The sequence below is a fragment of the Mesorhizobium sp. CAU 1732 genome (assembly GCF_039888675.1).
Classification (GTDB): Bacteria; Pseudomonadota; Alphaproteobacteria; order Rhizobiales; family Rhizobiaceae; genus Aerobium.
In genome coordinates this window covers 2,362,252-2,419,562 of sequence record NZ_JBDQQR010000001.1, presented here as the reverse complement: position 1 = coordinate 2,419,562, position 57,311 = coordinate 2,362,252, and the positions used below count along the sequence as shown (strand labels likewise).

Here is a 57,311-nt window from a genome sequence, read left to right as displayed (position 1 = left end):
TCCGAGGTCACCGACGTCGCGCGTCTCTTCGACGCCGATCTCGCGATCGTGGTCAATCCGAACAATCCCGACGGGCGGGTCATCGAGCGCGACATGCTTCTGGACCTCGCGCGCCATCTGCACCGCAAGGGCGGGCTGCTCGTCGTGGACGAGGCGTTCATGGAAGTCGGCCCGCGCGACCGGAGCGTGGCCGGAAATGTGGGGCAGGGAGGCCTCGTCGTGCTGCGCTCCTTCGGCAAGTTCTTCGGCCTTGCAGGCGTGCGGCTGGGCTTCGCGCTCGCCGCCGAGCCGGTCGCGTCCAAGCTGCGGTCCCGTCTCGGGCCATGGGCGGTCGCAGGGCCGGCGCTCGCCTATGGCCGCATGGCGCTTGCGGATATGGATTGGCAGGCCCGGATGCGCCAGCGCCTCGCGCACGACGCCTCACGGCTCGATGCGCTGCTTCTGCAGTCCGGATTGACGGTTGCGGGCGGGACCAGCCTCTACCGCTTCGTCAGGACACCGCACGCGCCGTCGATCTACGATCAGCTCGGGCGCAACGGCATTCTGGTGCGGAATTTCGACGCGATGGACGATGCGCTGCGGTTCGGCCTTCCCGGCGACGACGCGGCCTTCGACCGGCTCGCGGCATCGCTCACGCGCTGGCGGGATCGCTCGGCGATCTGATCAGTGCGGGCGCGGCTGCGGTGCCTTGTTGCTTGCAGCATCGCGCGAGGCGGAAGCGCCGGCGGCCACTTCGCAGTGCTCGACGTGCCGGGCCAGCGCCTCGTTGGAGAGAAGCGCGCTCACCGTGGTGATGTCACGCTTCTGGTGCGCTGGCGTTTGCTGGAGCGTCTTGAGCCGTTCGAGAAGTGCGAGTCGGGTCATGATGGTTCTCCTTGTCGATCAGCGGTTGTGGCGTTCCTGTGCGCGAGGCGGCCCGTCAGGCCGCCTTCTTCTTGCCGGCGTTGAACGGGATTTCGACATCAACGGCCAGCGTCGAGACCTTGTCGCCGCGTTCCATCTTCACGCTGACCTTTTCGTCGTCGATTTTCATGTGCTTCGCGATGACCTTGAGGATTTCGTCGCGAAGCTTGGTGACGAGGTCCGAATCGCCGACCGACGCACGTTCATGCGCGAGCAGGACCTGCAGGCGCTCCCGCGCGGCAGGCGCCGACGACTGGGGACGCGAAAAGAAACCGAACAGGTTCATGCCGCTTTCCTCCCGAAGATCTTGCCGAAGAAGCCGCGCTTTTCGCCCGGAATGCTGATCGGAACGGTTTCGCCCTTCAAACGCCGCACCGCGTCGAAATAAGCCTTTGCCGGCGCGCTGTTTCCATCGGCCAGCGTCACGGGCGAGCCGACATTCGATGCGCGCAGCACGTCCATGCTCTCGGGGATGATGCCGAGCAGCGGGATCGACAGGATTTCGAGCACGTCGTCGACCTTCAGCATGTCGCCGCGCTCGGCGCGGGCCGGATCGTAGCGGGTCAGCAACAGGTGCTTTTCGATCTGCTCGCCATTCTCGGCCTTGAGCGTCTTGGAATCGAGCAGGCCGATGATGCGGTCCGAATCGCGCACCGACGAGACTTCAGGGTTGGTCACCACGATGGCGATGTCGGCATGGCGCATGGCCAGGGTCGCGCCGCGCTCGATGCCGGCGGGGCTGTCGCAGATCACCCAGTCGAAGGCCTTCTTGAGCGCGGCGATGACCTTCTCGACGCCCTCCGGCGTGAGGTTGTCCTTGTCGCGGGTCTGCGAGGCCGGCAGCAGGAACAGCGTTTCCACGCGCTTGTCGCGGATCAGCGCCTGCGTCAGCTTGGCTTCGCCCTGGATGACGTTGACCAGATCGTAGACGACGCGCCGCTCGGCGCCCATCACGAGGTCGAGATTGCGCAGTCCGACGTCGAAATCCACGACCGCGACCTTGTCGCCGGTCTGCGCAAGGGCTGCGCCCAGTGCGGCGGCCGACGTCGTCTTGCCGACGCCGCCCTTGCCCGATGTGACCACGATTACCTTGCCCATAGACCTCTCCTGTTGTTCTTGTTCCGCCATCGGCTCAGCCCAGTGTTCCCGCCAAAATCGTCTCGCCTTCGAGCCAGATCTGGACGGCCTGGCCGCGCAATCCTGGCTCCATGTCCTCGGCCGTCTTGTAGAAGCCGTCGATCGCGATCAGCTCGGCCTCGAGCTTGCGGCAGAAGATGCGTGCCGCGGCGTCACCCATCGTGCCCGCCAGCGCGCGTCCCCGCAGCGTTCCGTAGACGTGGATCGAGCCGCCGGCGACGACTTCCGCGCCCGAGGCGACCGACCCGACGATCGTGACGTCGCCTTCCGGGAATATCAGCGACTGGCCGGAGCGCACCGGCTGGGTGACGACCAGCGACGGCACGGCCTTGCCGACCTGCGCGGTGTAGGCGGGTGCGGCTTCATCGGTTTCGGCCTCTGCCGCATCGCCATCGTCGGCGACGGGCGCCTCGAAATCGGAGGCCGGACGGCCGTCGGTCATGGCAGGCGGCAGGCCGCCGTCGAGCAGCGAGGCCCGCGCGCCTTCGATGCCCATGATTCGCACGTTGCGGGTGCCGAGCTGTTCGACCAGCTCGCGCAGTTGCGCCCGGTCGATGTCGAGCCCGTCGACATCCAGAACGATGGGCCTGCGCAGGAAAAACCCAGCGGAACGGGCCGCCAGATCGTCGAGGCGCGCCAGCCAGCCGTCGAAGGGCAGTTCTGGCGTCAGGACGAGCGCGAGGAATGAGCGACCCTTGAGGCGGATCGGCCGGGCTTCAGTTAACACTTCGGACATCTTTGTTAATTTTTCGTAGCCGAGGGATATCGGTCGAATGGTTAACAAATGGTTAATTTTCGACGTCGTCCCCCGTCTTGCGATACGTCCGGAGAGAGGCGTGGCGACTATGTCACGATGTGAATCGAGGGGTGTCTTGCGGCGCCGAGCAGACGCGACAATGGCCCAAAGAAAAAGGCCAGACACGAATGCCTGGCCGAGGTGTGAAGGTCAAAACCTCCAGAGGGGAACGCACGGGGCCAATGGGAGGAAAGACCCCGTGCGACGCTGAAATGGGTCTGCGGCGACCCGCGTTCAACCAGCGCTTTTGCATTTCTCGCTGATCCAGAACGATTTCCGATTGGGCCAGATCAGGCCCGGTCCAATCGGGCCTCAGTACCAGCGGCGGTGGCTGTGGGTGTCGGCCTGAGCCGCGGCCATGCCGAGCAGGAAGCCGAGTGCGCCGAACACCAGCGCCGTCGCGGAAAAGGTCACCGGGTTCGCCTGCACCACGCCGGAAACGTCCTGCGCCTGCGATTTGATCGCGGAGGCCGCGCGGCTGGCCTTGTCGGAGGCCGTGTCCATCCAGTCGGACACTTCGTCGGCGGCGTCTTCGGCGCGCGCGGCAAGCGAGCGTTTCAGCGAACTGATTTCGCGGCGCATCTGCGCGATCTGTTTTTCGAGCGCGTCCTGCTTGTCGGCTGCGGATGTGCGTGGGGAATCATTGTCTGCCATGGGTGTCTCCTGACGTGGGTTTGGAAAACGGTTTTGGGCGACGGTGGTTCCGAATCGCCGCGGCATCGATGCGGGATGTGGACGAGCGCCCGAAAATGCCCGCAACAAATTGACAGCCGCACCGCGATAGCCGCTAGATGTAGTCGTCATGGTTCTTCCGAATCACGTTGGTTCGGGAGCTAAGAGGGAAGCCGGTGCCCCGTTTCAGGGAAAGCCGGAGCTGCCCCCGCAACTGTAAGCAGAGAGCTTGCGTCGAGTTATGCCACTGGTGCCTCGGGCACCGGGAAGGCCGACGAAAGCGATGACCTGCGAGCCAGGAGACCTGCCCTGACAGCTTGATCGAACCTCGGGCGGGGTGTCCTGGTGGTGCGCTGGCATGAAGGCGGCCTGTGCCGCTTCGCGCCGTCCCGCATCCTTTGCCATCCCCGCCCACAACGCCACGGGGATAAGAATGCCGGCGACTTCGACCTTCCAGACGAATGGGACCGTTCCGGTTCCAGAGATGATTTCCGATCCGACGCGCCCAGCCACCGAACCCGGCTATCGCGTCATCCGTCGCAATGGCGGCGTGACGCCCTTCGACGCCTCCAAGATCACCGTCGCGCTGACCAAGGCGTTCCTCGCCGTGGAAGGATCGACGGCGGCCGGCTCGCGCCGCGTGCACGATGTGGTCGTCGAGCTGACCGACGAGGTCGTGTCGGCCCTGACGCGCCGCGTCGGCGAGGGACGCCTGTTCCACATCGAGGACGTGCAGGACCAGGTGGAACTGGCACTGATGCGCAGCGAGCACCACAAGGTTGCGCGCGCCTATGTGCTGTACCGTGACGAGCGCGCGCGGGAGCGTGCAGCAGAGAAGGCCCTTGCCGCAGCCCCGGTTGCATCTGCGTTGCAGGTGAAGGGCGAGGACGGCACGCTCGCGCCGCTGGATGAAGTTCGTCTGGCGCGTATCGTCGAGGAAGCCTGCGATGGGCTCGACGCGGTTTCATCGGCGCCGATCATCGCCGAGGCGCGGCGTAACCTTTATGACGGCATCACCCTGGACGAGCTGTCGCTTGCGCCGATCCTGGCCGCGCGCACGCTGGTCGAGCAGGAGCCGAACTACGCGTTCGTGTCCGCGCGGCTGCTGATGGACCGGCTGCGGCGCGAGGCGCTGTCGTTCGTGTCGGCGCGACCTGAGCAGGCAACACAGGCGGAGATGGGCGCGCGCTACGCGACCTATTTTCCCGACTTCATCCGCGTCGGCATCGAGGCCGAACTGATCGACCCGGAGCTCGCACGTTTCGATCTCGCGCGGCTTGGCGCAGCCTTGAAGCCGGAACGCGACCTGAACTTCCAGTATCTCGGCCTCCAGACGCTGTACGACCGCTACTTCCTGCACACCAAGGGCAAGCGTTTCGAACTGCCGCAGGCGTTCTTCATGCGCGTCGCGATGGGGCTGGCGATCCGCGAAATCGACCGTGAGGGCAGGGCGATCGAGTTCTACGACCTTCTGTCGTCGTTCGATTTCATGGCCTCGACGCCGACGCTGTTCAACTCCGGCACGACGCGGCCGCAATTGTCCTCGTGCTTCCTGACGACCATCGGCGACGACCTCGACGCGATCTTCAAGGGCGTCAAGGACAACGCTTTGCTGGCAAAATATTCCGGTGGTCTCGGCAATGACTGGACGCCGGTGCGGGGCCTCGGCTCCCACATCAAGGGCACCAATGGCGAGAGCCAGGGCGTCGTGCCGTTCCTGAAGGTTGCCAACGACACGGCCATCGCCGTTAACCAGGGCGGCAAGCGCAAGGGAGCGGTTTGCGCCTATCTGGAGACGTGGCACGTCGACATCGAGGAATTCCTCGATCTGCGCAAGAACACCGGCGACGACCGCCGCCGCACGCACGACATGAACACCGCCAACTGGGTGCCGGACCTGTTCATGGAGCGTGTCGAGAGCGATGGCGAGTGGACGCTGTTTTCGCCCGACGAGACGCCGGATTTGCACGACCTCTACGGCACGCCGTTCAAGAAGGCTTACGAGGCCTATGAAGCCCAGGCTGCCGCCGGTGGGTTGCGAGTGTCCCGCAAGGTCCGCGCGCTCGATCTGTGGCGCAAGATGCTGACCATGCTGTTCGAGACCGGGCATCCGTGGGTGACGTTCAAGGACCCGTGCAACATCCGCTCGCCGCAGGGCCATATCGGCGTGGTGCACTCGTCCAATTTGTGCACGGAGATCACGCTCAACACGTCGAAGGACGAAGTTGCGGTGTGCAATCTGGGCTCCGTCAACCTGTTCAACCACGTGACGGAAAAGGGTCTCGATCTCGACCGGCTGGCGAAGTCCGTCGGCACCGCGATGCGGATGCTCGACAACGTCATCGACATCAATTTCTACACCATCCCCGAGGCGCGCCGTTCCAATTTGCAGCACCGCCCGGTCGGTCTGGGCCTGATGGGTTTTCAGGATGCGTTGCAGAAGCTGCGCATCGCCTATTCGTCGGATGCGGCCATCGCGTTCGCCGACCGCAGCATGGAAGCGATCAGCTACCACACGATTTCGGCCTCGGTCGATCTCGCCGCAGAGCGTGGGCGCTATGCGAGCTTCGAGGGTTCTCTGTGGTCGAAGGGCATCCTGCCGATCGATTCGATCAAGCTGCTCGAGGATGCACGCCCCGGCGTGGACATGGACGATGGCTCGACGCTCGACTGGGACGCCTTGCGCAAACGGGTGAAGAAGACCGGCATGCGCAACTCCAACACGATGGCGATCGCGCCGACGGCGACGATCTCCAACATCTGCGGCGTGTCGCAGTCGATCGAGCCCGCCTATCAGAACCTGTTCGTCAAATCGAACATGTCGGGCGACTTCACGGTGGTGAATGCGCAACTGGTTCATGATTTGAAGCAGCGCGGCCTGTGGGACGAGGTGATGGTGTCGGACCTGAAATATTTCGACGGGTCCATCGGCCAGATCGACCGTATCCCCGACGATTTGAAGGCGATCTATGCGACCGCTTTCGAGATCGACTCGGCGTGGCTGATCGAAGCGGCCTCGCGCCGTCAGAAGTGGATCGACCAGGCGCAGTCGCTCAACCTCTACATCGCCAACCCGAGCGGCAAGAAGCTGGACGAGCTCTATCGCTTCGCGTGGAAGAAGGGTCTCAAGACGACCTACTATTTGCGCTCGCGCTCCGCGACGCATGTGGAAAAGTCGACGCTGAAGGGTACCGACGGCAAGCTCAACGCGGTGTCGGCTGTTGCCGTCGCCAAGCCGGCTGCTGCGCCGATTGCGATCAATCCGGATGCGGCATGGGGCAAAGCCTGCGCCATCGACGATCCCGAGTGCGAGGCCTGCCAGTAGGGGCCTGATCGCGCAAGGTCCGCGCTGCCCCTCATCCCCCTGCCGGGACCTTCTCCCCGCAGGCGGGGAGAAGGGGGATTGGCCGCGACGGCTCCGCTCCTCCCTTCTCCCCGTTCACGGGGAGAAGGTGCCCGAAGGGCGGATGAGGGGCAGCGCCGTCGCTTCAAGAAAATTCCAAGGAGAATAACAAAATGCTCGACTGGTCAGAACCGAAATCCATGCCGACCAATCTCACCCCGGCGAATGTCGAAACCGATGCCACCGGCCTCGGCGAGATCGAGCGGGGCGGGGCGCGGGTGTCGGTGGACGACAAGCGCATGATCAACGCCCGCGCCGACGTGAACCAGCTACTGCCGCTGAAATATCGCTGGGCGTGGGAAAAATACCTGTCCGGCTGCAACAACCACTGGATGCCGACCGAGGTTTCCATGCAGGCCGACATCGCGCTGTGGAAGTCGAAGGACGGGCTGACGGACGACGAGCGCCACATGATCAAGCGCAATCTCGGCTTTTTTGCCGCGTCGGAATCGCTGGTGGCGAACAACATCGTGCTCGCGATCTACCGTCACCTGACCAATCCCGAATGCCGCCAGTATCTGCTGCGGCAGGCGTTCGAGGAGGCGATCCACACGCACACCTTCCAATACATCGTTGAAAGCCTGAGCCTCGACGAGGGCGAGCTGTTCAACATGTATCGCGAGGTGCCGTCGATCACCGACAAGGCGGCGTGGGCGCTCAAGCATACGCAGAACCTCGACAATCCCGATTTCAAGACCGGCACGCCGGAGACCGACACCGCCTTCCTGCGCGATCTGGTGGCGTTCTACGTGATCTTCGAGGGCATGTGGTTCTACACCGGCTTCGCGCAGATCCTGTCGCTGGGCCGCCGCAACAAGATGGTCGGCATTGCCGAGCAGTACCAGTACATCCTGCGCGACGAGTCGATCCATCTGAACTTCGGCATCGACGTGATCAACCAGATCAAGCTGGAAAACCCGCATCTCTGGACGAAGGAATTCCAGGACGAGGTGCGCGGCATGATCGCCAATGCTGCCGAACTGGAAGCGTCCTACGGGCGCGATACGATGCCGCGCGGGTTCCTCGGGCTGAATGCGGCTTTGTGCGAGCAGTACATGCACTTCATCGCCAACCGCCGCTGCGCGCAGCTGGGCCTGGCACCGGTGTTCAAGGAAACGGAAAACCCGTTCCCGTGGATGTCGGAGGCGATGGATCTGAAGAAGGAAAAGAACTTTTTCGAGACCCGCGTCATCGAATATCAGAACGGCGGTGCGCTTTCCTGGGATTGACGTGAGGGCCTGTCACGCGCATGTGTTCGACATAATCTTGAAATCTGCACTCAGTATTTCCAGATTCGCAGATGCTCGCAGCCACATTTTGGCTCCCTTCCGAGCACATTTCGCAGCAACAGGATTTGAATCATGGTCGCAGAATTTGCCGACGCAGTCTCTGCAGCGCTGTCATCCGGCGCCAATCCCGTCACCGCTCTTCGCGAAGCCTCCGGCTACACGATCGAACAACTGGCCGTCGTCTCCGGCCTCGCCACGTCTGAAATCGTCGAACTCGAAGACGGCATCGACACCGACAGCGCGAAGGTCGCCCGTCTCGCGGCGGCGCTTGGCCTGCCGGACGGCGGCATGGCCTGAGCCATCCCGGCCTCAGGCCGATTTCAGCTTTCGTACGTCGATGGTTCTCTCCGCAGCCGATACGGTGACCTCGAAATGGTCGCTCTGGGTGACATCGAGGATCATCGACGGACGAAACGCCACCACGTTTTCTCCGCCACGCAGCCGCACGCTGTCGTAGAGGATGCCGGGTTCGCCGGCTTTCCGCATCGCTTCGCCGAAGATTTGCGTTTCCTCGTAGCTGTCCGGCCGGTACAGGCCGGGCAGGGCGGCCTGCATGCCCCTGATGTCGACATGCTCGCCCGGCAGGCGCGCGGCATATGAGCGGTAGACGCGGCTCAGTTTCGGAAGCCGCCGCGCCACTGCCTCACGGCGCAGATGATGGCCGACTTCCGCCGCCGATGTCCTGACATCGCCTGCCGCATACCACGCGCCCAGATCAGGCCCGTTGAACCGCGATCCGCCGGGCGCGACGTGCAGGAAGGCGGCCATGACGACGCTCGCATTCGGGCGGCCATAGACCCATTCGTCGCGCGGCAACCGGTCGATGCGTTCGCCCACCAGGCGATCGTTCGTCCAGCCGACGAGTTCCATCACGGCGTAGAGGTCGTTGGCCGTCGCGACCGTGTCGAACAGGCCGACCGGCGGAAACCGTGACGGGATGAGACGGAATGCCGGCTGCGGCGCCGGCGACCTTGCGTGGCTCACCGCAGGACGATGTCCCGATCGTCATAGGGCTCGAAGCCGGCATCGAGCGCGTTCGGCTCCATGTAGATGCCGCCGCGCGCGGCATCGAGGAAGCGCCGGACCGTCATGAGACCGTCCTGCAGGCCGCTCGTCACGAACGCCAGCGGCGGCCTCCCGCCGAACACCGCCCCGTCATGCGGCCCGCGCAGCCACGCGACGGCCTCGCGTTCGGTTTCATACAGCACGCCGAGCGCCTGATGGATGCCGAGCACGGCGGAAATCCGGGTAAGGACATCGACGTCGAGCGTCAGCTCGCGATGCTCGCGCACCTGCTTCGCCCAGCCATGATAGGTCGATCGCGACGGGTAGCCAAGAATGAGCCTGCGCTCTTCTTCGTTGAGGCCCCAGAGATCGGCGATGGTGAGGAAGGTGCGCAATGCGGGCGCGCTGAGCCGGCGGCGGCTGGCCGGCGCGAAGCGCGACAGGTCGAGCCGTGGGACACCGGTCTCCACATATGGCACGTCTCGTCTTGCAGCCTGGCTCATTAGTCAGCATCCTTATGTCTGGTTCTGGATATAGTCCAGATCAGGACAAAACACAAGTCTGCTGCAGCCTGGTCTGCGGCAAGGATGCGGGGAGGGGAGGGCGACCAAAACCGTCTGTCGGGTCATCAATCGTCACGTGGCCCATGGCGATATCGGCGCGAAGGGGATAAGCCCTCGGAGACACGCTCACATCGGCCGCCTCGCGGCGCTACCAAAGGAACGGTCGCCCCAGCGGCCCCGCTCACGCAATGCTCGCTCGCTTCTTTGCCTATTACGCGCCGTATAAGCGGCTCTTCATGCTCGACTTCTCCTGCGCGGTTCTGGCGGGCCTTCTGGAGCTCGCTTTCCCGATGGCGGTGAAGCTTTTCGTCGACGATCTGCTGCCCAGCGGAAGCTGGTCGCTGATCCTCCTCGCGGCGTCTGCGCTCCTCGTTATGTATGTCGCGACCACCGGGCTGACGGCCGTCGTGGTCTATTGGGGCCACATGCTCGGCATCAACATCGAGACCGACATGCGCCGCAAGGCGTTCGACCATCTCCAAAAGCTGTCCTTCCGATTCTACGACAACAACAAGACCGGCCACCTGATCGCCCGGGTGACGAAGGACCTCGAGGAGATCGGCGAGGTCGCCCATCACGGCCCCGAGGATTTGTTCCTCGCCATCATGACCTTCATCGGAGCCTTCATCCTGATGATGATGGTCAATGTCGAGCTCGCACTGATCACCGCCGTCATCGTGCCGATCGTCGGCTGGGTGACGACGCGCTATGGCGGGCGCATGACGCGCAACTGGCAGTCGCTCTACGGCAAGGTCGGCAATTTCAACGTCCGCATCGAGGAGAACGTCGGCGGCATGCGCGTCGTGCAGGCCTTCGCCAACGAACACCATGAGCGCGCGCTGTTCGATCAGGACAATGAGGGCTATCGCTCGACCAAGCTCGAGGCCTACAAGATCATGGCCGCGTCGACGTCGCTCAGCTACATGTCGATGCGGCTGATCCAGCTCGTCGTCATGCTGGCCGGCAGCTACTACGTGATGCGCGGCGAGTTGAGCTATGGCGGCTTCATCGGCTTCCTGCTGCTGGTCACGGTGTTCTTCCGCCCGGTGGAGAAGATCAACGCGGTCATCGAAACCTATCCGAAGGGCATCGCCGGCTTCCGCCGCTACACGCAACTTCTGGACACCGAGCCCGACATCGCGGACCGCCCCAATGCGCGGACCGCGCCAAGGCTCACCGGCACGATCCGCTACGACAATGTCGGCTTCGGCTACACCGACGGCCGCAAAATCCTGACGGATGTCAGCCTCGACATCGAGGCCGGCCAGACGATCGCCTTCGTCGGCCCGTCCGGCGCGGGCAAGACCACGATCTGCTCACTCCTGCCGCGCTTCTATGACGTCGAGGAGGGCGCGATCACGATCGACGGGATCGACATCCGCGACATGACGCTCGCCTCGCTGCGCGGCCAGATCGGCATCGTGCAGCAGGACGTGTTCCTGTTCGGCGGCACGATCCGCGAGAACATCGCCTATGGCCGTCTCGGGGCGACCGAGGCCGAGATCACGGAGGCCGCGCGGCGCGCCCATCTCGATGCCGTCATCGACGATCTTCCCGACGGCATGGACACGATCATCGGCGAACGCGGCGTAAAACTGTCGGGCGGCCAGAAGCAGCGGCTCGCCATCGCGCGCATCTTCCTGAAGAACCCGCCGATCCTCATCCTCGACGAGGCGACGTCAGCGCTCGATACGCAGACGGAACGCGAAATCCAGAAATCGCTCGCCGAACTGTCGAAGGGCCGCACGACGCTCGTCATCGCCCACCGTCTGGCGACGATCCGCAATGCCGACCGTATCGTGGTGATCGACCGCTCGGGCATCGCCGAACAGGGAACGCACCGCCAACTGCTCGCCCGCGACACGCTCTATCGCCGCATGCATCTGGCGCAGGATTCCAGCCACTCAGAGGCGTGAAGCGCACCCCTCCGTCGCTTCGCGCCACCTCCCCCGTAAACGGAGGAGGATCCAGGTCGCGGATGGCCGCAACGCCGGGTCCTCCCCTGCGGAGCGGGGGAGGGGAACCACGCGAAGCGTGGTGGAGGGGGTATTCGAAAGCTCTTAGCGGCAATCCATCCTGACGCGCTCGCCCTGTCTGGATGGGGCCTGGCAGGAGACGCCGCCCGAAGACGACCGGATTTCGACCGGCGCGGCGCGGCGCACGGAGCGCGTGGCCCTCGGCGGCGAATAGGTGACGAGGCTCGGCACGGGACGCGCGGGATATCGCTGGCGCAACGTATCGCTGACTTCCCGCCGGGCTGGTCGCATCGCGACAACCGGCACCGGCCCGACATGCTGGACGGTCGGCGCGTATCGGGGCTCGATGCTGCCGTCGGACGTGCGGACACAGCCGGTCAGCACAAGCACGGACAGCGCGCAGCAGGCGAGGGACGTTTGGCGAAGCATGGTTCGATTGGGCTCCCGGTAACGGAAAGGACCTTTTCGGGTCATCTCTGTGGCAACAAGATGGCCGCGCGCGGCAGGCACCGTTATCCCCATCGTTTCCAGCCTGAATGACATGCGCAGTTCACCGCGCGTGGCTATTTTGCCACGCCGCGTCTCAGGCCAAGGCATGCCGCAACCGGCTCGCAGCCGATGAGGACCGAGAGAATGCCGGCCGGAAGTTCGGTCAGCGCGAAGATCACCTTCGATAAAATCTCGATCCTCTGCAGATCGCGCTCGCTCATCGTTATCAATCCCATCTGCAATCTCCCAGGCGTCGTTCAGACCCGGGGAGCGTGACATTCCAACTTTGCAGAAACAGGACATTCCAACTTTGCGGTGTGGAGTCATGCTGAGATGCGACTTGCGGGTGGGTTCAAGCTAGCCGGCATGCCTCATCTGGGCGAGCAGTTTCTTTCGAAAGACCTCCGCTGGCGTTCGGTAGCCGAGGCATTTGCGAGGCGTCGCATTCAGCCGATTGCAGATCTCGATCAGGTCGGCATCGGTCACAGATAATGGATCGACCTCTCTCGAAAGCCATTTCCGCACCCGGCCGTTGGTGTTTTCGACGGTGCCTTTCTGCCAGGGAGATTGCGGGTCGCAGAACCACGTTTGGGTGCCTATGCTTGCCTGAAGGTAGGGCCAGTCGGTGAACTCCGTGCCACGGTCGAATGTGATCGAACGGCGAGCGAGGTGGGGTAGGGCCTGTAGCGCCTGTATGACGCCATCCATCACGGGCCGGGACTGTCGATCATTGTTGCGCAGGAAGATGGCAAAGCGACTGACCCGTTCGACCAGCGATGTGACGTTGGCCTTGCCGAACTTCTTGCGGAACTGGATCAGGTCGCATTCCCAGTGTCCGAACTGCTTACGGTCGGCAACGACATCCGGGCGGCGCAGGATGTTCAGTTCCGGGCTGAAGCGCCGGCCATGTCTGCGCCTTGCATGCCGGGGGCGGCGCCTGGCTCGATGCTCCGGCAGATGCCGCCACAGCTTGATGGCCTGGCCATCGGCCGAATACGCAAACTTGTAGATCGTCTCGTGGCTGACCGAGATCGGATGACGCTCCAGGCGCATGCGACCGGCGATCTGCTGTGGCGACCATCCATGTATGATCCGGTCGATAACGGACTGCCGGACGTGTGAGAAACGCGCCAGCTTCCGCAGCTTGGCGCGGCGCTCGCAAGCCATGCCGTGGGCCGTCACGCAATAGTAGCCGTTGAGATCTGGAACGACCTTGTCGACGAACATATTGCGCTTGATCTCGCGAAAGATCGTCGAGCGATGCCGTCCAAGCTTTTCTGCGATGATCTCGATGCTCAGGCCGGCCATCCGCCAGCGAGCAATCTTACGACGTTCATCCAGGCCGATATGGGAGTAGGTGCGTCTCATTGCATCTTCCTTGCGTATGATAACTCATTGGTATCATTCGCAAGTCGCACTTCATCCTTGAACCCACCTCTACAGATGCAAAGATCGCATAAGATAGATTATGGAACTTATGGGTGTGCGATAATGGGTGGCGACGCGCATTTCTCGGTTGGTTCGCCGCGTGCGTGGCCCAGGGAGCGCTATTGCGCCTTGACATCCAGTGCATGAACCAAAAAGGATGATGCCAAGGGAACCATTTGTCAAAAAGGTTCCGTAGAGGGTCTCGATTGCTGCCTGAACGTCCCATTCTTAATTCGCTTCTCGCGCTTGAAAAACTGCGTCAACTCGTGCGCGAGCATCGCGAGGATGTGGAATGGCGGCTGCCGCCAGAGCGCGAACTGGCGCGTTTCATTGGCGTCGGTCGCCGCGCCATTCGCCGGGCGATGGAGGTTGTCGAGGCCGAGGGGCTTGTCTGGAGGCAGCAAGGCAAGGGAACCTTTGTCGGACGTCGTCCCGCGATACAGCCCCAACTTGTCGGCAACATCGCCGGCCGCACCAATCCGCTCGAGGTTATGGAGGCGCGCCTCCAGATGGAGCCCGCATTGGCGCGAATGGCCGCCATGCGGTGTTCAGCGGATGATATCGCTGCTCTCGAGAGGCTTGCCCAGAAGACCTCCGCAGCGCTCGATGATGATGGCTGGGAACTGTGGGACAGCGCCTTTCATAGACGTATTGCGGAATGCGCCGGTAACGGGCTGCTGTTGTCGCTTTTCGATGTGGTGCAGCGGATCAGGCAGGAGCCTGATTGGCGGCTGCTTCGCGCCAAGGCGCGGAACGAGGACCGCCGGAGCCTTTCCTTTCGCGAGCATGAGGAGATCGTCGCTGCGATCGCCGGCCGCGATGGCGCAGGCGCGGAACGCGCGATGCGCCGCCATCTCAACGCAATCAACGCGAATCTGCAATCGATCGTCGTTGGCAGCGACGATGACGAACACGAGCCAGCCGAGGTCACGGTGACCGACGGCGAGCAGATCAGGACATCGGCATGAGCGACGCGAGCATCGACGAGAGAGCGGTGGCGGATTATGGCCCCGGCGGTGCACCGGTCCTCGATGTCACCGGCTTCACGCTGACCTTTTCAGAAAAGGCGAAGACGAATCTCGTGCAGGACGTCTCGTTTTCGGTCGAACGCGGCAAGACCCTGTGCATCGTCGGGGAATCCGGCTGCGGGAAGAGCGTGACGTCCCTCGCCTTGATGGGCCTCCTCCCCTCGCCGCCGGCCCGTATCGTGTCGGGAAGCGCCTCGTTCGGCGGCCGCGATCTCTTTTCCATGCCCGAGCGCGAGCGCGCCGATATTCGCGGCAACGAGATCGCGATGATTTTCCAGGAGCCGATGACCTCGCTCAATCCGGCCTTCACCATTGGTCACCAGATCGCCGAAGGGATCATTCGCCACCGAAACGTCTCGAAGGCGGAGGCTCGTGCCCAGGCTTTGAAGATGCTGGAATTTGTACGGATTCCCGCGCCCGAGAAGCGGCTGGACGCCTATCCGCATCAGATGTCGGGCGGCATGCGCCAGCGGGTGATGATCGCGATGGCACTGGCCAACCGGCCGCAACTGCTGATCGCGGACGAACCCACGACGGCGCTCGACGTCACCATCCAGGCGCAAATCCTGACGCTCATTCGCCAGATTCAGGCGGAAACCGGAACGGCGATGATCCTTATCACCCACGATCTCGGCGTCGTCGCCGAGGTGGCCGACGACGTGGCGGTCATGTATGCCGGCCGGATCGTGGAGAAAGGTCCGGTCGAGGCGATCTTCTCGGACCCGCAACACCCCTATACGATCGGGCTGTTCGGCTCCGTTCCCTCGCTTGGCCGCCGTCAGGGCCGGCTCGCAACCGTGAAGGGCTCGGTTCCGCCGCTCGAATTGATGCCGGCGGGGTGCCGCTTCGCGCCACGCTGCCCGTTTTCCGACAGCAGATGCTTCTCCGAGGTGCCGCCGGCCGTCTCCTTCGGCGATGGTCACGAGGCAGCATGCTGGTATGCGCCGCTCGAGAAGACGATGGAGGCGCGCCAATGAGCGCCGTGTCGGATCCCGCCAAGCCAATCCTCGAGGCGCGTGGATTGGTGAAACGCTTCGGCGGTCGTCGGGGTATGTTCCAGTCGTCGCCCACCGTTCATGCGGTCAACGACGTCTCGCTGTCGATCCAGCCCGGAGAGACATTCGCCATCGTCGGCGAGTCCGGGTGCGGAAAATCGACGCTCGGCCGGCTTCTGCTGCGACTGATCGAACCGAGTGCCGGGCAAGTCTTCTATCAAGGCGAGGAGATCACGACGCTTGACGCGCGCGCGATGCGCAAGCTGCGCCGGGACATGCAGATCATCTTCCAGGATCCGTTCGCATCTCTCAACCCGCGCATGACCGTCGGCAGTATCATCGCCGAACCGATCCGGCTGCACGGGCTTGCGAGCGGTCGCGCGGTCAAGGAAAAGGTCGCCGAGTTGCTGCGTATCGTCGGCCTTCGGCCCGAATATGCAGATCGCTATCCGCACGAATTCTCCGGCGGCCAGCGCCAGCGGATCGGTATCGCGCGTGCTCTGGCCGGCGAACCCAAGCTCATCATCGGTGACGAGCCGGTCTCCGCACTCGATGTGTCGATCCAGGCGCAGGTGATCAATCTGCTGGAGGATTTGAAGGAGAAGTTCGGGCTGACGCTCGTCATCGTCGCGCACGATCTCGCCGTGATCCGGCATATGAGCGATCGCGTCGCGGTGATGTATCTTGGCGAGATCGTCGAGCTCTCCCCCGTCGATCCGCTCTACGAGCAGCCGTTGCACCCCTACACGCAGGCGCTTTTGAAGGCGATCCCCTCGCCTACGCCGCATGCGCGCGAAGCGCCGTCCCTCATCAAGGGTGACGTTCCCAACCCGACCGACCTGCCTTCAGGCTGCCGCTTCCATACCCGCTGCCCGCATGCTCGGGAGCTCTGCTCTCGAGAGCATCCACCTCTGGAGGCGGTCGGCGATGGCCGCAGCGTCGCCTGTCATTTCTGGCAGGAGATCCGCGCGCTGGAGCAGGTCAAGGCACCGGAACCCGAAGGTAGCCCCGCGCTGGAGACACGGCTCGAACTCTACCGATCGTTCCAGGCGCGCAAAGACGCGTCGGGCACCACCATTCCAAGAGACGTTTCCGAAGGAGGCACGATATGAAAAGAATGATCACGATGGCGCTGGGCGCCATGCTTATGGCGGGAACCGCGTCCGCCGCCGATCTGCGCATCGCGCTGCAGGACGATCCCGACGTCCTCGACCCGCATCGCGCCCGCACCTTCGTCGGGCGTATCGTGTTCACGTCGCTCTGCGACAAGCTCGTCGACATCGACGAGAAGCTGAACATCATTCCCCAGATCGCCACCGAATGGGCATGGAACGACGACAATACGGTCGTCACGATGACGCTCCGCGAGGGTGCGACGTTCCACGATGGCGCGGCCATCGATGCCGAGGCGGTCAAAGCCAATCTTGATCGTGCGCGCACCGACAATGAGAGCCTGCGCAAGAGCGAGATTGCCTCGATCTCGGACGTGGCCGTGGTCGACGCAAACACCGTTGCGATCACCCTGTCGCAGCCGGATGCAGCCTTTCTCGCGCAGTTGACTGATCGTGCCGGCATGCTGATGTCGCCCGCGTCCTTCGACGCCGATCCGGGCCAGAAGCCGGTCTGCTCGGGTCCCTACAAGTTCGTCGAACGCATCCAGAACGATCGCATCGTGCTGGAGAAATTCGCCGAGCATTGGAACGCTGACGCGTATGCCTTTGACCGCGTGATCTATACGCCGATCCCGGATACGACCGTGCGCCTGGCCAATTTGCGTGCCGGCGACGTCGACATCATCGAACGCGTCGCGCCGTCCGATCTCGAAGCGGTCGCCGGCGACGACAGCATCAAGCTCGCCTCGGTGACGGGCCTCGGCTATCAGGCGATCGAGGTCAATATCGCCAATGGCGCGAAGGCCGATCACCCGCTCGGGCAGGACAAGCGCCTGCGCCAGGCACTAGATCTGGCTATCGACCGCGACGTTTTGAACGAAGTCGTCGGCGCTGGCACTTACACGCCCGCCTATCAGGCGTTTCCGCCCGCAAGCTTCGCCTATGATCCGGAGATCGGCAAAGGCGGCCGCGACGTCGAAAAGGCAAAGGCCCTGCTGGCGGAAGCCGGTCACGAGCGCGTCGCGTTCGAACTGACCTTCGGCAACAACACCGTCATGCAGCAGGTGTTCGAGCTGGTTCAGGCCATGGGTGCGGAAGCCGGCTTCGACATCAGCCTGCGACCGACCGAGTTCGCGGCACTTCAGTCGGTCCTCAAGAGCGGCGACTTTCAGGTCGGCCAGTCCGGCTGGTCCGGGCGCGTCGATCCCGATGGCAACATCCATCAGTACGTCACCTGCGAAGGTGGTCTCAACGACGCGAAATACTGCAATGAAGAGGTCGATCGCCTCTTGAACGAGGCGCGTACCGTAACCGACCAGGCCGCGCGCAAGGCATTGTACGACGAGGCTCAAATCATCCTGCGCGAGGACATGCCGGTCATCCACCTGTTCTATCTGCCTTGGCCGTTCGTGCACAAGGCGGAGTTGGAGGGCTTCGTCGCCTATCCGGACGGCATGATCCGCCTTGCCGGCGTGACCATGGCGGAATGATCCCGATGGGGCCGGCCGTCGTCGGTCCCATCACCGCACGTCAAAAAGACAACAAAGGGGAACGACCGATGAAGACACTACTCTCCGCCTTGCTCGCCACGACGATGCTGGCCGCCACCGCCGCATCGGCACAGGAATTCCGTATCGGACTTCAGGAAGACCCGGATGTCCTCGATCCGCACAAGGCGCGCACCTTCGTCGGCCGCATCGTCTTCACGTCGCTGTGCGACAAGTTGATCGATGTCGATGCGGAACTGAACTTCGTGCCGCGTGTCGCGACCGAATGGGCGTGGAGCAACGAAAACAAGACGCTGACCATGACGATCCGAGATGACATGGTTTTCCACGACGGCTCGAAGCTTGATGCGGAAGCCGTCGCGGCCAACATTGAGCGCGCCCGCACGCTGCCCGACAGCCTGCGACGTAGTGAACTTGCCTCGGTCGAGAGCGTAGAGGCGATCGACGCGACGACGGTCGCGCTCAACCTTGCCCAGCCAGACGCGACGCTTCTCGCGCAACTCTCGGACCGTGCGGGAATGCTCCTGTCGCCGGCGAGTTTCGAGACCGATGTCGGCACCAGTCCGGTATGCTCCGGCCCTTACAAGTTTGTCAGCCGGGTGCAGAACGATCGCATCGTGCTGGAGAAGTTCGCCGATCATCCCGATGCGGATGAATTCAGTTTCGAACGCCTTGTGTTTCAGCCCATTCCCGATTCGACGGTGCGCCTCGCAAACCTCCAGGCGGGCGATCTTCATATGCTCGAGCGCCTGAACCCATCCGATGCGGAAACGGTGCGTGGTGACGCCAACCTGCAGTTCGTCACCGTCGCGGGCCTCGGCTATCAGGGAATCACGATCAATACGGGCGACGGAGCCAAGGCGGACAATCCGCTCGGCACCGACAAGCGTGTGCGTCAGGCGTTCCAGCTCGCCATCGGGCGCGACATCATCAACGATGTGGTGGGCAACGGTCTTTTCGAACCCGCACAGCAGCCCTTCCCACCCGCAAGCCCCTTCAACAGCCCTGACTTTCCCGTTGTCGCGCGCGATGTAGACGCGGCCAAGGCTTTGCTTGCCGAAGCTGGCCACGAGCGCGTCGCGTTCGAACTCTCGTTCGGCAACAACACCACGGCCATGGCCATCAACGAACTGATCCAGGCGATGGCTACGGAAGCCGGGTTCGACATCAGCCTTCGGCCGACAGAGTTCGCGGCCATGCAGCAGGAAATGAAGTCCGGCAATTATCAGGCTGCGCAGATCGGCTGGTCCGGCCGCGTCGATCCGGACGGAAACCTGCATCAGTTCGTCACCTGTGAGGGCACGCTCAACGATTCCAAATACTGCAACGAGGAGGTCGATCGCCTGCTCGATGAAGCGCGTGTTACGCCGGATACGCAGGCCCGGCAGCCTCTCTACAAGCAGGCGCAGGACATCCTTCAGGACGAACTGCCGATCATCTACATCTATCACCAGCCATGGCCTTTCGTGCTCTCGTCAGCCGTCGAAGGCTTCAAGGCGTATCCCGACGGGATGCTGCGGCTGCAGGGTGTCTCGCTGGCGCAGTAAGGCGCATCGGGGCGGCGACCTCGCGCCGCCGCTCCCCTCCCAGAAGGAATTGCCGGACCAATGTTCCAGATCATCGCCCGACGCGTCTTCGTTGCTATACCGACACTGATCCTCGTGTCGCTGATCGTGTTCGGCCTGCAGAAGATCCTGCCGGGTGATCCTCTGCTGACTATGGCAGGCGAGGAACGCGACCCGGAGGTGCTGGCGTTCCTGCGCGAGAAGTATCGGCTGGATGATCCGTTCTACGTTCAATACCTTGCCTGGCTCGGCAAGGTGCTGGTCGGTGATTTCGGCCAGTCGCTGCGCACCGGCGTTCCTGTCGCAACCCTGATCGCCCAGAAACTGCCGGTCACGCTTCAACTGGCGGTTATGGCGATCATCATGGCGATGCTCATCGGCATCCCTGCCGGCGTTCTGTCCGCCGTGCGCAAGGGCACGCCGACCGACTACGCCGCGAATGCGGTTGCTCTTTCGGGCATGTCGATCCCCAATTTCTGGCTCGGGATCATCCTGATCATGGTCGTGTCGGTGCAGTGGCGGCTTCTCCCCGCCTCCGGCTACGTGCCGCTCAGCGTTGATCCGGTGCAGTCGATCCGCACCATGCTGATGCCGTCCTTCGTGCTGGCGACTGCGCTGGCGGCCTATCTGATGCGTCATACGCGCTCGGCCATGCTCGGCGTTCTGTCGTCCGATTACATCCGAACGGCGCGAGCCAAGGGCCTGTTGCCGAAGTCGGTGATCATGAAACACGCGCTTCGCAACGCGCTGATGCCGATCGTCACGCTGCTTACGCTCCTGTTCGGCGAATTGCTGGCGGGCGCGGTGCTGACGGAGCAGGTGTTCACCATCCCTGGCTTCGGGAAGCTTATCGTCGATGCCGTGTTCACCCGCGACTACGCGGTCGTCCAGGGTGTTGTCCTGTGCACGGCGGTCGGCTTCATCTTCATGAACCTCGTCGCCGACATCCTCTACATCCTCATCAATCCCCGCCTGAGGCACCCGCAATGACCATGCAGGCAGAAGCGGTCGCGCCACGCCGTCGGTTGGGCCGCACCGCAACCAAGTTCCTGTCCAACAAGAGCGCCGTCTTCGGCGGCGTGCTCGTGCTCGTCTTCGTGCTGCTGGCACTTTTTGCACCGATCATAGCAACGCATGATCCGTTCCAGACGAGCTTTGGCGCGATCCGCAAGGCACCGTCGGCGGACTACTGGCTTGGCACTGACGAACTCGGGCGCGATATCTTCACGCGCATGCTCTACGGCGCGCGTGCGTCCCTGCTTGCGGGTGTCGTGTCCGTGTCCATTGCCGTTCTGGTGGGGGTGCCCTTCGGCCTACTGGCTGGCTATTTCGGTGGCTGGGTCGACGCTGTCGTGTCGCGCGTCACGGAGGCGCTGCTCGCCATTCCGTTCCTCATTCTGGCCATCGCGCTTGCCGCGTTTCTGGGGCCGAGCCTCACCAATGCGATGATCGCGATCGGTCTGTCTGCGACCCCGCTTTTCATTCGCCTGACGCGTGGGCAGGCGATGGCGGTCAAGACCGAGGACTACGTCGAGGGCGCGCGCGCGATCGGCCTGCCGAACACGCTCATCATCACGCGCTACATTTTCCCAAACGTGCTTCCTCCGATCGTGGTTCAGGCGACGATCACGATCGCGACCGCCATCATCGCGGAAGCGAGCCTTTCGTTTCTCGGCCTCGGCCAGCAGCCACCGAACCCCTCATGGGGGTCGATGCTGAACACGGCCAAGAACTTCATGACGCAAGCCCCCTGGATGTCGATCATTCCGGGCGGTGCGATCTTCCTCGTCGTTCTCGGCTTCAACCTTCTGGGTGACGGCCTGCGCGACGCGCTCGACCCTCGCGACAACTGACAATCCGGAGCAGTCCACCATGTTCACCACCCGCCCCGAGATCCTCGGAACGTTCGGCGTCGTCACGTCCACGCACTGGCTGGCGTCGTCGGCAGGCATGGCCATGATGGAGCGCGGCGGCAACGCTTTCGATGCGGCCGTTGCTGCCGGCTTTGTGCTGCAGGTGGTTGAGCCGCATCTTGTCGGACCGGGCGGCGAGGTCCCGATCGTGTTTCATTCCGCGCGAACGGGCAAGACGGAGGTGCTTTGCGGACAGGGCACGACGCCGGCCGCGGCCACCATCGAGCGTTACAAGGCCGAAGGACTGACATTGATCCCCGGAAACGGCCTGTTGCCGGCGGTGATCCCGGGCGCATTCGACGCCTGGATGCAGCTTCTTCGGGACCATGGGTCGCTGCCGATCGCCGAGGTGATGGCGCCCGCCATCCACTATGCACAGAACGGCCATCCGATGCTCCCGCGCGTGGCAAACACGATCGCGGGCCTGAAGGACTTCTTCGAGCGCGAATGGCCGACATCGGCTGCGTTCTTCGCGCCGGGCGGCCGTCTGCCGGAAGCCAAAAAGCTCTTCCGCAACGAGGCCTTGGCCGCGACGTGGAAACGCATCATCTCGGAGGCAAATTCCGGCGGCGGCAGCCGGGAGCGCTGCATCGAGCGCGCCCGCGACGCCTTTTATCGCGGGTTCGTTGCCGAGGCGATCGAACGCTTCGTGCAATCCAACGCGGTGATGGACGAAAGCGGAAACGCTCATCGCGGCATCATCACCGCTGCCGACATGGCCGGCTGGCAGGCGACCTACGAAGAGCCTCTGACCTACGACTATCACGGATACAGGCTGAACAAGATCGGCGCCTGGGGCCAAGGTCCGGTGTTCCTGCAAACGCTCGCGCTTCTCAAAGGCTTCGACATCGGTGCGATGGATACGCGCGGACCTGACTTCGTGCACACATTGACCGAGGCGATGAAACTCGCCTTTGCCGATCGCGAATATTATTACAGCGACCCCAATTTCATCGACGTCCCGATCGAGACGCTTTTGTCGGACGCCTATAATGACCAGCGCCGCAAGCTGATCGCCGATACGGCATCCTACGATCTGAGGCCGGGCCACATTCCCGGATACGAGGATCAGGTCGCGCGCATGGCGGACGCGCTCGATCGCCTGTCACGCATCTCCACGCCGGACCAGGCTTCCGCCGAGCCGACGATGGCCGATATGCGCTCGGTGCGGCGCGGCGATACCGTGCACATCGATGCGATCGACGCGGAGGGCAACATGGTCGCCGCCATGCCGTCGGGCGGCTGGCTGCAATCGTCGCCGCTCATCCCGGAACTGGGGTTCATGCTCAACACCCGTGCGCAGATGTTTTGGCTCGAGGAAGGCCTGCCCGCCAGCCTCGCGCCGGGCAAGCGCCCGCGCACGACACTGACGCCGAGCCTCGCGGAAAAAGACGGTCGGCCCTACATGGTCTTCGGTACGCCCGGCGGGGATCAGCAGGAACAGTGGCAGTTGCAGTTCTTCCTGCGTCATGTCCACCATGGTCTGAACCTCCAGGAAGCGATCGACATGCCCATGTCGCACACCGCGCATTTTCCGAACTCGTTCTATCCGCGCGACCGCAAGCCCGGAAACCTCGCCATCGAGGAGAATTTTGGCGCGGCGACGATCGCTGAACTTAAGGCACGAGGCCATCAAATGGAGGTTGCGCCGGAATGGTCCATCGGGCGCATGGTGGCGGCCGCGCGCGACGAGGACGGCCTGTTGCGGGCCGCCGCAACGCCGCGTCTCATGCAGGCCTATGCGGTCGGTCGGTAGCGGATCGTCAAGCGCCGGTAAGCGGGATTTCGATCACCATCCCGTCGAACGCCGGCTCCACATGCGCCGGCGTTGCCGCCTGCACCGTCTCGTAGTCGAGCGGGATGTGCATATGCGTCAGCACCGCGTGCTTGGGATTCAGCCGTTCGATCCATTCGAGTGCCTCGTCGAGTGAGAGGTGGCTCGGATGGCGCTGGTACTGCAGCGCGTCGATGACGAGAAGATCGAGGTCCTTGAGCCGGGCCGCGGTCTCGGACGGAAAGTCGCTGACATCCGGGCAGTAGGCGAGTGAGCCTATCCGAAAGCCGAGCGACAGGATGTCGCCGTGGATCTGCGTCAGCGGCTCGAAGGTAATCGGCCCGCCCTGCCCGTCGATTGCAAACGGAACGTCGTGTGCGATCGGATGCGGCGCGACGATTGGCGGATAGGTGCTGCCGGGCGGAGTCTCGAAGCAATAGCCGAACCCGCCCTTGAGCCGGTCGAGCGTTGGCCGGTCGGCATAAATGTCGATGAGCTTGCGCTGGGCCAGGAAATAGCCCCGCAGATCGTCAATGCCATGGATATGGTCGGCATGGGCATGCGTGTAGACGACCGCATCGAGACGATCGGCACCCGCGTCCAGCATCTGCTCGCGAAAATCCGGCCCTGTATCGATCGCGACCCTCGTCACACCGGTTCCCGAGATACGCTCGATGACCGCCGCTGTGCGCCGTCGTCTGTTCTTCGGGTTTGTCGGATCGCAATTGCCCCAATCGCCGATGATGCGCGGCGTACCGGGCGACGAGCCGCAACCGGTGATGATCAGGCGCAGCCGGTCAGGCATCGCTTTGCGGCCGCGGCATCTTGGTGAAGAGACGAAAGACGTTCTCTGTCGTTGCTTCGGCGATCCGCGCTTCCGGGATGCGAAGCGTTTCAGCCAGCACGCGCGCGGTTTCCACGACGAAGGACGGTTCGTTGCGCTTGCCGCGGTGCGGCATGGGCGCAAGGTAGGGTGCGTCCGTTTCGACCAGAAGCCGGTCGAGCGGTACGGTTCGTGCGATGTCGCGTAGCGCTTCTGATTTCTTGAAGGTCAGGATGCCGGAGAACGACACGTATCCGCCAAGCGCCACGCCGGTCTCTGCCAGCGCCGCGCCGGACGAAAAGCAATGCAGAATGAAGGGGAAGGCGCCCTTCCCTGTTTCATCGCTCAAGATCGATGCCATGTCGTCGTCTGCGTCGCGCGAATGAATCACCAGGGGCAGTCCGGTCGCGCGCGCGGCTGCGATGTGTGTCCGAATCCCCCTCGCCTGCGCGTCGCGTGGCGCGTGATCGTAGAAATAGTCGAGGCCCGCCTCGCCGATCGCAACCACCTTTGGATGCTGCGACAGCGAGATCAGTTCATCCGCGGTGACGTCGAGTTCTTCGGCCGCGTTGTGCGGGTGCGTGCCGACGGAACAGAAAACGTCCGGGTAGGCTTCCGCAATGGCCAGAATCTGTTCGAACCGCCGTACCCGCGTCGAGATCGTCACCATCCGTTTCACGCCCGCCTGCAAGGCGCGCGTGACGATGGCATCGCGCTCTTCCGCGAAGTCGGGAAAATCAAGATGGCAGTGGCTGTCTACGAGCATCCTGTCTGCCACGCTCTACTGGGTCGCGCCTTCCGCCTCGACATAGCGCGGGAAGACGGGCTGCGGTGCCGGCAACGGTCCACCGCTGGCAAGCGCGTGCTCGTCTCCGACATGCCTGAAGCTCCGCGCGCTGGCGTCGACCGCAAGAAGATCGAGCAACTTCGCCGACGATTGCGGAATGTAGGGCTGGCACAGAATGGCAATCCGCCGGATCGTTTCAGCCGTCGTCCACAACACCGTCTCCATGCGCGCCGGATCGGTCTTCTTCAGCGCCCAAGGCTCCTGCCCCGCAAAGTAGCGATTGGCTTCCGCGACCACGGCAAAGACGGCGGCAAGCGCCTGGTGGATCGCCTGTGATCCCATCGCCTTTCGGCTGGCCGCGAGTGCATCGGTCGCCATGCCAAGAATGGCGATATCGGCTTCCACGAGTTCGCCGCGCGCCGGCACCTTGCCCTCACAATTCTTGGCGATCATCGACAGCGAACGCTGCGCGAGATTGCCGAGATCATTGGCAAGATCGGCATTTGTCCGGTTGACGATCGCCTCATGGCTGTAGTTTCCGTCCTGGCCGAACGGAACCTCGCGAAGGAAGAAATAGCGCATCTGGTCGAGGCCGTAATGCTCGATCATCGTAAACGGGTCGACGACGTTGCCGACCGATTTCGACATCTTCTCCCCGCGATTGAACAGGAAGCCATGCGCAAAGACACGCTTGGGCAGCGGTATGCCAGCCGACATCAGGAAGGCCGGCCAGTAGATCGAATGGAAGCGCGTTATGTCCTTGCCGATGACGTGCAAATCGGCAGGCCAGAAGTCCCAAAGCGCATTGTTTTCATCGGGATACCCGACGCCGGTCATGTAGTTTGTGAGGGCATCGACCCACACATACATGACATGCTTTTCATCGCCCGGCACGGGAACGCCCCAGTCGAACGTCGTTCTGGAGATGGAAAGGTCCTTCAGCCCAGACTTCACGAAGTTGACGATCTCGTTACGCCGCTCGTTGGGGCCGACGAAATCGGGCTGTTCTTCGTACAGCTTCAGGAGCCGATCCTGATAGGCGGACAGGCGGAAGAAGTAGCTCTCTTCCTCCACCCACTCGACAGGCGCGCCCTGCGGGCCATAGCGGACGCCGTCGTCGCGAAGCTCCGTTTCGTCTTCGTCGAAATAGGCCTCGTCACGTACCGAGTACCAGCCCGAATAGCCGCCCTTGTAGATGTCGTCATTCGCCGCCATCGCGGTCCATATCGCCTGCGAGGCTGCGTGGTGACGCGCTTCGGTGGTGCGAATGAAATCATCGTTCGACGCATTCAGCGCATCGGCCATCCGCTGGAACTCAGCCGCGTTTCTGTCGGCAAGCTCGCGCGGCGCAATGCCTTCCTTGCGGGCCGTCTGCAGCATCTTGATGCCGTGTTCGTCCGTGCCCGTGAGGAAATAGACCTGCTTGCCGTCGAGCCGCTGGAACCGCGCCAAGGCGTCGGTTGCCAACAATTCATAGGCATGACCGATATGGGGCTTGCCGTTTGGATAGGAGATCGCGGTCGTGATGTAAAAGCGTTCGCTGGGCATGTGGCCTGAATTCCGGAATACGGTTTCTGCGCGGTCAGATAGCGCATCGCAGCAGCATTGGCTATCCTAGGAATTGGGGCCTAGCCTGCCAGCGCCTGCCACATTCGGCGCAGCATGCCGTTCACATGCTGCTTCTTGTCGAGGTTGTAGGTGTTCGTCTCGTTCACCAGTCGATCCGCCTCGCGCCACAAATCCGCGTGCGCGGCCGCGGCATCCAGTTGCCCGGCCGCCGCTGCCTCGCGGGCCCATCCGGCGATCATGTCGAGCGCCGCCTGGTTGAAGATGTCGAATTGGATGGTCGCATCGCGGCCACTCACCGCCTCTGCAACGCGCCAAGCCTGCTGCACGTCGAAACGACCCGCGATCACGACCCGCGTCATCGCGTCCGTTATGTCCAGACCGCCGAATTGCGTCATCAGCAAAGCATCGCGCACGCTGCCGCCCGCCCGCCTGGCGAGTTCCGCCCGCTGTCCGGCATCGTCGGGCATCTCGGCGTCAAGGTTCGCGAGCACGTTCACGAGTGCTGCATCCTCGAGCGGCTTCAACTTGATCAACTGGCAGCGCGAACGGATCGTCGGCAACAGGCTGCCCAGCGAATGAGCGATCAGAATGAAAAGCGTGCGCGGCGGCGGCTCCTCCAGGTTTTTCAGGAGTGCGTTCGCCGCATTGACGTTCATGTCGTCGGCGGGATCGACGATCGCGATGCGATAGGCGCCGTTGTGCGATGTCATCGACAGGAAGCGCGTGACCCTGCGGATTTCATCGACCGTGACGACCGACTTGAACGCCTTCGTCTTGTCGTTCATCGGCCGCGTCAGATGCAGCACTGCCGGATGCGAACCCTGAGCCACCTGCCTGAAGAGCGGCGACGTGGCATCCATCGGCTGGAGCGTTTCCGGGGCGATGGATGCATCGGGATTGGAGAGGAGATGATGGGCGATATGGAACGCCAGCGTCGCCTTGCCGATCCCGGGAGGGCCTGCGAGCAGCAAGGCGTGATGGAGTTTTCCAGACCGGTAAGCGGTCGCAAGTTGCGTCGCCGCCTCGTCATGTCCGACCAGCACGGGGTTTTCGGCGGGCTCCGCGATTTCGGGAATCGTATCGAACTGTTCGGGCGCGAGGCGGACAAATGTCATTGCCCAACCTCCTGTCCCGCCTCGTCGCCGACACGTGAAATCACGGCGTATGCCGCGTCCGCTATGGCTGCGGCAACCTCGTCGGGGGGCATGCTCGCATCGACCACGACGCAGCGTTCCGGTTCCGCTGCGGCGATGTCGAGAAACGCCTCTCGCCGCCTGCGATGAACGGCGAGCGTTTCCTTTTCATAGCGATCCGCAATCTCGTCCCCGCGGCGTGCCGATGCGCGGCGAAGGCCCTCTTCAGGGTCGAGATCGAGGATGATCGTCAAATCCGGCGTCATCCCGTGGATGGCGACCTTTTCAAGCGTGCGCATGAAGTCCGGTTCGAGATTGCCGGTAACGCCCTGGTAGACGCGGCTGGAATCGAGAAAGCGATCGGAGAGCACGATCGCGCCGCGCTCGACCGCCGGCCGTATCACCTGCTCGACATGATCGGAGCGGGCGGCGGCGAACAGCACTGCCTCCATGCCCGGTCCAAAGGGCTCGGCGGCGCCTGACAGAAGCACGTGCCTCACAGCCTCGGCACCGGGAGAACCGCCGGGCTCGCGCGTCACCAGCACGTCGCGACCGATCTCCTCCAGTGCCGAGGCGAGCGTGCGAATCTGGGTGGACTTGCCCGCCCCCTCGCCGCCTTCGAACGTGATGAAAATACCGCGCGACACACCAGACCTTTTCGCGAATCCCGAGCTTCCCATGATACGCGCACCACATGCGCGTCGGTGTCACATAAGACAGTTGGCCCGCGATAGGAACGGTTTATCCCGTCACTCTTTCCCCGAGATGGTGTGATTGCTGCCAGCCGCCTTGCCGCTATCGCATCCACCCGACCAGAAGTTCCTCGACAGCATCCATCGCGCGCCGGTGTATCCGTCCGGTTCCGATGCTTTCGGCCGCGTAGAGCGGCGTTTCCTGGCTCATCATGTCGCCTATCCAGACTTTCAGCGTTCCGATGCGTGTGCCTTCCTCGATTGGGGCGACCACCGGGCCGTCATATACGATCCTCGCAATCAGCCGGTCCTGGTTCGTAATGGGCACGAAGATCGCGATCGGGCCGTCCGCGCGCAGTGCGACGCTCGACTTTTCGCCGCCATAGGTCTTGGCTTCACCGACGGTTTCACCTGCCGCGAAGAGATCGGTCTTACGGAAGGCTCGCATGCCCCAGTCCAGGATCTTGCGCGCTTCTTCCGCGCGCTGCGCGTCGCTCTCCATGCCGCTCAACGCCACGAAGACGCGCTTGCCGTCCCGGTCGACCGATCCCACAATGCCGTATCCGGACTCTTCCGTAAAACCGGTCTTGAGGCCGTCGGCACCGATGTTCATGCGCAGCAGCGGATTGCGATTGCGCTGCAGGATCTTGTTCCAGGTGAAATCGAGCTGGCCGTAGAATTTGTAGAATTCGGGATAGGTGCGCCAGATATGCGATGCGAGCTGGACGAGTTCGCGGGGCGTCACCACCTGGCCCTCCGCGGGCAGACCGGTCGCGTTCTTGAACACGGATTTTGTCAGGCCGAGCTCGCGAGCGCGCTCGGTCATCAGCACCGCGAAATTCTCCTCCGAGCCTGCCATGCCCTCCGCGATGATGATGCAGCCATCGTTAGCCGACTGCACGATGACACCCTGAATGAGGTCTTCGAGGCGGATCGAGGACTTGAGCTCGGCAAACATCGTGGAGCCGCCCGACATCGCGCCGCCGGTCCGCCACGCGTTTTCGGACACCACGAATTCGTCGTTCATGGTCAGGCGACCGGACTTGATCGCATTGAAGACAACCTCCATCGTCATCAGCTTGGCGAGCGACGCTGGGGGAAACGGTGTGTCGGGGTCCTTGGAGAACAGAACCGTGCCGGTCTCGGCGTCGATCATGAACCCCTGTTTGGCCTTCGTCTCGAAAAGCTGGGCATGCGCAATGCCCACGCCGCCCACGAGAACGACGAGACACGCAACCACCGCGCGAAACAGTTGAGACAGCTTCATCCACCCTACCCCGAATTTCGTCCCGAGCCCCTGATACGACCGTAACAAGGCGTCATGAGGACGATCAAGGGCATTGTCCGCGATCGGTCACCGAATGCGTGATGCCCGTGGGCTATTCGCGGACGGTCAAAGCGTCAGGAGCGCCTGCTGCCCATGCGGCTTTCAGCAGGTCATCGACGGGCAGGCGCCCGTCCGGATAGAGGCTCACGGCAAAGCCATCACCGGCATAGTCGGTGTCGATACGCACCTGTCCAGCACTTGCGAGCGCTCTCGCGATCGTCTCGGCCGCCCCCTGATCGCCATAGGTGCCGACCGCCACATAGTCCGATTGCGCGTTCGTCCGGGAGGCATAGCGTTGCGCCAATGCCTCCGGCGTCAATTCACCCGAGGCGAATGCATCGATTGCCGCCGAAGCACGTTTTACGCGTTCGTCCGCATAGGCAAGCGCCGGTGATGGTGCGAAGCCAATCGCCGCAATGTCCTGGCCTGGACGCTCCGGCGCGATCGGCGCGAATTCTGGAAGGACCACATCGCCCGCGCTGGATGGCCCGGCGAAGGCAGGCGCTTGTTGCGACAGCGGGAAAGCCGCCGACGCCGATGCCCGCGATGTCGGGGTCGGGCCGTTCATCGCGATCATCACGCCCGTGGGCATGCCGTCGGACGGGTCGGGCGCTGCTCCGCCCGGACGATAGGACGCCATCAGGAAGGCATCGTCCTGGCCGTGCAGCGGCGCGCGGCCGAGATACTCAACCTCGACCTTGGCGATGCCATGGTGCGTATAGTCCAGCATCTGGGCTGCCTGGCGCGACAGGTCGATGATCCGCCCATGCGCATAGGGACCGCGATCATTGACGCGCACGATCACAGAAGATCCGTTCGTCGTGTTGGTGACGCGTGCATAGCTGGGCAGCGGCATCGTGGGATGTGCCGCCGTCAGATGCGTCATGTCGTAGATTTCGCCATTGGCGGTCAGGCGCCCATGGAAGGCATCGCCATACCAGGATGCGGCGCCCACCTTGCGATAGTTGGGATCTTCCTTCGGATGATACCACTTGCCGCGAATCTTGTAGGGCTTGCCGGTCTGGTCGCGGCCGCCGCCACGGGGAAGGTTCGAGCGCAGATTGCTGACGCGAGGGCTCGCCTTCACGCCGTATTCGGATTCCGCGAAATACTCCTTGGAGCGCTTCTTGGGAGCGACGGATGCGGTTTCTTGGGACGCGCAGGCAGCCAGAAAAGCGGCCGACCCCAGCAAAAGAGCAAACAGCGGCACTCTTGCCGCTGCGGTACGCAAAGGCCTGCGCCGTATACCCGCATCCGTGATGTCGCTCATACGCCGACTTTATCCACTCACTGGAGAGAAAGCCGGCGGACGCCGCTTTCCCCAATCCCCACACTTACAGAGCCGCAGTATCTCACATCAATTGTTTAGCGGCCTGTTAATCGAATCGGGCGGCAAAGGGGCAATTTTATGGCGCATCGCGGCATCAAGCGTCGCCCGGTCAGCCAGGATGGCTCAATCGGCGCTCCGGGCACTCCCGTCGAGCCCGTCATCTCGGCCCCCGTAAATCAAGGCGTCGCCGGTCCGGTAAAGTGTCTTCCGTGGTGTCGGGACGTTACAGCGGGCGCCTGCAAGAGCCCTGCTCCTTGATTCGAGTCGACGGTGCTGAAGGCGCGCGAATGAGCCATGATGAATTTCATGCGCACACGTGACGCCTTGAAAAACTCCGACCCATGCAGCATAAGCGCCGTCAGCCGGAGGGATGGCCGAGCGGTTTAAGGCACCGGTCTTGAAAACCGGCGAGGATGCAAGTCCTCCGTGGGTTCGAATCCCACTCCCTCCGCCATATACCCGCCGATTGCCGCACAAATTGATCATCTATCTCTTTAAATATCAAACGGATAACGCCCTCCGGGCGATTACCCTACGGGCACGGGTTCTCGCACGCCCTACCAGTTAGCATAGCCCTTCGCTGCGACCGCCAAACACCGCCGATTGGCGCAAGCGGCGGCGCGCTTATCCGGTTGCCTCCCGGTTTGACGTCAGCGAGACCGGAGCGGTCGTCGTCGTCATGCGATGTCCGAGTCTGTCGATTACGCGAAAACATCAGCGACATATCTACCGTGCTCGCGTTCGATTTTGTCCGCCCACTGGTCGGCTTCGGATTCCGTGACGCCGGTCGCCTCTCGATAGATGCGGATGAGCGTCTCGCGCACGGCCGGGGCCATGTGCCTGCCGTCGCCGCAGACGAAGACGGTGGCACCCTTCTTGAAGAGGTCTTCCATGCGCTCGCGCGCTGCCCAGACGCGATGCTGCACGAACTTGACGTCGCCTTCGGGCCGGTCGGTGAAGGCGGGCAGCACCTCGACGACGCCGTCGCGCTCCCATGCGGACAACTCGTCGTGGTAGAGATAGTCGACATCGGGATGGTTTGTGCCGAAGAATAGCAGCGATGGCCCGATCTCCCGCCCGCCGGCCTTCTGGGCCGCGCGATCCTGAAGGAAGCCGCGGAACGGCGCGATGCCCGAGCCCGCGCAGATCATGATCATCGGTGTCTGCGGATTTGCCGGCGGGTGGAAGCGGGCGTTTGAAGGTCTGACGGCGATCGAGATACGGTCGCCGGGCTCGAGCGAAGCGAGGTAGCTGGAGGCCACGCCCTGATAACGGCCATTGCCCGACAGGGCCGGAGCATCGACCACGGCGACCGTCAACGTGACGTGGTCCGGCTTCCACAGCGGCGAGGAGGAGATCGAGTACTGCCGCGCCTTCATCGGCGGCAGCATGGAAAGGTAGCCGGCGAAGTCGAGTTCGCACGCCTGGAACCGGTCGAGCAGGTCGATGACGCTCATCCGCTTGCCAAGCACCTCCGCCTCGTATTTCTCGCCGGCCAGCTCGTTGAGCGGAACCCTTTCCGGCGGGCAGCGCGTGGATGCGGCAAGAGCGGAAACCTGCGCCCGGGTGGCGGGCTGTGCAAGCTCGACATAGCTTTCGAGCAGGTCGCCGCAGGAAACCGGGTGGCCAGTAGGCAGACCGGTAGTGCCCGAACCACCCGAGATGACGATCTGGGTGTCGTGGGCTATCCCGAAGCGGCGCAGCACGCGGTCGACGAGGCCGGCCGGGTTGCGCGCCAGAACGGCGAGATAGTCGCCGGCCTGATAGGTCATGCCCTCGGGGAGCGCGAGCGCGATGTGGCGCTTTGAGCGGGCATTGGTCGCGCTCATGTCGACCAGCTCGCGGTTCCCGACCACCGTGCCCTGTTTGAGATCACCAAGCCGGAGGGCGCTTTCGCGACCGCCCCGCACGAAAGTGACTTCCAGCTTGCTGGTAGTTTCAATGGGCAAGGCTTTCTTGCCGAAGGCTTCGGAAGCGGCCGGCCAGAACGTGGCATACCATTCGTCGAAGGCACCGAAGAAATCGCCACCCGAATCCGCCTCGCCGCGACCGGCTATGCGCAGGCCTCCCGCCTTTTCGAGGGCGGCGTCGACGCGCTTGGGAATCGCCTGATATGTCCGCGCCCATTGCCTGTTGCCGCAGCCGAAGACGGCGAATTTAACGCCCGAAAGGGCGCCTGCGTCCAGCGCCTCGACATTGGCGATGAACTGGCGGGCATTGTCCGGCGGTTGGCCCTCGTAGGAGGCGGTGACGACGACCAGTGCACCGTCCTTGGGCAACATGCCGGCATAGTCGTCCATCGGTGCGGCGGTCGCGGCGAAGCCGTGCCCGGCCGCATCGCCCGCGATGCGGTTGGCGAAGGCTTCCGAGGAGCCGGTATTGGAACCGTAAAGGACGAGAAGGCGTGGCGCGTCCGCGTCCAGCTTCCTGTCGGCCGCGGCCGGCTGCGTGAGCACCTGCGGCTGGCGCGCAATCGAGCGGCCTCGGGCCAGTGTGGCCGAGGAGCGGCGCGCGCGCGCCCGGATCTTCAGGTTTTCGGGTTTGAGGGTCAGCGTCTCGTGCACCTTGAGCTGGTAGGACGGATCGTCGAACACGAAGTCGAAGCGCTGGAGCATCATCGCCAGCACCAGTTGCGCCTCCTGCATGGCGAAGGGACGCCCGATACAGGCGCGCGCGCCGCTGCCGAACGGCTTCCAGGCGTTTGGCGGCAGCTTCTCGGCATTCTCCGGCACGAAACGCTCCGGGCGGAATGCCTCCGGCTCGTCCCAGACCTTGGGATCGCGGTGCAGCATCGGTTCGAGGATCAGCACCGTATCCTCCGTCGTCAGCGGATACTTGCCGGCCAGCATCGTGTCCTCCAGGGGCTTTACGCCGAACACGGCCGCCGTCGGCCAGATGCGGAGGCTCTCCATCAGAATCTGCTCGATGTAGCGAAGCTGGGCCAGATGCTCGATTCGGGGCATCTCGTCACCCAGCACCTCATCGACAATGGCGCGGGCCTTCTGCAAGGCTTCGGGATTCTTGAGCAGCAGATAGGTCGCAAAGGACAGCAGGCCACTGGTCGTCTCGTGCCCGGCGATCAGGAAGGTGATCATCTGGTAGCCGATGTTCTCGTCATCGAGCTTCTCGCCCGTTACCGGGTCAACGCCGTTCAGCATCAGGTTAAGAAGGTCTTTCTTCTCCGCACCCTGCGGGTCCCGCCGACGCTCATCGATCAGCTCCTTGGCGACGTTGCGCATCAGGTCGGCGTCCGCCTGGTACTGCCGGGCGGTCGACAACATCAGGTTGCTCACCAGCTTCGGCCGTCGGGTCCGCTGCCCACTCTCCTTCAGCGCGCCCACCATCGCGCCGACGAAGGGGTGCATCTCATCCTGGTAGAAGCTGTTGAAGCGGTAGTCGAAGGCGCAGAGCGCGATCGTATCCAGTGTCAGCCGGGTCATGTTGTCCGGCACGTCGATGACCGTGCTCGGACCGAAGCGCTCCCAGCGCACGAACATCTGGTCGGCGATGTCGAGCATCTGGTCGAACATGCCGCGCACGCCGATGGGACCGAAGGCGGGCATCAGGATACGGTGCGCCTTGGCCCAGTTGGGCTCCTCGCTATAGGCGGTGAACAGGCCGTCCTTTGCAAATGCCCGAATCTCTTCGAGCGGCGGATGGACACGCTTGTTGAAGCGAGTTTCGTCGCACAGCTCATTGACCAGTTCCTGCGAACTGGCGATGTACACCGTGCGGTCGAATATCTGCATCTTGAAGAACGGGCCGTATTTGCGCGAAAGCTCCATGAAGGCTTGCACCGGCGCCTCCGGGTCGATCTCGGTGAGGTTGCCGATGATGGGCTTTACGGGAGGCTGGGGAACGTTCGGCTGGCTGGACATGGGGCTCACCTTGAAGGCCGGTTCGGGTTGACGGGACAGTTCGCTCTATGTAGTTTTCGAATGTAAAATAGATATGGAAAATGGATTTGTAAAGTGCCAGAAGCGAACCCACGCCAGCCGCGAGAAGACGACCCGCGGTTTCAGCGAAGCCTGAGGGCGCTTCACGCCGCCCTTCTCGAACTGGTTGATGCAAAGCCGCTGGAGGAGATTTCCATCACCGCGCTTGTCCAGGCGGCGGGGGTGACGCGCCCGACCTTCTACCAGCACTTCGCCGATATTCCCGACGCTGTCCGCCGGGCGGCGCTGACGCGTCTGGACGCCGCCTTCCCCCTGCCCGAGCCGTTTCCGGAGGACTTCGAGGCCAGCACTCAGAACATCTTTCAGCATGTGGTGGGAGAGGCGCTGCCCGTGATCGAGCATCTGCGCGAACATCGGGAGTTCTACCTGCGAGTACTCGACGGAGCCGGCAACGCGGCGTTTTTCGACGAAATCGTCTCTTTTCTGGCCGGGCGTTTCCTTCCCGACGCCTTCGAGCTTGCCGCCAGCCGGCAGGCAGCGCGGAAGGACGATCTCATGACGGTCATGGCCGGCGGCGCCATGTGGCTGATGGTCCGTTGGCTGCACGACGACACACCCGCCGAGACAGCCGGTGAGATGGCGCAAAGAATCGCCGCCGTCGCCGCCACAATGGTCGCACCCCTGCGAGAAGAAAGGCCGTGACCTCGGGCTGACGCCTCGCGTGGAGCCCAAGGCCGGGGTTTGTCCGGCCTTCAAGGCTCCGCACGCCCCTGCTCACCGCGGAGTGCTCCACGAGAGCGGTACTGCCCGCCCATTCTACGCTACAGCCCGATATCGACATATCGTGAAGGCCAACGACGGCAGAAAGCGACGTCAAGTCGAACAAAGCCAGCTTTATTAGGCTCGTTCCTCAATTTTGGAGGCTATAGCGTAGACGTAGTTCTCCGTTTCGTCGGCTTCGCCCCGCCATTTGCCGCAAACATGTGGGTTTCTGTTTGCGCTTTTGGTTGCAAAGCGCCCGATATGCGCCGTTTCAGATGTAGGCTATTATGCATTCGGGTCTGCGACGACGAGGCGATCGGTTATGCGGCCGGATTGCCTGATGTCGTTCAGGAGGATGCATGAAGAAACACCGCGTTTATTCAATCAGCGTCGCCAGCGTGTACCCGCATTATGTCACCAAGGCGGAAAAGAAGGGGCGCACGAAAGCGGAAGTCGATGAAATCATCTGTTGGCTGACCGGGCATAGCCAGGAGACGCTTGATGATGAGCTGGCGAAGAAAACAACCTTCGAGGATTTCTTCGAGCACGCGCCGCGTCTGAACCCTGCGCGGTCGCTTATCACAGGTTTGATTTGCGGCTATCGCGTGGAAGATATCCAGGAACCCCTCATGCGGGAAATGCGCTACCTGGACAAACTGATCGACGAACTCGCCAAGGGGCGAGCGATGGCGAAAATTCTGCGCGGGTAACAAGCCTGCTGGGTTGATATCCACCATGAGCTCAGGATCTGCGACGATGATCCGCACTCTTGGTCTCGTTGGCGCACCTTCGAGCGCCGGCGCCTATGCGCCGGGGCAGGAGAAGGCTCCGGCCGCCTTTCGGCGCCATGGGTTGGTTTCGGCGCTGGTGGAATCCTGTCTGCACGTGAATGACCGGGGAGATATACGGGGCTTCCGCTGGCGGCCGGACCCGCAACGGCCCAAGGCCATGAATGTCGATGAAGTGCGACGGGTGGCGGTTGCCGTGGCCGACAGGGTTGGGGATGCATTGGCCTGCGGCGAAGCGGTACTCATGCTTGGCGGCGACTGCACGGTCGAGCTTGGAACCGTGGCCGGGGCGCTGCGCGACGACCATTCGGTCGGGCTCGTCTACATTGATTTCGACGTTGACCTGAATGTCCCGGAGACGAGCGACGGCGCGCTTGATTGGACCGGCGTCGCGCATCTGCTGGACCTCCCGGGTACGGAGGCGGCATTGAGCGGTCTCGGCCCACGTCGGCCGATGCTCGCTCCGGCCGATATTCTGTATTTCGCGGCCGACAACATCACTCCCGCAGAGGCAAAGACGGTGGACGCGCTCGATCTGGAGCGCATCGGGCTCGCGGAGGTCAGGGCCGATCCGGTCGGCGCGGCCCGGCGCGCCGTGGATTGGGGCACGCGCTACGAACGCCTTCTCATCCATCTCGATGTCGATGTGCTGAGCTTCACCGACTTCCCCATCGCGGAGAATGTCCGCCGCTGCGACGGCTGAGCTTCGAGGCGCTTTCAGCGGCTCTTGCGCCGTTGGTCGCGGCTCCGAACTGGCGCGCGCTGACGGTGACCGAGGTCAATCCTGATCACGCGCCCAGCGAACGCGAAGCCTTCGGTCGTTTGATCTCCATGCTGTCCGAGACGTTGTCGGCATAAAAAGTGGGATCCGATTCTCGGATTGTTCCGATGCTCAAACAAAGAGATAGATCGCCATGTGTGCGTCCGTGAGGATGCACGGCGCTCTAGCATTTCGTGCGCCTTCACCGCATCGCTTCGGCCAGTTCCCCTGCCCTGGCGATCCGGTCGCGGCCGTCTACGATGACGTTTTCGACCGCTTTGGCGGCGGCATCGGCGTCGCGGGCGGCGATGCCGTCGACGATGCGCCGGTGTGCGGCCGCATTTGCGCGATGGCGCGCCGGCTCCCCGAACGGTGAACTCAGCCGGAAAGTCGTGACAAGCGCCGCCTCGATCAGCGTTCCGACCGAATACATGAACGGGTTCTTGGATGCGTCGAGAAGCGCCATGTGGAAATTGAGGTCGGCCAAGGCGAAGCCTTCCATCGACATTGCCTTGTCCATCGCTTCCGCACGTTCATAGAGCAGTGCAATGTCGGTGTCGGTCGCCTGAACTGCCGCGAGGCGCGCCGCATAGGGCTCGAACGACAGGCGCATCTCGGCCAGATGGCGGAGGAAGGTCTTGTCCACCCCGTTTTCGAGGTGCCAGCTCAGCACGTCCGCATCGAAGAAATTCCACTTGGTGCGCGCCGTGACGCGGGTTCCGATGCGCGCCTTAGGGATGACCATTCCCTTGGCCGTCAGCGTCTTCATCGCCTCGCGCAGGACGGTGCGGGAGACGGCGAACCGTTCGGCCAACTCGGTGTCGCCGGGCAGGATCGTGCCGCTTTCGTAAGCGCCGCCCACGATCGACTTGCCAATCTCGTTGACCACATGTGCGTGGCTGTTCCTGACAACATGGCCGGAGATGGCGGATCTGAGCACGGACGTCCTTTCAATTCACGGCGCGACGGCGCGCTGCCTGCGGTTGGTGGCCCATACCAGCACCTTCTGCAGGACGATGAACGCCAGCAGCAGAAGGCCGATCGCGATCTTCGTCCACCAACTCGAAAGCGTGCCGTCGAAGATGATGTAGGTCTGGATCAATCCCATAATCAGCACGCCGATCAGCGTACCGGCGACGAAACCGCTGCCCCCCGTGAGCAAGGTTCCGCCGATCACCACCGCGGCGATCGCGTCGAGTTCGACGCCGACCGTCGCAAGCGAATAACCCGCGGATGTGTATAAGGAAAACACGATACCCGAAAGGCCCGCGAGGCCTCCCGACAGCGCGTAAATCAGGATCGTCGTGCGCGCGACCGGCACACCCATCAGGCGCGCGGTGTGCACGCCGCCGCCAAGCGCGTAGACGTTGGTGCCGAAGCGCGTGCGGTGCGCGAGCAGGATTCCGGCCAGGAAAACGATCAGCATCAGGCCGCCAATCAGGGTCAAGCGCCCCTTCCCCGGCATCAGCCAGTACAGCCCCTGGAGTGTCTGGTAGGTCTCGTGGGTGATTGGAACGCTGTCGATCGACAGCACATAGGCCATGCCACGCGCCAGAAACATTCCGGCGAGCGTGACGATGAAGGGCGGCATTTCGAGGAAGTAGATGGTCGCGCCCATCGCCGCCCCGAAAAGCGTCGTGATGATCAGCAGCATCGCGAAGACCGGCAAGGGATCGAGGCCTGTGTCGCGCAGCATGACGGCGATGAACACGCCCGAGAAGGCAATGACCGACCCGACCGACAGGTCGATCCCGCCCGACAGGATGACGAAGGTCATGCCGACCGCGATGATGCCCAGAAAGGCGTTGTCGGTCAGCAGATTGCCGATGACGCGCGTCGACAGCATCGCCGGGAACTGGATGTAGCAGATCGCATAGAACACCAGGAAGATCAGGACCGTGGCGGCGAGCGGAAGCATGCGCGCATTCATCAAGGCGATTTCTCCGGCGCGAAGAAGGTGAATGTGTTGCGCATCGCTGGCGATTGAAGGACCAGGATCACGAGGATGATGCCGGCCTTGATGACGAGGTTGAATTCGGGCGGGAAGCCGGAGAGCAGGATGCCGGTGTTGACCGACTGGATGATCATCGCCCCGATGAGCGAGGCAATTAGCGAGAAGCGTCCGCCGAGGAGCGACGTGCCCCCGATAACCACCGCGAGGATCGCGTCGAGCTCCAGCCACAGGCCGGCATTGTTGGCGTCGGCGCCGCGAATGTCTGCCGCGACGATGATGCCGGCCAGCGCTGCGCAGAGACCGGATGTCATGTAGACCGCGATCAGCAACACGCGCGCATTGACGCCCGAGAGCATCGAGGCGCGTTGATTGACGCCAACCGCTTCGATCAACAGCCCAAGCGCGCTTCGCCTGACGATGAACGTCACCAGCGCGCCCATCGCGAACCACAATACGATCGGCGTCGGAACGGCGGCCAGAGAGCCGGATCCGAGGAAGATCAGACCCGGGTCGTTGAAGGTCAGGATGGCGCCTTCCGTGATCAACTGCGCGATGCCACGGCCCGCAACCATCAATATCAGCGTCGCGACGATCGGCTGAATGCGCAGCACCGCCACCAGAAACCCGTTCCATAGCCCGCATGCGAGGCCGGCCGAGAGGCTGATCAGGAGCGTTGCCGGCAGCCCGAATCCCTGATGCACGCACCACGCGGCGACCGCGCCGCAGATCGCCATCACCGCGCCGACCGACAGGTCGATCCCACCGGTCGCGATCACCAGTGTCATGCCGATCGCGAGCAGCGCGACCGGCGCGCCCCGATTCATGATGTCGATCGGGCTGCCATAGAGCCGGCCGTTGGCCATCGAGATGTCGAAGAAGCCGGGAAAGACGATGGCGATCAGCGCAATGACGGCGGCGAGCGTCACGAGTTGAGGGGCGATGCGGCGCACAAAGCGCGTTGTCCCGTTCATGCGCGTACATCCTCGGAACCGGCAGGCGATGCGCCCTGTGCGGCGATTGCCGCCACCATGCGGTCGGAGGTGACGTCCTCGCCGACGAGTTCCGCGACATGACGGCGGTCGCGCACGACGATGACGCGGTGGCTGTAGACCACGAGTTCGTCCAGTTCCGACGAAATCACGAGCAGGGACATTCCCTCCGCGCAGAGATCCTCGATGAGGCGGATGATCTCGGCATGAGCACCCACGTCGATGCCGCGCGTGGGTTCATCGAGAATGAGAAATTCGGGATTGGTCGCCAGCCAGCGGGCAAGCATGACCTTTTGCTGGTTGCCGCCCGACAGTTGCCCCACCGGCTTCTCCGCGTCGGATGTCCTGATGTCGAGGCGGCGTATGAAGTCGTCCGCGATCGCCTTCTGCTGGCGTGTGGGGATCCGCCGCGCCCAGCCGATGCGCGCCTGCAGCGCCAGCACGATGTTTTCGCGGACGCTGAGTTCCGCAATGATGCCGTGGCTCTTGCGGTCTTCGGGCGAAAAGCCGAACCCGGCCGCGACCGCGTCGCGCGGGGATGCGAGCGGTATCGTCTTGCCATCCCTCGTCGCCTCGCCGCTATCGCTTGGCGTGATCCCGAACAGAACTTCCGCCGTCTCGGTTCTGCCGGAACCGAGGAGCCCTGCGATGCCGACGACTTCGCCGCGGTGAATGTCGAGGTCAAACGGTTCGATGCGCCCTCGCCTCCCCATGTGCCGGAAGACGTATTTTGGCGCCTGGTCGTGGACAGGTCCGGCGCGACCCGTCTTGCGCGTCTCCTCGGCAAGTTCGCGCCCGAGCATCATGTTGATCAGCTTGACGCGGTCGATGTTCGCCGTCGGTTCGGTGCCGACAAGGCGACCATTGCGCAGCACCGTGATGCGGTCGCTGATGGCGAAGACTTGATCGAGAAAATGCGAAATGAAAACAATGGCTAGCCCGCGCTCTTTCAATCGTCGCACGACCGCGAAGAGCATCTGCACTTCCTGTTGGTCGAGGCTTGCCGTCGGCTCATCCAGGATCAGAACCTTGCCGGACAGGGACACCGCGCGCGCGATGGCGATGACCTGCTGCACGGCGACCGAATAGGTATCGAGCGTGCGCGTCACGTCGATGGAGAGCCCATATTCCTGAAGCATGGCGGCAGCGCCGGCATTCATACGCCGTGTGGCGATCATGCCGAAGCGCGTCGGTTGGTGACCCAGAAACAGGTTTTCCGCGACGCTCAAATTCGGCAGGAGGTTCACCTCCTGATAGACCGTGCCGATACCGTGCTTTTGGGCTTCGAGCGTATTTCTGGGATCGATCGATTGACCGTCGAGCAGGATGTCGCCGAGGTCCCTTCGATAGGCGCCTGTCAGGCACTTGATGAGCGTCGACTTGCCGGCGCCGTTCTCACCCAGCAGCGCATGAACCTCGCCCGCATGAAGCGCAAGGGACACGCCGTCGAGCGCCTTGGTTCCGGGGAACGATTTCGACACATGCTCCGCGCGCAGCAGCGGCGGGCGATCTGGCACGGCAGTCATCTTTGTCTCGACTTGGTCTGATGGTTTTCGCGCGACGCGGATGCCTTGCAGCGCCCATTCGCGAGGGGTGATGCCGGCGACGAATACGCCGCCGGCATCGGGATATCAGTAGCCGAGGCCCTTCTTCTCCTCATAGACCGCAGCCGGGTCATCGGCCTGCGTGTAGAGTTTCGATTCCGTCTGGATGAATTTCGGAGGCATGGTGCCGTCGGCCATGAACTTCTCCAGCGCATCGAAGGCCGGACCGGCCATGTTCGGCGTCAGTTCGACGGTGGCATTCGCCTCGCCGGCGGCCATGGCCTGGAAGATGTCCGGCACGGCATCGATCGAGACGACCTTGATGTCGGTGCCAGGCTTCAGGCCTGCTTCCTTGATTGCCTGGATCGCGCCGACGGCCATGTCGTCATTGTGGGCGTAAAGCGCGCAGATGTTCTTGCCGCCGCCCTCGGCCTTCAGGAAGCTTTCCATGACTTCCTTGCCCTTGGCGCGTGTGAAGTCGCCCGTCTGGCTGCGCACGATCTTGATGTTGTCATGGCCGGCGATGCCCTCTTCGAAGCCCTTCTTGCGATCGATCGCGGGAGACGAGCCGGTCGTGCCCTGAAGTTCGACGACGTTGCATTCCTTGTCGCCGACATCGCTGACGAGCCATTCGCCGGCAACCTTGCCTTCGTGAACGAGGTCGGAGCCGACCGCGGTCAAATAGAGGTCGTCGGATGAATCGACCATGCGGTCGAGCAGCACGACGGGGATGTCGGCTTCCTTCGCTTCCTTGAGGACTGAATCCCAGCCCGTCGCGACGACCGGCGCGATGAGGATCGCATCGACACCCTGCGCGATGAACGAACGCAGGGCCTTGATCTGGTTTTCCTGCTTCTGCTGGGCGTCGGCGAATTTAAGGTCGATACCGCGTTTTTCGGCTTCCGAGCGCGTCAGCGTGGTCTCGGCGGCGCGCCAGCCCGATTCCGATCCGATCTGAGAAAAGCCGATCGTCTGCGCGGATGCTACGGACGACATGAGGCCTACCGACGCGAGAAGGCCCGCGCCGATCCAAAATTTCGAGTTCATGTTTCTCCTCCCAAAAGGCGGGCAACAGGCCCGGAGGAGAAAAAATCATACTATAATATTTTTGTAAACTCGTATTTCGGCTGACCCGTTCAGAACGGTTTTCCATCTAGAGTTGACGGTCTTCCGACGCTTTCGTCTCGACCAGTGCCTTGATCTGGTCGTGAAAGACACGCGATGCGGGAGAGAGTGGCCGCGCGACAGGCCGCAGGATCGAATAGGGCGAGACGGCCAGATCGTCCGCCGCGGGCAGGATCGCGATACGCCCGTCCAGGCCCTCGCTTCCGCCGAAGAATTCGGCAACCGAACGCGCGATCGGCGCGATTGCGTTCGACCGCGAAATGAAGGCGAGCGTCATCAGCATGGACGACGTGCTCATGACGCGTGCCGGGAGACGGACGCCTTTCTCCAGAAGATAGGTCTCGACCGTATGGCGAAGAAGTCCGCCCGGCGCCTGCAACACCCAGTCATATTCGACGCACTGATCGAGCGTGACCTCCTGATAGCGCATCAGCGGGTGCTCCTCGCGAACGATCAGCCCCAGAGGCTCGGGCCCGATCACGTGGGCGGCGAACGCTGTATGGTCCACGTCGCGCGGGACGCGGCCCACGAAGAAATCGAGCCGTTCGGTCAGAAGCAGTTCGGCCAGCTTGTCGCTCGTGTCGACCACCACATTGGCCGTGATGCCGGGATGGGTAACCCGCATCTGTCTCAGGACCGGCAGCACCATCTCGAGCGCCGGGCCGGTCACCGATCCGATGGAAACAAGACCGCGCTGTCCGGCACCCATCTCGCCGATTTCCCGGTCCGCTGCGTCGAGGTCGCGCAGGACCTTGTGCGCCCAATCCGCCAACTTGCCGCCGGCCTCGGTCAGTTCGATGCCACGCGGATGCCGCAGATAGAGCTTTTCGCCGGCGATGCCTTCAAGCTCGCTGAGCATCCTGGACGCCGCCGGCTGGGAGATCGCGAGCTGGATGGCAGCCGCGCTGACCTGGCCAGTCTCGGCGATCGTCGCCAGTAGCCGAAGCTGTGTCAGCTTAAGCCCCCTCCGAAGCAGGCGGTCGCGCCCCAGATCGGTGCCTATTTCATGTCTGCCATGCATCGCTTTCACTCCCAGACCGGCTTCGACATATCAATCGCGATATATCCGTCTCGTCAAAGCAAATTTGACCGGCATATCGGCCAGCCCTATCGCTTGTGAAGCCGGTGGAGGATCGGCCGCCAATTCTTTTGGGAGGAAATCATGAAATTCTTCAAACTCGCGCTCGGCGCGACGGCATTGACGGCTGTCCTGCTGTCGTCGCCAGTGATGGCTCAGGACAAGGGCTTTGTGGGCATCGCGATGCCCACGCAATCGTCGGCACGCTGGATTTCCGACGGCAACTCGATGGTCGAGCAGTTCAAGGAAGCCGGCTACGAGACCGATCTGCAATATGCGGAAGACGACATTCCAAACCAGCTCGCCCAGATCGAGAACATGATCACAAAGGGTGTGAACGTGCTCGTCATCGCGGCGATCGACGGCACGACCCTATCAAACGCGCTCGCGAATGCCGATGCCGCGGGCATCGAGGTCATCGCCTATGACCGCCTGATCCGCGACAGCGAGCATGTCGACTATTACGCGACGTTCGACAACTTTAAGGTCGGCGTACAGCAGGCCGAAACGCTCGTTGCCGGGTTGAAGGAACGCTTTCCTGACGTGAAACCATGGAATGTCGAGCTGTTCGGCGGCTCGCCGGACGACAACAACGCCTTCTTCTTCTACGATGGCGGCATGTCGGTGCTTCAGCCGATGATCGACGCCGGCGATATTGTCATCAAGTCGGGACAGACCGGCATGCAGACGGTCGGCACCTTGCGCTGGGACGGCTCGGTCGCCCAGGCACGCATGGATAATCTTTTGTCGGCCAACTACACCGACGATCAGGTCCATGGCGTGCTGTCGCCCTATGACGGCCTGTCCATCGGCATTCTGTCCTCGCTCAAGGGCGTCGGCTACGGGTCCGGCGACATGAAGATGCCGATCGTCTCGGGCCAGGACGCCGAAGTGCCGTCGGTCAAGTCGATCCTGGCCGGCGAGCAGTATTCGACGATCTTCAAGGATACGCGTGAGCTTGCCCGTGTCACGGTCGGCATGGTGGAAGCCGTTCTCAACGACGGCGAGCCGGAGATCAACGACACGAAGACCTACAACAACGGCGTGAAGATCGTGCCGTCCTATCTTCTCGAGCCGGTACCGGTCACCGAGGCGAACTGGCGCGAGGTGCTGGTCGACAGCGGCTACTACAAGGCCGACCAGATCGAATAGCCTCTTCCCGACTGGCGGGTGGGCACGGACCCGCCCGCCATTCTTGTCTTTCGCCATAGCCGGCGCTGAGACAGGCTGTGAGAACGGCACGGACGATCATGAATACCATTCTTGAAATGCGCGGCATCACCAAGGAATTTCCCGGTGTGAAGGCGCTCGACAATGTGAGCTTCAAGGTCAGGCGCGGCGAAATCCATGCGCTCGTCGGCGAGAATGGCGCCGGCAAATCGACGCTCATGAAGGTTCTTTCCGGCGTTTACCCGCACGGAAAATATGACGGCGACATCGTCTATGACGGCGAGACGAAAGCCTTTTCGGGCATCGCGGACAGCGAACGCGACGGCATCATCATCATCCACCAGGAACTCGCACTCGTACCGCTCCTGTCGATTGCCGAAAACATCTTCCTCGGCAACGAGTGCGCGACGCGCGGCGTCATCGACTGGCGCGAGACCAACCGGCGCACCGCGGAGCTTCTCGCCCGCGTCGGGTTGACGGAAAAGCCCGAAACCAAGGTGATGCATCTCGGCCTTGGCAAGCAACAGCTCGTCGAAATCGCCAAGGCGCTGTCCAAGGAAGTCAAACTCCTCATCCTCGATGAACCGACGTCGTCGCTCAACGAGACCGACAGCGACGCGCTGCTCGAACTTCTCGCGGAACTGCGCGAACGCGGGATTTCATCGATCCTGATTTCCCACAAGCTCAACGAGGTTTCGAAGGTTGCGGATACGATTACCGTGCTGCGCGACGGAACGGCGGTCAGCACGCTCGATTGCGTCGGCGGCGTCGTGCGCGAAGACGACATCATCCGCGACATGGTGGGACGCCCCCTCTCCGACCGCTATCCTCCGCGCGAGCCGAAGATCGGCAAGACCGTGATGGAAGTCAGGAACTGGACGGTCCACCATCCCATCGACGGCGAGCGCAAGGTCGTGGACGACGTTAGCTTCACGCTTCGAGAAGGCGAGGTGCTTGGCATCGCCGGTCTCATGGGTGCCGGGCGCACGGAACTCGCCATGAGCCTTTTCGGCCGATCCTACGGGAAAGCGATCAGCGGCGAGGCTTTCATCGGCGGCAATAAGGTCGATCTCTCAACCGTTCCGCGCGCCATCGATGCGGGCCTTGCCTACGCCACCGAAGACCGCAAGACCTACGGGCTGGTGCTCGACCAGACGATCCGCCGCAACGTTCCGCTCGCCAACCTTCAAGCGATCGCCAATGGCGGCGTGATCGACAAGCACCGCGAGAGCGTCATTGCGGAAGACTACCGCAAGCGCGTCAACATCAGGAGCTCGTCGATCGAGCAGATCGCGCTCAATCTGTCGGGCGGCAACCAGCAGAAGGTCGTCCTGTCGAAGTGGCTGTTCGCAGACCCCAACATCCTGATCCTCGACGAACCGACGCGCGGCATCGATGTCGGCGCCAAATTCGAGATCTACACGATCATCCGCGACCTGGCGGCGTCCGGCAAATCGCTGATCGTCATCTCGTCCGAAATGCCCGAACTGCTCGGCATCACCGACCGCCTCTACGTCATGAACAAGGGGCGTTTCGTCGGCGAATTGCCGTCGGCAACCGCAACACAGGAAAAGATCATGTCGATGATCATCAAGGCAGGCGGATAGGCCTATGGATCAGACCGTCACGCCCCGTGCCGAAAAGACGACACACCGGATTTCCGGCACGCACTTCCTGCGCAACAACATGCGCGAATACGGCATCCTGATCGCCCTCGTGGTGATCATGGCGTTCTTCCAGTTCGCCACCAATGGTATTCTCCTGCGTCCGGTGAACCTCACCAATCTGATCCTCCAGAACAGCTACATCGTCATCATGGCGGTGGGCATGCTGCTGGTCATCGTGTCGGGTCACATCGACCTGTCGGTAGGCTCGGTGCTCGGCTTCGTCGGCGCGCTTGCCGCCGTCATGATCGTGCAATGGAACATGAATTTCGTCGTCGCGGCGATCCTGTGTCTCGCCGTCGGCGCGGCGATCGGTGCGGCACAAGGCTTCTGGATCGCCTACTACAAGATACCGTCCTTCATCGTGACGCTTGCGGGCATGCTGGTCTTCAAGGGCCTGACTTTGTGGATGCTCGCCGGGCAGTCCGTCGGTCCGTTCCCGCCGACCTTCCAGCTCATCGCGTCGGGCTTCGTGCCGGATATCTTTGGCGGTGACGGCATCAACATCTTCTCGCTCGTCGCGGGCATCGCTGTTGCCACGCTGCTGCTCTATCTCGCCGTGCGCGGCAGACGGCAGGAGCAGAAGCGCGGCATCGTGGAAGAACCCTTCGCGATCTTCGCGGTCAAGAATGCCCTCATCTTCGTGGCGCTCGTCTACATGAGCTATCTCATGGCGTCGTTCCGTGGTCTGCCGAACGTCTTCATCGTCATGGCGCTCCTGATCGCGGTCTATTCCTTCGTTGCCAATCGCACGACGATCGGCCGGCGCATCTATGCGATCGGCGGCAACGAGAAGGCCGCGAAGCTTTCGGGCATCCGCACGGAACGGCTCGTCTTCCTGACCTTCGCCAATATGGGCATGCTTGCGGCGCTGGCCGGCCTCGTCTTCGCGGCCCGTCTCAACACCGCTACCCCGAAAGCCGGCCTGTCGTTCGAGCTCGACGTGATCGCGGCCGTCTTTATCGGCGGCGCGTCCATGTCGGGCGGCGTGGGCACGATCGTCGGCGCGGTCATCGGTGCCTTCATCATGGGCGTGATGAACAACGGCATGTCGATCCTCGGGATCGGCATCGACTACCAGCAGGTCATCAAGGGTCTCGTGCTGCTCGCGGCCGTGATCTTCGATGTCTACAACAAGAACAAGGCGTGAGGACCGGACGAATGCTGCTCTCCCAGATCAGGAAACCGGACGGCACGATCGCCGTCGTCGCACGCGAAGGCAAGGAAGCCTACGAAGTGAGGGGGGCTGCGAGCGTCTACGCGCTTGCGCTTCACTGCTCGGATACGCAGGGCGCCAGCCTAGCGAAACACATCGGAAGCCTCGGCTTCGGCGCGGCCGTCGATCTCGAACAGGCATATGAGGAAGGGCGATTGCTGTCGCCGATTCATCACCCGGATCCGGCCCATCTGCACCTGACCGGGACCGGGCTCACGCATCTTGGCTCGGCCGCGACACGCGACGCGATGCACCAGAAAGCCACGCAGGCGGAGGAGAGCCTGACGGATTCCATGCGGATGTTCCGCATGGGGCTGGAAAGAGGCAAGCCCGAAAATGGGACGGCGGGCGTGCAGCCAGAGTGGTTCTACAAGGGAAACGGGGCGACCGTGGCCGCGCCCGGAGCCGCCCTGTCTTCACCCGCCTTCGCGGATGATGCCGGAGAGGAGCCGGAGATTGCCGGCATCTACGTTATCGGTGCGGACGGCACGCCGTTCCGTCTCGGCTTTGCGCTATCCAACGAATTCTCCGACCACGTCATGGAGCGGCAGAACTATCTCTATCTGGCGCACTCGAAGTTGCGTCCGGCATCGTTCGGCCCGGAAATCCGCATTGGCGCCCTGCCCGAAGACATTCGCGGCACGTCGCGCATCAGGCGCACCGGCAAGGTGATCTTCGAGAAGCCATTCCTGTCGGGCGAAGCGAACATGTCGCATTCGATCGCCAACCTCGAACACCACCATTTCAAATACGGGTTGTTTCGCCAGCCGGGCGATGTCCACGTCCACATGTTCGGCACCGCCACCTTGTCGTTCGCCGATGGCATCAGGACCGAGCCGGGTGACGAATTCGAAATCGAGGCGCCGGGCTTCGGCCTCCCGCTCCGCAACCCCCTTGCCGTTGAAAATACGGCTCACCAGTCGAGCCGCGTTGCAGTTCATGCGCTCTGATCGGGCGCGCCCAGAGGCTTTTCAGACATGACATTCCAGAAGGCCGACTGGCCGCGAAAGCTCCGTTCTCACGAATGGTATGGCGGCACGTCGCGCGACCACATCTACCATCGCTCCTGGATGAAGAACCAGGGACTGCCCGCCGATCTGTTCGACGGCCGGCCGGTGATCGGCATCTGCAACACGTGGTCGGAACTCACGCCGTGCAACGCGCATCTGCGTGATCTGGCCCAACGGGTGAAGCACGGCATCTACGAGGCGGGCGGCCTGCCGGTTGAATTCCCGGTCTTCTCCACGGGCGAAAGCTCGCTGCGCCCGTCCGCCATGATGTATCGAAACCTCGCGGCGATGGATGTCGAGGAAGCGTTACGCGCCAATCCGCTCGACGGTGTCGTGCTGCTCGTCGGCTGCGACAAGACCACGCCGGCGCTTTTGATGGGCGCGGCAAGCGTCGACATTCCGGCCATTGCCGTGTCCGGCGGTCCGATGCTCAATGGCTGGTTCCGCGGCAACCGCGTCGGCTCCGGCACCGCGCTCTGGCAGATGTCGGAAGACATCAAGGCCGGCAAGATGAGCACGGAGGATTTCCTGGACGCCGAACAGGCCATGTCGCGCAGTCCCGGTTCGTGCAACACGATGGGCACGGCATCGACGATGGCGTCGATGACCGAAGCGCTCGGCATGGCGCTCTCCGGCAACGCGGCGATCCCGGCGGTCGACAGCCGTCGGCGCGTGATGGCGCATCTGACTGGCCGGCGGATCGTCCAGATGGTCAAGGACGACCTGAAACCGTCCGACATCATGACCAAGCCCGCCTTCGAGAATGCGATCCGCACCAATGGAGCGATCGGCGGCTCGACGAACGCGGTTATCCACCTGCTTGCGATCGCTGGACGCGTCGGCGTGGACCTGACGCTGGACGATTGGGACCGGCTCGGCCGGGATATCCCCACGATCGTCAATTTGATGCCCTCCGGACAGTACCTGATGGAGGAATTCTTTTATGCGGGTGGGTTGCCGGTGGTCATCAAGCATCTCGGGGAAGCCGGGTTGCTGAACCGCGATACGATCACGGTGTCCGGCGAAACCGTCTGGGACGAGGTCAAGGATGCGCGCAACTGGAACGCGGACGTGATCCTGCCGGTCGAAAAGGCGCTGACACAGCATGGCGGAATTGCCGTCCTCAAGGGCAATCTGGCGCCGAATGGCGCGGTGCTGAAGCCCTCCGCCGCGAGCCCGCATCTCCTTACGCATCGCGGCCGCGCCGTCGTTTTCGAGGACATCGACGACTACAAGGCCCGGATCAATGACGATGCGCTCGATATCGACGAGACCTGCGTCATGGTCATGAAGAACTGCGGGCCGAAGGGTTATCCGGGCATGCCCGAGGTCGGGAATATGGGCTTGCCGCCGAAGGTGCTGAAAAAGGGCATCAAGGACATGGTGCGCATTTCCGATGCGCGGATGTCAGGCACCGCTTACGGGACCGTAATCCTGCACACGTCGCCCGAAGCCGCTGTCGGCGGGCCGCTGGCGATCGTTCGAACGGGCGATTTCATCGAAGTGGATGTGCCCAACCGCAAGCTGCATCTGGATGTGCCCGAAGCGGAGATCGCAGATCGACTGGCGCAGTGGGCATCGCCCGTCGAGGAGCCGGCCGGCGGTTACGCCAAGCTGTTCCACGCCCATGTGCAAGGTGCGGACACCGGCGCGGATTTCGACTTCCTGAAAGGCCACCGTGGAAAGGCCGTGCCCCGTGACAGTCACTGACATTGCAATCGTCGGCGTCGGCAAGATCGCGCGCGACCAGCATTTGCCATCCATCGGGCGATCCGACGCGTTCCGCCTTGCCGCCGCGGTCAGCCGCAACGCAAAGGTCGACGGCGTCGAGACTTTCGAGACGATCGATGCGTTGCTGGCGGCTCGCCCCGACATCGCTGCGGTTGCGCTCTGCATGCCGCCCCAATCGCGTTTCGCAGCGGCGTGGGCTGCACTGTCCGCCGGCAAGCACGTCATGCTGGAAAAGCCGCCCGGCGCGACCATCGCGGAAGTTCAGGCGCTCACCCGCCTGGCCGAAGACAAGAATCTGACGCTTTTCGCCACCTGGCATTCACGCTTCGCCCATGCCGTGCCCGAGGCGAAGGCCTGGCTTGCGTCGCGTTCGATCACGTCCGTAAGCATCGTCTGGAAGGAGGATGTCCGCCGCTGGCATCCCGGCCAGGAGTGGATCTGGCAGCCGGGCGGGCTCGGCGTCTTCGATCCCGGCATCAACGCCCTGTCGATCCTGACTGAGATCATGCCCCACCCGGTCCACGTCATTGCTGCGGAACTCGATTTTCCCGAGGGCCGCGACGCGCCGATCGCAGCCCGCATCGATTTCGCCGATCATCAGGGAGCGGCGATGACGGCCGATTTCGACTGGCGCCAGACCGGGCCTCAGACATGGGACATCACCATCGAAACCGACGCCGGGACACTGAAATTGTCGTCAGGCGGGGCGGAACTCGCAATCGACGGAAAGCTCGTCTCCAAAGGCGAGGACCGGGAGTATGACGGGCTCTACGCACGTTTCGCAGACCTGATCGCGCGGGGCGAGAGCGAGGCGGACATCGCCCCGCTGATTCACGTCGCCGACGCCTTCATGTTCGGCCGGCGCGTGGTGGCGGACCGCTTCGATATGTAGCTTCGGCCCAAATAGCCGCAATTCATCGATGTGTTGGCCAGCTCGATTTGCCCGGGCGGCCTTTCATGCTATGGCGCGCGCATTCTCCTGTTCCCAAAAGAGTTCAGCCTTTATGTCCGCACCCCGCGTCAGCTTTGTGAGTCTCGGTTGTCCGAAGGCCCTGGTGGATTCCGAGCGCATCATCACGCGCCTTCGAGCCGAGGGCTACGAGATATCCCGCAAGCACGATGGCGCGGATCTTGTGGTGGTGAACACCTGCGGTTTTCTGGATTCGGCGCGCGACGAGTCGCTGCAGGCGATCGGCTCCGCGATGTCGGAGAACGGCCGCGTCATCGTCACCGGCTGCCTTGGTGCCGAGCCGGACGTCATTCGCGCCAAGCATCCCAACGTGCTCGCGATCACCGGCCCTCAGGCCTATGAAAGTGTGATGAGCGCGGTCCATGAGGCCGCACCGCCCATGCACGAACCCTATCTGGACCTGATCCCGCCACAGGGCGTGAAGCTGACGCCACGTCACTACGCCTATCTGAAGATTTCGGAGGGCTGCAACAACCGCTGCTCGTTCTGCATCATCCCGGCACTACGGGGTGATTTGGTGTCACGACCTGTCGGCGACGTGCTGCGCGAGGCGGAAAAGCTGGTGAATGCCGGCGTCAAGGAAATCCTCGTCATCTCGCAGGACACGTCGGCCTATGGCGTCGATATCAAGTACCAGACCAGCCAGTGGCAGGATCGCGACGTCCGCGCGAAATTCTACGACCTGTCCAAAGAACTGGGTGACATGGGTGTGTGGGTGCGCATGCACTACGTCTACCCCTACCCCCATGTCGACGAGGTGATCCCGCTGATGGCCGACGGCAAGATCCTGCCCTACCTCGATATTCCCTTCCAGCACGCTTCGCCGTCGGTTCTGAAATCGATGCGCCGCCCCGCCCATCAGGAAAAGACACTGGATCGCGTCCGCGCCTGGCGCGAGGTCTGTCCCGATCTGGCCCTACGTTCCACGTTCATCGTCGGATTTCCCGGTGAGACCGAGGATGATTTCGAGATGCTCCTCGACTGGACCGATGACGCGAAGATCGACCGTGCCGGTTGCTTCAAATACGAGCCAGTGAAGGGTGCGCGGTCCAACGATCTCGGCCTTGCCGAAGTGCCCGAGGAGATCAAGGACGTGCGCTGGCGCCGCTTCATGGAGCGCCAGCAAAAGGTATCCGCGTCACTCCTGAAGAAGAAGGTCGGCAAGCGCCTGCCCGTCATCATCGATGAAGCGAACGGCTTGTCGGCCAAGGGCCGCACCAAATACGACGCGCCCGAGATCGACGGCAACGTCCATTTCGATTCCCGCAGGCCGCTCAAGGTCGGTGACATCGTCACGGTCAAGATCGACCGCGCCGATGCCTACGACCTCTACGGGACTGCCGTCTGATCAGCCCGCCTGCCCGGCGAACTGCTTCTGGAAGAACGGCGTCTTCATCGCCATGTCCTGGTCTTTGCCGGCGGCACGAAGATTGGCCGGGCGGTCCTTCACGCGGTCCATATAGGCGCGGAACGAGGGGCGTTCGGGCAGCGCTTTCATCATGTCCATCGTGTAGCCGATCCCGGACGCGAGTTGCGTGTCGGCAGCCGTGAAGCGGTCGCCGGCCGCAAAGGGCCGCTCCGTCAGCACGCGGTCGAGATAGTCGATCGCTTCCTCGGCGAGGCCGAACGAAAAGCGATTGCTTTCGTATGTCCAGCCCTGCACCTGCGCTGACAGAGCCGGATCGAAGACCGCGTCACAATAGACCAGCATGGTGAGGTACGGACCACGCATCGGATCGCCGATCTTCGGCGCAAGCTCCGCATTCGGGAAGGCGTCGGCGAGATAGGTGGTGATGGCGGCCCGCTCGGTGATGACGACGCCGTCATGCTCGATCGCCGGCACCTTCTTGCTTGGCTGGATAAGCCTGTACTCTTCGGGAACGCCGCCCTCCTGACGGATATCGATCTCGACGAGGTCATAGTCGGCGCCAAGCTCCTCTAGAAGCCACAAGATCCCCGACGAGCGCGACCACGGGGCGTGATAGAATTTGAGCATGACCAGTATCCTCTCTTGATCTTGAGGAACTGTAGCAGGCGGCTCCTGACAGCAAACTGTCAGGAGAAACGGGACCGTTGCGCAAAAAAGAAGGGCGCCACGTGGGCGCCCATCTCGATTTCGCTATCTCGCAAACTTACTGCGGCAACTGGTCGTCCACGCCTTCGACATAGAAGTTCAGGCCGAGCAGAACGCCGTCCTCGGCGACTTCGCCGTCCTTCAGCCATTCGGTTCCGTCCTGCTTCTTGATCGGTCCGGTGAAGGGGTTGAACTCGCCGGACTTGATCTTCGCCTCGGTCTCTTCGGCGAGCTTCTTCACGTCGTCGGGCATGTTCAGGTAGGGTGCCATCACGACGTGGCCTTCGGCCATTCCGCCCCAGACATCGTGCTGTTCCCACGTACCGTCGATGACCGCCTTCACGCGCTCGACGTAATACGGGCCCCAATCGTCGATGATCGAGGTCAACTGGGTTTCCGGACCGAACTTGATCATGTCCGAAGCCTGGCCGAACGCCTTGATTCCGCGCTCGGCCGCGACCTGCATCGGGCCGGTCGAGTCGGTGTGCTGCGTGATGATATCGACGCCCTGGTCGATCAGCGCCTTGGCTGCGTCCGCTTCCTTGCCGGGATCGAACCAGGTGTTCGCCCACACCACCTTGACCTTGAAGTCTGGGTTCACCGACTGCGCGCCGAGCACGAACGCGTTGATACCCATGACGACTTCCGGGATCGGGAAGGAAGCGATGTAGCCCGCCACGCCCTTTTCCGACATCTTCGCGGCGATCACGCCCTGTACGTAGCGGCCTTCGTGGAACTTGGAATTGTAGGTCGAGACGTTCGCATGTTCACGCTTGTAACCGGTCGCGTGCTCGAACTTCACATCCGGAAATTTGCCGGCGACCTTGTTGGTCGGGTCCATGTAGCCGAAGGACGTCGTGAAGATGATGTCGCAACCCGATCGCGCGAGGCGCTCGAGCGAGCGCTCGGCGTCGGCGCTTTCCGGCACGCTTTCCAGATAGGAGGTCTCGACGGCATCGCCGAGCGTCTCCTCAACTTCGAGCAGGCCCTGATGATGCTGGTAGGACCAGCCGAAATCGCCTGTCGGGCCGATATAGATCCAGCAGGCCTTGGTCTTGTCCTGCGCGCTGGCGGCGCCGGGCAGCAGGATCGCTGCCGAAGCGGCCAGGGCAAAGAGCAGTTTTTTCATTGTGTTCTTCCTCTGTTGAGATTTCGAAGGGGGCTCATCCCATCTTGTGATTCTTGACTAGCGATCAGGAACAAACGGCCGCCCCAGAGATGCCGGTGTGTTCACCAATGTCAGTCGCCTGTTCCGCGAAATTAGAACGAGAACGATAATGGTCGCCAGATAGGGAAGCGCAGAAAGCAGTTGAGAAGGAATCGGCCAGCCCAGCGCCTGCGCATGAAGCTGCCCGATCGTCACCGCACCGAAGAGGTAGGCTCCCGCCAGAACGCGCCACGGCCGCCACGACGCGAAGACGACCAGCGCCAGCGCGATCCATCCACGGCCGGCACTCATGCCTTCCACCCATTGCGGCACGTAGACGAGAGCGAGATACGCCCCCGCCAACCCCGAACAGGCGCCGCCGAACATCACCGCGAGATAGCGGATGCCGATGACGTTGATGCCGAGCGCATGGGCGGATGCGTGGTTGTCGCCCACCGAGCGCAGCGTCAGCCCCGCGCGCGTGTAGAACAGGAACCACGCCACGCCGGCGGTGAGGAGCAGAGATATGTAGAAGATCGGATCCTGGCCAAAGAGCATTCGCCCGACATAGGGCAGGTCCGTCAGATACGGGATGTAGAGGGACGCCATGCGCACACCGGGCAGCCCGACGAAGCCTTCGCCGATCATGGCCGACAGCCCCAGGCCGAGAAGCGTGAGCGCCAGACCCGTCGCCACCTGATTGGTCACCAGCGTCAATGTCAGGAACGCGAAGAGCAGCGAAAACAGCGCGCCGACGAGGATCGCGGCGAAGACGCCGAGCCATGCCGAACCGGTCGCAAGCGCGACGCCGAAGCCCGTCACCGCGCCCATGATCATCATGCCTTCGACGCCCAGATTGAGGACGCCGGAGCGTTCGGTCACCAGTTCGCCCATGGCCGCGATCAGCAGCGGGGTCGCGGCGGTGGCGATGGTGATGAAAATCGCCTCATACATGGGAGGTCTCCCCCGCCGCATTGGCGTGCGGGCGCACGAGCCGGATCTGGTAGTGAATGAGCGTGTCGCAGGCCAGCACGAAGAACAGGATCATGCCCTGGAAAGCGCGAACCACCTTGTCCGACAGGCCGACCGAAATCTGCGCCGCCTCGCCGCCGAGATAGGTGAGTGCCAGAACCAGGCCCGCCGCAACGATGCCGAGCGGGTTCAGTCGCCCGAGAAACGCCACGATGATCGCGGTGAAGCCGTAGCCGGGCGAGAATGTCGGGCGAAGCTGCCCGATCGCGCCGGATACTTCGGCAATGCCCGCGAGACCGGCCATGCCGCCTGAGACAAGGAACGCGAAGATCACCATTCGCCCGGCGGAGAAGCCTGCAAAGCGCCCTGCCCGCGGGCTTTGGCCGATCACCTTGACCTCGAAGCCCTTCAGCGTCTTCGACAGCATGAACCAGACGACGACGGCCAGCACCAACGCAAAGACGAAACCCCAATGCGCGCGGCCCGATGCCGACCAGATTTCCGGCAGGATCGCATAGTCGTGGAACGTCCGGGTCTCCGGGAAATTAAACCCTTCCGGATTGCGCCACGGGCCTCGCACCAGCCAGTCGAGGAAGAGCTGCGCCACATAGACAAGCATCAGGCTCGTCAGGATTTCGTTGGTGTTGAATCGCACCTTGAGAAACGCCGGAATTGCGGCGTAGGCAGCACCGCCCGCAATGCCCATCAGCATCATCAGCGGGAGGACGTACCAGCCTTGGAAATCGGGAAAGAGGACCGGGAGCGTCGAGCCCACCACCGCGCCGATGATGAACTGGCCTTCGGCGCCGATGTTCCAGTTGTTCGACAGGAAGCAGACCGAAAGACCGACCGCGATCAGGATCAAAGGCGCTGCCTTGATCGCCAGTTCATGCAGCGACCACTCCTCCATCAGCGGATCGATGAAGTAGTAGTAGAGCGTCGTCGCGGGGTTCTTGCCAAGCAGCATGAACAGGATCGCGCCTGCGATGATCGTCAGACCGAATGCGAGGAACGGCGAAAGCGCGCTGAAGAGCCTGGATTGTTGCGGACGCTTGACGATTTCGAGACGCATCAGGCTGCCTGGTCCTTGTGCGCCATACCCGCCCCGCCGGCTCCGCCCATCAACAGGCCGATCCGCTCGAGCGTGGCTTCCGCAACTGGAATGGGCGACGAGAGTTGCCCATCGTGCATCACGGCGATGGCGTCGGACATCTCGAAGAGTTCGTCCAGATCCTGGCTGATCA

Annotated in this window: 52 protein-coding genes, 1 tRNA gene and 1 riboswitch (2 of these 54 only partly in view); of the genes, 24 read left to right on the top strand and 29 right to left on the bottom strand. The window is 62.9% G+C overall.

The window, feature by feature from the left end:
* Positions 1–663: the 3' portion of a threonine-phosphate decarboxylase CobD gene (gene cobD / locus AAFN55_RS11870; RefSeq protein WP_347799036.1), read on the top strand. Its footprint begins 366 nt before the window's first position; the window shows 663 of its 1,029 coding nt (coding positions 367–1,029); the start codon falls outside the window, past its left edge; it ends in the stop codon at positions 661–663.
* On the opposite strand, the gene AAFN55_RS11865 is transcribed toward cobD, so the two are convergent.
* The 5 genes from AAFN55_RS11865 to AAFN55_RS11845 all read right to left on the bottom strand — a co-directional run bounded on the left by AAFN55_RS11865 (position 664) and on the right by AAFN55_RS11845 (position 3,490).
* Positions 664–864: a hypothetical protein gene (locus AAFN55_RS11865; protein ID WP_347799035.1), complete on the bottom strand. Its 201-nt coding sequence runs from the start codon at positions 862–864 to the stop codon at positions 664–666.
* A gap of 55 nt (positions 865–919) precedes the next feature.
* Complete coding sequence (gene minE, locus AAFN55_RS11860; RefSeq protein ID WP_347799034.1) at positions 920–1,189, bottom strand: cell division topological specificity factor MinE; 270 nt, start codon at positions 1,187–1,189, stop codon at positions 920–922.
* Entirely contained in the window at positions 1,186–2,001 is an 816-nt protein-coding gene (gene minD / locus AAFN55_RS11855) for a septum site-determining protein MinD (RefSeq protein WP_347799033.1), read from the bottom strand. The genes minE and minD overlap by 4 nt, the downstream gene beginning before the upstream one ends.
* A gap of 34 nt (positions 2,002–2,035) precedes the next feature.
* Positions 2,036–2,776: a septum site-determining protein MinC gene (minC, locus tag AAFN55_RS11850; protein WP_347799032.1), complete on the bottom strand. Its 741-nt coding sequence runs from the start codon at positions 2,774–2,776 to the stop codon at positions 2,036–2,038.
* A gap of 372 nt (positions 2,777–3,148) precedes the next feature.
* Positions 3,149–3,490, bottom strand: coding sequence for a hypothetical protein (locus AAFN55_RS11845; protein ID WP_347799031.1), 342 nt, complete (start codon positions 3,488–3,490; stop codon positions 3,149–3,151).
* Between the two features lie 132 nt (positions 3,491–3,622).
* A riboswitch (cobalamin riboswitch) is annotated at positions 3,623–3,835 on the top strand.
* 157 nt (positions 3,836–3,992) lie between these two features.
* Between AAFN55_RS11845 and AAFN55_RS11840 the strand changes: the two genes are divergently transcribed.
* The 3 genes from AAFN55_RS11840 (at position 3,993) to AAFN55_RS11830 (ending at position 8,497) form a co-directional block, all read left to right on the top strand.
* The gene (locus AAFN55_RS11840) at positions 3,993–6,833 is read left to right on the top strand and encodes a ribonucleoside-diphosphate reductase subunit alpha (RefSeq protein ID WP_347800250.1); all 2,841 of its coding nucleotides are present in this window, start codon (positions 3,993–3,995) and stop codon (positions 6,831–6,833) included.
* A 191-nt stretch (positions 6,834–7,024) separates the two neighbouring features.
* Entirely contained in the window at positions 7,025–8,140 is a 1,116-nt protein-coding gene (locus AAFN55_RS11835; protein ID WP_347799030.1) for a ribonucleotide-diphosphate reductase subunit beta, read from the top strand.
* A 132-nt stretch (positions 8,141–8,272) separates the two neighbouring features.
* Complete coding sequence (locus AAFN55_RS11830; protein ID WP_347799029.1) at positions 8,273–8,497, top strand: helix-turn-helix transcriptional regulator; 225 nt, start codon at positions 8,273–8,275, stop codon at positions 8,495–8,497.
* A gap of 12 nt (positions 8,498–8,509) precedes the next feature.
* Here the strand turns inward: AAFN55_RS11830 and AAFN55_RS11825 are convergent, their stop codons facing one another.
* Entirely contained in the window at positions 8,510–9,184 is a 675-nt protein-coding gene (locus AAFN55_RS11825; RefSeq protein ID WP_347799028.1) for an RES family NAD+ phosphorylase, read from the bottom strand.
* On the bottom strand, positions 9,181–9,708 hold the full coding sequence (locus tag AAFN55_RS11820; protein WP_347799027.1) for an MbcA/ParS/Xre antitoxin family protein: 528 nt from the start codon (positions 9,706–9,708) through the stop codon (positions 9,181–9,183). The genes AAFN55_RS11825 and AAFN55_RS11820 overlap by 4 nt, the downstream gene beginning before the upstream one ends.
* A gap of 248 nt (positions 9,709–9,956) precedes the next feature.
* Here AAFN55_RS11820 and AAFN55_RS11815 point away from each other — a divergent pair, with 248 nt between their 5' ends.
* On the top strand, positions 9,957–11,684 hold the full coding sequence (locus AAFN55_RS11815; RefSeq protein ID WP_347799026.1) for an ABC transporter ATP-binding protein: 1,728 nt from the start codon (positions 9,957–9,959) through the stop codon (positions 11,682–11,684).
* A gap of 144 nt (positions 11,685–11,828) precedes the next feature.
* Here AAFN55_RS11815 and AAFN55_RS11810 read toward each other — a convergent pair whose 3' ends face one another.
* The 3 genes from AAFN55_RS11810 to AAFN55_RS11800 form a co-directional block, all read right to left on the bottom strand.
* Positions 11,829–12,173, bottom strand: a complete 345-nt coding sequence (locus tag AAFN55_RS11810) for a hypothetical protein (protein ID WP_347799025.1) — start codon at positions 12,171–12,173, stop codon at positions 11,829–11,831.
* Positions 12,174–12,307: 134 nt separating this feature from the next.
* Positions 12,308–12,469 (bottom strand): hypothetical protein, encoded by a 162-nt coding sequence (locus AAFN55_RS11805; protein WP_347799024.1) that lies wholly within the window; start codon positions 12,467–12,469, stop codon positions 12,308–12,310.
* A gap of 121 nt (positions 12,470–12,590) precedes the next feature.
* The gene (locus AAFN55_RS11800; protein ID WP_347799023.1) at positions 12,591–13,601 is read right to left on the bottom strand and encodes an IS30 family transposase; all 1,011 of its coding nucleotides are present in this window, start codon (positions 13,599–13,601) and stop codon (positions 12,591–12,593) included.
* Between the two features lie 266 nt (positions 13,602–13,867).
* Here AAFN55_RS11800 and AAFN55_RS11795 point away from each other — a divergent pair, with 266 nt between their 5' ends.
* The 8 genes from AAFN55_RS11795 (at position 13,868) to AAFN55_RS11760 (ending at position 23,538) form a co-directional block, all read left to right on the top strand.
* Positions 13,868–14,629, top strand: coding sequence for an FCD domain-containing protein (locus AAFN55_RS11795; protein WP_347799022.1), 762 nt, complete (start codon positions 13,868–13,870; stop codon positions 14,627–14,629).
* The gene (locus tag AAFN55_RS11790) at positions 14,626–15,666 is read left to right on the top strand and encodes an ABC transporter ATP-binding protein (protein WP_347799021.1); all 1,041 of its coding nucleotides are present in this window, start codon (positions 14,626–14,628) and stop codon (positions 15,664–15,666) included. The genes AAFN55_RS11795 and AAFN55_RS11790 overlap by 4 nt, the downstream gene beginning before the upstream one ends.
* Complete coding sequence (locus AAFN55_RS11785) at positions 15,663–16,796, top strand: oligopeptide/dipeptide ABC transporter ATP-binding protein (protein ID WP_347799020.1); 1,134 nt, start codon at positions 15,663–15,665, stop codon at positions 16,794–16,796. Before AAFN55_RS11790 ends, AAFN55_RS11785 begins: the two co-directional genes overlap by 4 nt.
* Complete coding sequence (locus tag AAFN55_RS11780; RefSeq protein ID WP_347799019.1) at positions 16,793–18,286, top strand: ABC transporter substrate-binding protein; 1,494 nt, start codon at positions 16,793–16,795, stop codon at positions 18,284–18,286. The genes AAFN55_RS11785 and AAFN55_RS11780 overlap by 4 nt, the downstream gene beginning before the upstream one ends.
* Before the next feature lie 68 nt (positions 18,287–18,354).
* Positions 18,355–19,851, top strand: coding sequence for an ABC transporter substrate-binding protein (locus AAFN55_RS11775; protein ID WP_347799018.1), 1,497 nt, complete (start codon positions 18,355–18,357; stop codon positions 19,849–19,851).
* Between the two features lie 60 nt (positions 19,852–19,911).
* Positions 19,912–20,859, top strand: coding sequence for an ABC transporter permease (locus AAFN55_RS11770; RefSeq protein WP_347799017.1), 948 nt, complete (start codon positions 19,912–19,914; stop codon positions 20,857–20,859).
* Entirely contained in the window at positions 20,856–21,722 is an 867-nt protein-coding gene (locus AAFN55_RS11765; protein WP_347799016.1) for an ABC transporter permease, read from the top strand. Before AAFN55_RS11770 ends, AAFN55_RS11765 begins: the two co-directional genes overlap by 4 nt.
* A 19-nt stretch (positions 21,723–21,741) precedes the next feature.
* The gene (locus AAFN55_RS11760; RefSeq protein ID WP_347799015.1) at positions 21,742–23,538 is read left to right on the top strand and encodes a gamma-glutamyltransferase family protein; all 1,797 of its coding nucleotides are present in this window, start codon (positions 21,742–21,744) and stop codon (positions 23,536–23,538) included.
* A gap of 7 nt (positions 23,539–23,545) precedes the next feature.
* Here AAFN55_RS11760 and AAFN55_RS11755 read toward each other — a convergent pair whose 3' ends face one another.
* The 7 genes from AAFN55_RS11755 to AAFN55_RS11725 form a co-directional block, all read right to left on the bottom strand.
* Positions 23,546–24,361: an MBL fold metallo-hydrolase gene (locus AAFN55_RS11755; protein WP_347799014.1), complete on the bottom strand. Its 816-nt coding sequence runs from the start codon at positions 24,359–24,361 to the stop codon at positions 23,546–23,548.
* Complete coding sequence (locus tag AAFN55_RS11750) at positions 24,354–25,145, bottom strand: TatD family hydrolase (RefSeq protein WP_347799013.1); 792 nt, start codon at positions 25,143–25,145, stop codon at positions 24,354–24,356. Before AAFN55_RS11750 ends, AAFN55_RS11755 begins: the two co-directional genes overlap by 8 nt.
* Before the next feature lie 15 nt (positions 25,146–25,160).
* Positions 25,161–26,714, bottom strand: coding sequence for a methionine--tRNA ligase (gene metG, locus AAFN55_RS11745; protein WP_347799012.1), 1,554 nt, complete (start codon positions 26,712–26,714; stop codon positions 25,161–25,163).
* Between the two features lie 80 nt (positions 26,715–26,794).
* Positions 26,795–27,850 (bottom strand): DNA polymerase III subunit delta', encoded by a 1,056-nt coding sequence (locus tag AAFN55_RS11740; protein ID WP_347799011.1) that lies wholly within the window; start codon positions 27,848–27,850, stop codon positions 26,795–26,797.
* Positions 27,847–28,515 carry a dTMP kinase gene (gene tmk / locus AAFN55_RS11735; protein WP_347799010.1) on the bottom strand — a complete coding sequence of 223 codons (669 nt, stop codon included), beginning with the start codon at positions 28,513–28,515 and terminating at the stop codon, positions 27,847–27,849. The genes AAFN55_RS11740 and tmk overlap by 4 nt, the downstream gene beginning before the upstream one ends.
* A 148-nt stretch (positions 28,516–28,663) precedes the next feature.
* Positions 28,664–29,827: a D-alanyl-D-alanine carboxypeptidase family protein gene (locus AAFN55_RS11730; protein ID WP_347799009.1), complete on the bottom strand. Its 1,164-nt coding sequence runs from the start codon at positions 29,825–29,827 to the stop codon at positions 28,664–28,666.
* Between the two features lie 112 nt (positions 29,828–29,939).
* Positions 29,940–31,157, bottom strand: coding sequence for a septal ring lytic transglycosylase RlpA family protein (locus AAFN55_RS11725; protein WP_347799008.1), 1,218 nt, complete (start codon positions 31,155–31,157; stop codon positions 29,940–29,942).
* A 424-nt stretch (positions 31,158–31,581) separates the two neighbouring features.
* On the opposite strand from AAFN55_RS11725, the gene AAFN55_RS11720 reads away from it, so the two are divergent.
* Positions 31,582–31,671, top strand: a tRNA-Ser gene (locus AAFN55_RS11720).
* Positions 31,672–31,918: 247 nt separating this feature from the next.
* On the opposite strand, the gene AAFN55_RS11715 is transcribed toward AAFN55_RS11720, so the two are convergent.
* Positions 31,919–35,095 carry a cytochrome P450 gene (locus AAFN55_RS11715; protein ID WP_347799007.1) on the bottom strand — a complete coding sequence of 1,059 codons (3,177 nt, stop codon included), beginning with the start codon at positions 35,093–35,095 and terminating at the stop codon, positions 31,919–31,921.
* A 93-nt stretch (positions 35,096–35,188) separates the two neighbouring features.
* Here AAFN55_RS11715 and AAFN55_RS11710 point away from each other — a divergent pair, with 93 nt between their 5' ends.
* The 3 genes from AAFN55_RS11710 to AAFN55_RS11700 all read left to right on the top strand — a co-directional run bounded on the left by AAFN55_RS11710 (position 35,189) and on the right by AAFN55_RS11700 (position 37,366).
* Positions 35,189–35,815 (top strand): TetR-like C-terminal domain-containing protein, encoded by a 627-nt coding sequence (locus AAFN55_RS11710; RefSeq protein WP_347799006.1) that lies wholly within the window; start codon positions 35,189–35,191, stop codon positions 35,813–35,815.
* A 419-nt stretch (positions 35,816–36,234) separates the two neighbouring features.
* Positions 36,235–36,585 (top strand): DUF2200 domain-containing protein, encoded by a 351-nt coding sequence (locus AAFN55_RS11705; RefSeq protein WP_347799005.1) that lies wholly within the window; start codon positions 36,235–36,237, stop codon positions 36,583–36,585.
* 46 nt (positions 36,586–36,631) lie between these two features.
* Positions 36,632–37,366, top strand: coding sequence for an arginase family protein (locus tag AAFN55_RS11700; RefSeq protein WP_347799004.1), 735 nt, complete (start codon positions 36,632–36,634; stop codon positions 37,364–37,366).
* Between the two features lie 259 nt (positions 37,367–37,625).
* Here the strand turns inward: AAFN55_RS11700 and AAFN55_RS11695 are convergent, their stop codons facing one another.
* The 6 genes from AAFN55_RS11695 to AAFN55_RS11670 form a co-directional block, all read right to left on the bottom strand.
* Positions 37,626–38,363, bottom strand: coding sequence for a FadR/GntR family transcriptional regulator (locus tag AAFN55_RS11695; protein ID WP_347799003.1), 738 nt, complete (start codon positions 38,361–38,363; stop codon positions 37,626–37,628).
* Between the two features lie 15 nt (positions 38,364–38,378).
* A complete protein-coding gene (yjfF, locus tag AAFN55_RS11690; protein ID WP_347799002.1) occupies positions 38,379–39,353 on the bottom strand; it encodes a galactofuranose ABC transporter, permease protein YjfF in 975 nt (324 codons plus the stop codon).
* Positions 39,353–40,348, bottom strand: a complete 996-nt coding sequence (locus AAFN55_RS11685; protein WP_347799001.1) for an ABC transporter permease — start codon at positions 40,346–40,348, stop codon at positions 39,353–39,355. The genes yjfF and AAFN55_RS11685 overlap by 1 nt, the downstream gene beginning before the upstream one ends.
* The gene (gene ytfR / locus AAFN55_RS11680; protein WP_347799000.1) at positions 40,345–41,892 is read right to left on the bottom strand and encodes a galactofuranose ABC transporter, ATP-binding protein YtfR; all 1,548 of its coding nucleotides are present in this window, start codon (positions 41,890–41,892) and stop codon (positions 40,345–40,347) included. Before ytfR ends, AAFN55_RS11685 begins: the two co-directional genes overlap by 4 nt.
* A gap of 105 nt (positions 41,893–41,997) precedes the next feature.
* A complete protein-coding gene (gene ytfQ, locus AAFN55_RS11675) occupies positions 41,998–42,906 on the bottom strand; it encodes a galactofuranose ABC transporter, galactofuranose-binding protein YtfQ (RefSeq protein WP_347800249.1) in 909 nt (302 codons plus the stop codon).
* A 157-nt stretch (positions 42,907–43,063) separates the two neighbouring features.
* Positions 43,064–44,056, bottom strand: a complete 993-nt coding sequence (locus AAFN55_RS11670) for a LysR family transcriptional regulator (protein ID WP_347798999.1) — start codon at positions 44,054–44,056, stop codon at positions 43,064–43,066.
* A gap of 141 nt (positions 44,057–44,197) precedes the next feature.
* Between AAFN55_RS11670 and chvE the strand changes: the two genes are divergently transcribed.
* The 7 genes from chvE to rimO all read left to right on the top strand — a co-directional run bounded on the left by chvE (position 44,198) and on the right by rimO (position 53,222).
* Positions 44,198–45,265, top strand: a complete 1,068-nt coding sequence (chvE, locus tag AAFN55_RS11665; RefSeq protein ID WP_347798998.1) for a multiple monosaccharide ABC transporter substrate-binding protein — start codon at positions 44,198–44,200, stop codon at positions 45,263–45,265.
* 95 nt (positions 45,266–45,360) lie between these two features.
* Positions 45,361–46,890 (top strand): multiple monosaccharide ABC transporter ATP-binding protein, encoded by a 1,530-nt coding sequence (gene mmsA, locus AAFN55_RS11660; RefSeq protein ID WP_347800248.1) that lies wholly within the window; start codon positions 45,361–45,363, stop codon positions 46,888–46,890.
* A gap of 4 nt (positions 46,891–46,894) precedes the next feature.
* A complete protein-coding gene (gene mmsB / locus AAFN55_RS11655; RefSeq protein WP_347798997.1) occupies positions 46,895–48,097 on the top strand; it encodes a multiple monosaccharide ABC transporter permease in 1,203 nt (400 codons plus the stop codon).
* An 11-nt stretch (positions 48,098–48,108) separates the two neighbouring features.
* On the top strand, positions 48,109–49,113 hold the full coding sequence (araD1, locus tag AAFN55_RS11650) for an AraD1 family protein (protein WP_347798996.1): 1,005 nt from the start codon (positions 48,109–48,111) through the stop codon (positions 49,111–49,113).
* Between the two features lie 27 nt (positions 49,114–49,140).
* On the top strand, positions 49,141–50,883 hold the full coding sequence (gene araD / locus AAFN55_RS11645; protein WP_347798995.1) for an L-arabinonate dehydratase: 1,743 nt from the start codon (positions 49,141–49,143) through the stop codon (positions 50,881–50,883).
* Positions 50,870–51,796 (top strand): Gfo/Idh/MocA family oxidoreductase, encoded by a 927-nt coding sequence (locus AAFN55_RS11640; protein WP_347798994.1) that lies wholly within the window; start codon positions 50,870–50,872, stop codon positions 51,794–51,796. Before araD ends, AAFN55_RS11640 begins: the two co-directional genes overlap by 14 nt.
* 112 nt (positions 51,797–51,908) lie before the next feature.
* On the top strand, positions 51,909–53,222 hold the full coding sequence (gene rimO, locus AAFN55_RS11635) for a 30S ribosomal protein S12 methylthiotransferase RimO (protein WP_347798993.1): 1,314 nt from the start codon (positions 51,909–51,911) through the stop codon (positions 53,220–53,222).
* Here rimO and AAFN55_RS11630 read toward each other — a convergent pair whose 3' ends face one another.
* From AAFN55_RS11630 to AAFN55_RS11610, 5 genes are all read right to left on the bottom strand, one after another.
* The gene (locus AAFN55_RS11630) at positions 53,223–53,870 is read right to left on the bottom strand and encodes a glutathione S-transferase (protein ID WP_347798992.1); all 648 of its coding nucleotides are present in this window, start codon (positions 53,868–53,870) and stop codon (positions 53,223–53,225) included.
* Positions 53,871–54,006: 136 nt separating this feature from the next.
* A complete protein-coding gene (locus AAFN55_RS11625; protein WP_347798991.1) occupies positions 54,007–55,077 on the bottom strand; it encodes a BMP family ABC transporter substrate-binding protein in 1,071 nt (356 codons plus the stop codon).
* A 57-nt stretch (positions 55,078–55,134) separates the two neighbouring features.
* Positions 55,135–56,049, bottom strand: coding sequence for an ABC transporter permease (locus AAFN55_RS11620; protein WP_347798990.1), 915 nt, complete (start codon positions 56,047–56,049; stop codon positions 55,135–55,137).
* Positions 56,042–57,139 (bottom strand): ABC transporter permease, encoded by a 1,098-nt coding sequence (locus AAFN55_RS11615; RefSeq protein WP_347798989.1) that lies wholly within the window; start codon positions 57,137–57,139, stop codon positions 56,042–56,044. The genes AAFN55_RS11620 and AAFN55_RS11615 overlap by 8 nt, the downstream gene beginning before the upstream one ends.
* Positions 57,139–57,311, bottom strand: partial view of an ABC transporter ATP-binding protein gene (locus tag AAFN55_RS11610; protein ID WP_347798988.1) — the 3' portion only. Its footprint extends 1,381 nt past the window's final position; the window shows 173 of its 1,554 coding nt (coding positions 1,382–1,554); its start codon lies beyond the right edge, outside the window; its stop codon occupies positions 57,139–57,141. The genes AAFN55_RS11615 and AAFN55_RS11610 overlap by 1 nt, the downstream gene beginning before the upstream one ends.

Coding starts and splice junctions, on each gene's coding strand:
- AAFN55_RS11615 (WP_347798989.1), bottom strand. CDS start 57,139: ATGCGTCTCGAAATCGTCAAGCGTCCGCAACAATCCAGGCTCTTCAGC.
- metG (WP_347799012.1), bottom strand. CDS start 26,714: ATGCCCAGCGAACGCTTTTACATCACGACCGCGATCTCCTATCCAAAC.
- AAFN55_RS11810 (WP_347799025.1), bottom strand. CDS start 12,173: ATGCTTCGCCAAACGTCCCTCGCCTGCTGCGCGCTGTCCGTGCTTGTG.
- AAFN55_RS11820 (WP_347799027.1), bottom strand. CDS start 9,708: ATGAGCCAGGCTGCAAGACGAGACGTGCCATATGTGGAGACCGGTGTC.
- AAFN55_RS11715 (WP_347799007.1), bottom strand. CDS start 35,095: ATGTCCAGCCAGCCGAACGTTCCCCAGCCTCCCGTAAAGCCCATCATC.
- AAFN55_RS11770 (WP_347799017.1), top strand. CDS start 19,912: ATGTTCCAGATCATCGCCCGACGCGTCTTCGTTGCTATACCGACACTG.
- AAFN55_RS11625 (WP_347798991.1), bottom strand. CDS start 55,077: ATGAAAAAACTGCTCTTTGCCCTGGCCGCTTCGGCAGCGATCCTGCTG.
- minE (WP_347799034.1), bottom strand. CDS start 1,189: ATGAACCTGTTCGGTTTCTTTTCGCGTCCCCAGTCGTCGGCGCCTGCC.
- AAFN55_RS11670 (WP_347798999.1), bottom strand. CDS start 44,056: ATGCATGGCAGACATGAAATAGGCACCGATCTGGGGCGCGACCGCCTG.
- AAFN55_RS11780 (WP_347799019.1), top strand. CDS start 16,793: ATGAAAAGAATGATCACGATGGCGCTGGGCGCCATGCTTATGGCGGGA.
- minD (WP_347799033.1), bottom strand. CDS start 2,001: ATGGGCAAGGTAATCGTGGTCACATCGGGCAAGGGCGGCGTCGGCAAG.
- ytfR (WP_347799000.1), bottom strand. CDS start 41,892: ATGACTGCCGTGCCAGATCGCCCGCCGCTGCTGCGCGCGGAGCATGTG.
- AAFN55_RS11790 (WP_347799021.1), top strand. CDS start 14,626: ATGAGCGACGCGAGCATCGACGAGAGAGCGGTGGCGGATTATGGCCCC.
- AAFN55_RS11845 (WP_347799031.1), bottom strand. CDS start 3,490: ATGGCAGACAATGATTCCCCACGCACATCCGCAGCCGACAAGCAGGAC.
- AAFN55_RS11685 (WP_347799001.1), bottom strand. CDS start 40,348: ATGAACGGGACAACGCGCTTTGTGCGCCGCATCGCCCCTCAACTCGTG.
- AAFN55_RS11865 (WP_347799035.1), bottom strand. CDS start 864: ATGACCCGACTCGCACTTCTCGAACGGCTCAAGACGCTCCAGCAAACG.
- AAFN55_RS11785 (WP_347799020.1), top strand. CDS start 15,663: ATGAGCGCCGTGTCGGATCCCGCCAAGCCAATCCTCGAGGCGCGTGGA.
- AAFN55_RS11755 (WP_347799014.1), bottom strand. CDS start 24,361: ATGCCTGACCGGCTGCGCCTGATCATCACCGGTTGCGGCTCGTCGCCC.
- AAFN55_RS11805 (WP_347799024.1), bottom strand. CDS start 12,469: ATGGGATTGATAACGATGAGCGAGCGCGATCTGCAGAGGATCGAGATT.
- AAFN55_RS11835 (WP_347799030.1), top strand. CDS start 7,025: ATGCTCGACTGGTCAGAACCGAAATCCATGCCGACCAATCTCACCCCG.
- minC (WP_347799032.1), bottom strand. CDS start 2,776: ATGTCCGAAGTGTTAACTGAAGCCCGGCCGATCCGCCTCAAGGGTCGC.
- AAFN55_RS11750 (WP_347799013.1), bottom strand. CDS start 25,145: ATGCTCGTAGACAGCCACTGCCATCTTGATTTTCCCGACTTCGCGGAA.
- AAFN55_RS11800 (WP_347799023.1), bottom strand. CDS start 13,601: ATGAGACGCACCTACTCCCATATCGGCCTGGATGAACGTCGTAAGATT.
- AAFN55_RS11815 (WP_347799026.1), top strand. CDS start 9,957: ATGCTCGCTCGCTTCTTTGCCTATTACGCGCCGTATAAGCGGCTCTTC.
- yjfF (WP_347799002.1), bottom strand. CDS start 39,353: ATGAATGCGCGCATGCTTCCGCTCGCCGCCACGGTCCTGATCTTCCTG.
- AAFN55_RS11760 (WP_347799015.1), top strand. CDS start 21,742: ATGTTCACCACCCGCCCCGAGATCCTCGGAACGTTCGGCGTCGTCACG.
- araD (WP_347798995.1), top strand. CDS start 49,141: ATGACATTCCAGAAGGCCGACTGGCCGCGAAAGCTCCGTTCTCACGAA.
- rimO (WP_347798993.1), top strand. CDS start 51,909: ATGTCCGCACCCCGCGTCAGCTTTGTGAGTCTCGGTTGTCCGAAGGCC.
- mmsB (WP_347798997.1), top strand. CDS start 46,895: ATGGATCAGACCGTCACGCCCCGTGCCGAAAAGACGACACACCGGATT.
- chvE (WP_347798998.1), top strand. CDS start 44,198: ATGAAATTCTTCAAACTCGCGCTCGGCGCGACGGCATTGACGGCTGTC.
- ytfQ (WP_347800249.1), bottom strand. CDS start 42,906: ATGTCGTCCGTAGCATCCGCGCAGACGATCGGCTTTTCTCAGATCGGA.
- AAFN55_RS11620 (WP_347798990.1), bottom strand. CDS start 56,049: ATGTATGAGGCGATTTTCATCACCATCGCCACCGCCGCGACCCCGCTG.
- AAFN55_RS11740 (WP_347799011.1), bottom strand. CDS start 27,850: ATGACATTTGTCCGCCTCGCGCCCGAACAGTTCGATACGATTCCCGAA.
- AAFN55_RS11700 (WP_347799004.1), top strand. CDS start 36,632: ATGATCCGCACTCTTGGTCTCGTTGGCGCACCTTCGAGCGCCGGCGCC.
- AAFN55_RS11830 (WP_347799029.1), top strand. CDS start 8,273: ATGGTCGCAGAATTTGCCGACGCAGTCTCTGCAGCGCTGTCATCCGGC.
- AAFN55_RS11730 (WP_347799009.1), bottom strand. CDS start 29,827: ATGAAGCTGTCTCAACTGTTTCGCGCGGTGGTTGCGTGTCTCGTCGTT.
- AAFN55_RS11725 (WP_347799008.1), bottom strand. CDS start 31,157: ATGAGCGACATCACGGATGCGGGTATACGGCGCAGGCCTTTGCGTACC.
- AAFN55_RS11630 (WP_347798992.1), bottom strand. CDS start 53,870: ATGCTCAAATTCTATCACGCCCCGTGGTCGCGCTCGTCGGGGATCTTG.
- AAFN55_RS11705 (WP_347799005.1), top strand. CDS start 36,235: ATGAAGAAACACCGCGTTTATTCAATCAGCGTCGCCAGCGTGTACCCG.
- AAFN55_RS11765 (WP_347799016.1), top strand. CDS start 20,856: ATGACCATGCAGGCAGAAGCGGTCGCGCCACGCCGTCGGTTGGGCCGC.
- araD1 (WP_347798996.1), top strand. CDS start 48,109: ATGCTGCTCTCCCAGATCAGGAAACCGGACGGCACGATCGCCGTCGTC.
- AAFN55_RS11840 (WP_347800250.1), top strand. CDS start 3,993: ATGATTTCCGATCCGACGCGCCCAGCCACCGAACCCGGCTATCGCGTC.
- AAFN55_RS11775 (WP_347799018.1), top strand. CDS start 18,355: ATGAAGACACTACTCTCCGCCTTGCTCGCCACGACGATGCTGGCCGCC.